The 57,671-nt window shown below is 34.1% G+C and carries 43 protein-coding genes and 1 tRNA gene (1 of these 44 only partly in view); 15 read left to right on the top strand and 29 right to left on the bottom strand.

Features of this window, described 5'->3' with window-relative positions:
• The first annotated feature begins 58 nt into the window (after nt 1–58).
• Complete coding sequence (locus ACNO7W_RS06075; RefSeq protein ID WP_417937403.1) at nt 59–628, top strand: GNAT family acetyltransferase; 570 nt, start codon at nt 59–61, stop codon at nt 626–628.
• 6 nt (nt 629–634) lie between these two features.
• Here the strand turns inward: ACNO7W_RS06075 and ACNO7W_RS06080 are convergent, their stop codons facing one another.
• From ACNO7W_RS06080 to ACNO7W_RS06120, 9 genes are all read right to left on the bottom strand, one after another.
• A complete protein-coding gene (locus ACNO7W_RS06080) occupies nt 635–1,612 on the bottom strand; it encodes a M28 family peptidase (protein WP_417937404.1) in 978 nt (325 codons plus the stop codon).
• Nucleotides 1,613–1,669: 57 nt separating this feature from the next.
• The gene (locus ACNO7W_RS06085; protein WP_417937405.1) at nt 1,670–2,311 is read right to left on the bottom strand and encodes a hypothetical protein; all 642 of its coding nucleotides are present in this window, start codon (nt 2,309–2,311) and stop codon (nt 1,670–1,672) included.
• Between the two features lie 4 nt (nt 2,312–2,315).
• Nucleotides 2,316–3,350 (bottom strand): D-alanine--D-alanine ligase, encoded by a 1,035-nt coding sequence (locus tag ACNO7W_RS06090; protein ID WP_417937406.1) that lies wholly within the window; start codon nt 3,348–3,350, stop codon nt 2,316–2,318.
• An 11-nt stretch (nt 3,351–3,361) separates the two neighbouring features.
• Nucleotides 3,362–4,072 carry an NRDE family protein gene (locus tag ACNO7W_RS06095; RefSeq protein ID WP_417937407.1) on the bottom strand — a complete coding sequence of 237 codons (711 nt, stop codon included), beginning with the start codon at nt 4,070–4,072 and terminating at the stop codon, nt 3,362–3,364.
• Nucleotides 4,060–4,548 (bottom strand): DinB family protein, encoded by a 489-nt coding sequence (locus tag ACNO7W_RS06100; protein WP_417937408.1) that lies wholly within the window; start codon nt 4,546–4,548, stop codon nt 4,060–4,062. The genes ACNO7W_RS06095 and ACNO7W_RS06100 overlap by 13 nt, the downstream gene beginning before the upstream one ends.
• Nucleotide 4,549: 1 nt before the next feature.
• Nucleotides 4,550–4,939: a DoxX family protein gene (locus ACNO7W_RS06105; protein WP_417937409.1), complete on the bottom strand. Its 390-nt coding sequence runs from the start codon at nt 4,937–4,939 to the stop codon at nt 4,550–4,552.
• Nucleotides 4,940–4,949: 10 nt separating this feature from the next.
• Nucleotides 4,950–5,390: a YHS domain-containing (seleno)protein gene (locus ACNO7W_RS06110; protein ID WP_417937410.1), complete on the bottom strand. Its 441-nt coding sequence runs from the start codon at nt 5,388–5,390 to the stop codon at nt 4,950–4,952.
• Nucleotides 5,391–5,565: 175 nt separating this feature from the next.
• Nucleotides 5,566–6,243 (bottom strand): Crp/Fnr family transcriptional regulator, encoded by a 678-nt coding sequence (locus ACNO7W_RS06115; RefSeq protein WP_417937411.1) that lies wholly within the window; start codon nt 6,241–6,243, stop codon nt 5,566–5,568.
• 101 nt (nt 6,244–6,344) lie between these two features.
• Nucleotides 6,345–7,484, bottom strand: a complete 1,140-nt coding sequence (locus tag ACNO7W_RS06120; protein WP_417937412.1) for an acyl-CoA dehydrogenase family protein — start codon at nt 7,482–7,484, stop codon at nt 6,345–6,347.
• Nucleotides 7,485–7,716: 232 nt separating this feature from the next.
• On the opposite strand from ACNO7W_RS06120, the gene ACNO7W_RS06125 reads away from it, so the two are divergent.
• From ACNO7W_RS06125 to ACNO7W_RS06135, 3 genes are all read left to right on the top strand, one after another.
• Nucleotides 7,717–8,787 (top strand): anhydro-N-acetylmuramic acid kinase, encoded by a 1,071-nt coding sequence (locus tag ACNO7W_RS06125; protein WP_417937413.1) that lies wholly within the window; start codon nt 7,717–7,719, stop codon nt 8,785–8,787.
• A 67-nt stretch (nt 8,788–8,854) separates the two neighbouring features.
• Complete coding sequence (locus tag ACNO7W_RS06130; protein ID WP_417937414.1) at nt 8,855–10,081, top strand: Glu/Leu/Phe/Val dehydrogenase dimerization domain-containing protein; 1,227 nt, start codon at nt 8,855–8,857, stop codon at nt 10,079–10,081.
• 198 nt (nt 10,082–10,279) lie between these two features.
• On the top strand, nt 10,280–11,179 hold the full coding sequence (locus ACNO7W_RS06135) for an energy transducer TonB (protein WP_417937415.1): 900 nt from the start codon (nt 10,280–10,282) through the stop codon (nt 11,177–11,179).
• Between the two features lie 254 nt (nt 11,180–11,433).
• Here the strand turns inward: ACNO7W_RS06135 and ACNO7W_RS06140 are convergent, their stop codons facing one another.
• Together ACNO7W_RS06140 and ACNO7W_RS06145 are read right to left on the bottom strand one after the other, a co-directional pair.
• Nucleotides 11,434–11,829 carry an ExbD/TolR family protein gene (locus ACNO7W_RS06140; protein WP_131916957.1) on the bottom strand — a complete coding sequence of 132 codons (396 nt, stop codon included), beginning with the start codon at nt 11,827–11,829 and terminating at the stop codon, nt 11,434–11,436.
• Nucleotide 11,830: 1 nt separating this feature from the next.
• Complete coding sequence (locus ACNO7W_RS06145; RefSeq protein WP_417937416.1) at nt 11,831–12,526, bottom strand: MotA/TolQ/ExbB proton channel family protein; 696 nt, start codon at nt 12,524–12,526, stop codon at nt 11,831–11,833.
• A gap of 128 nt (nt 12,527–12,654) precedes the next feature.
• Between ACNO7W_RS06145 and ACNO7W_RS06150 the strand changes: the two genes are divergently transcribed.
• The 3 genes from ACNO7W_RS06150 (at nt 12,655) to ACNO7W_RS06160 (ending at nt 15,085) form a co-directional block, all read left to right on the top strand.
• A complete protein-coding gene (locus ACNO7W_RS06150) occupies nt 12,655–13,890 on the top strand; it encodes a bifunctional folylpolyglutamate synthase/dihydrofolate synthase (RefSeq protein ID WP_143387707.1) in 1,236 nt (411 codons plus the stop codon).
• Nucleotides 13,891–14,117: 227 nt separating this feature from the next.
• Entirely contained in the window at nt 14,118–14,801 is a 684-nt protein-coding gene (locus ACNO7W_RS06155) for a hypothetical protein (RefSeq protein WP_417937417.1), read from the top strand.
• Nucleotides 14,802–15,010: 209 nt separating this feature from the next.
• Nucleotides 15,011–15,085: transfer RNA gene (locus tag ACNO7W_RS06160), tRNA-Val, on the top strand.
• A 70-nt stretch (nt 15,086–15,155) separates the two neighbouring features.
• Here ACNO7W_RS06160 and ACNO7W_RS06165 read toward each other — a convergent pair.
• The 3 genes from ACNO7W_RS06165 to ACNO7W_RS06175 all read right to left on the bottom strand — a co-directional run bounded on the left by ACNO7W_RS06165 (nt 15,156) and on the right by ACNO7W_RS06175 (nt 18,551).
• Complete coding sequence (locus ACNO7W_RS06165) at nt 15,156–15,506, bottom strand: Dabb family protein (RefSeq protein ID WP_417937418.1); 351 nt, start codon at nt 15,504–15,506, stop codon at nt 15,156–15,158.
• A gap of 76 nt (nt 15,507–15,582) precedes the next feature.
• Nucleotides 15,583–17,499 carry an amylosucrase gene (locus ACNO7W_RS06170; protein WP_417937419.1) on the bottom strand — a complete coding sequence of 639 codons (1,917 nt, stop codon included), beginning with the start codon at nt 17,497–17,499 and terminating at the stop codon, nt 15,583–15,585.
• 296 nt (nt 17,500–17,795) lie between these two features.
• Nucleotides 17,796–18,551, bottom strand: coding sequence for an NUDIX hydrolase (locus ACNO7W_RS06175; protein WP_417937420.1), 756 nt, complete (start codon nt 18,549–18,551; stop codon nt 17,796–17,798).
• Between the two features lie 358 nt (nt 18,552–18,909).
• Between ACNO7W_RS06175 and ACNO7W_RS06180 the strand changes: the two genes are divergently transcribed.
• On the top strand, nt 18,910–21,240 hold the full coding sequence (locus ACNO7W_RS06180) for a glycoside hydrolase family 3 C-terminal domain-containing protein (RefSeq protein ID WP_417937421.1): 2,331 nt from the start codon (nt 18,910–18,912) through the stop codon (nt 21,238–21,240).
• Nucleotides 21,241–21,641: 401 nt separating this feature from the next.
• On the opposite strand, the gene ACNO7W_RS06185 is transcribed toward ACNO7W_RS06180, so the two are convergent.
• The 9 genes from ACNO7W_RS06185 to ACNO7W_RS06225 all read right to left on the bottom strand — a co-directional run bounded on the left by ACNO7W_RS06185 (nt 21,642) and on the right by ACNO7W_RS06225 (nt 36,257).
• On the bottom strand, nt 21,642–23,867 hold the full coding sequence (locus ACNO7W_RS06185) for a glycoside hydrolase family 3 N-terminal domain-containing protein (protein ID WP_417937422.1): 2,226 nt from the start codon (nt 23,865–23,867) through the stop codon (nt 21,642–21,644).
• 68 nt (nt 23,868–23,935) lie between these two features.
• Nucleotides 23,936–25,684 (bottom strand): cellulase family glycosylhydrolase, encoded by a 1,749-nt coding sequence (locus tag ACNO7W_RS06190; RefSeq protein WP_417937423.1) that lies wholly within the window; start codon nt 25,682–25,684, stop codon nt 23,936–23,938.
• 33 nt (nt 25,685–25,717) lie between these two features.
• Nucleotides 25,718–27,175, bottom strand: a complete 1,458-nt coding sequence (locus tag ACNO7W_RS06195; RefSeq protein WP_417937424.1) for a glycoside hydrolase family 30 protein — start codon at nt 27,173–27,175, stop codon at nt 25,718–25,720.
• A 28-nt stretch (nt 27,176–27,203) separates the two neighbouring features.
• Nucleotides 27,204–28,637, bottom strand: coding sequence for a glycoside hydrolase family 30 protein (locus ACNO7W_RS06200; RefSeq protein WP_417937425.1), 1,434 nt, complete (start codon nt 28,635–28,637; stop codon nt 27,204–27,206).
• Between the two features lie 25 nt (nt 28,638–28,662).
• Nucleotides 28,663–29,508 carry an endonuclease/exonuclease/phosphatase family protein gene (locus tag ACNO7W_RS06205; protein WP_417937426.1) on the bottom strand — a complete coding sequence of 282 codons (846 nt, stop codon included), beginning with the start codon at nt 29,506–29,508 and terminating at the stop codon, nt 28,663–28,665.
• Nucleotides 29,509–29,600: 92 nt separating this feature from the next.
• Nucleotides 29,601–30,662, bottom strand: a complete 1,062-nt coding sequence (locus tag ACNO7W_RS06210) for a family 16 glycosylhydrolase (protein WP_417937427.1) — start codon at nt 30,660–30,662, stop codon at nt 29,601–29,603.
• Between the two features lie 71 nt (nt 30,663–30,733).
• On the bottom strand, nt 30,734–31,609 hold the full coding sequence (locus tag ACNO7W_RS06215) for a hypothetical protein (RefSeq protein ID WP_417937428.1): 876 nt from the start codon (nt 31,607–31,609) through the stop codon (nt 30,734–30,736).
• Between the two features lie 14 nt (nt 31,610–31,623).
• Nucleotides 31,624–33,132, bottom strand: a complete 1,509-nt coding sequence (locus tag ACNO7W_RS06220) for a RagB/SusD family nutrient uptake outer membrane protein (protein WP_417937429.1) — start codon at nt 33,130–33,132, stop codon at nt 31,624–31,626.
• 14 nt (nt 33,133–33,146) lie between these two features.
• Nucleotides 33,147–36,257, bottom strand: coding sequence for a SusC/RagA family TonB-linked outer membrane protein (locus ACNO7W_RS06225; RefSeq protein WP_417937430.1), 3,111 nt, complete (start codon nt 36,255–36,257; stop codon nt 33,147–33,149).
• 339 nt (nt 36,258–36,596) lie between these two features.
• Between ACNO7W_RS06225 and ACNO7W_RS06230 the strand changes: the two genes are divergently transcribed.
• The gene (locus ACNO7W_RS06230) at nt 36,597–39,467 is read left to right on the top strand and encodes a triple tyrosine motif-containing protein (RefSeq protein ID WP_417937431.1); all 2,871 of its coding nucleotides are present in this window, start codon (nt 36,597–36,599) and stop codon (nt 39,465–39,467) included.
• A gap of 68 nt (nt 39,468–39,535) precedes the next feature.
• Here the strand turns inward: ACNO7W_RS06230 and ACNO7W_RS06235 are convergent, their stop codons facing one another.
• Entirely contained in the window at nt 39,536–40,819 is a 1,284-nt protein-coding gene (locus ACNO7W_RS06235) for a UDP-N-acetylmuramoyl-tripeptide--D-alanyl-D-alanine ligase (RefSeq protein WP_417937432.1), read from the bottom strand.
• A 62-nt stretch (nt 40,820–40,881) separates the two neighbouring features.
• Complete coding sequence (gene gldJ / locus ACNO7W_RS06240) at nt 40,882–42,567, bottom strand: gliding motility lipoprotein GldJ (RefSeq protein ID WP_417937433.1); 1,686 nt, start codon at nt 42,565–42,567, stop codon at nt 40,882–40,884.
• A gap of 212 nt (nt 42,568–42,779) precedes the next feature.
• On the opposite strand from gldJ, the gene porU reads away from it, so the two are divergent.
• From porU to ACNO7W_RS06265, 5 genes are all read left to right on the top strand, one after another.
• Nucleotides 42,780–46,610 (top strand): type IX secretion system sortase PorU, encoded by a 3,831-nt coding sequence (gene porU, locus ACNO7W_RS06245; protein WP_417937434.1) that lies wholly within the window; start codon nt 42,780–42,782, stop codon nt 46,608–46,610.
• A 38-nt stretch (nt 46,611–46,648) separates the two neighbouring features.
• Nucleotides 46,649–47,818: a type IX secretion system outer membrane channel protein PorV gene (gene porV / locus ACNO7W_RS06250; protein ID WP_417937435.1), complete on the top strand. Its 1,170-nt coding sequence runs from the start codon at nt 46,649–46,651 to the stop codon at nt 47,816–47,818.
• A 79-nt stretch (nt 47,819–47,897) separates the two neighbouring features.
• Nucleotides 47,898–48,380 (top strand): cytidine deaminase, encoded by a 483-nt coding sequence (cdd, locus tag ACNO7W_RS06255; protein WP_417937436.1) that lies wholly within the window; start codon nt 47,898–47,900, stop codon nt 48,378–48,380.
• A 145-nt stretch (nt 48,381–48,525) separates the two neighbouring features.
• On the top strand, nt 48,526–49,524 hold the full coding sequence (gene pdhA / locus ACNO7W_RS06260) for a pyruvate dehydrogenase (acetyl-transferring) E1 component subunit alpha (protein WP_417937437.1): 999 nt from the start codon (nt 48,526–48,528) through the stop codon (nt 49,522–49,524).
• A 7-nt stretch (nt 49,525–49,531) separates the two neighbouring features.
• Nucleotides 49,532–51,178, top strand: coding sequence for a 2-oxo acid dehydrogenase subunit E2 (locus ACNO7W_RS06265; protein WP_417937438.1), 1,647 nt, complete (start codon nt 49,532–49,534; stop codon nt 51,176–51,178).
• A gap of 55 nt (nt 51,179–51,233) precedes the next feature.
• Here ACNO7W_RS06265 and ACNO7W_RS06270 read toward each other — a convergent pair whose 3' ends face one another.
• Nucleotides 51,234–52,475, bottom strand: coding sequence for a glycosyltransferase family 4 protein (locus ACNO7W_RS06270; protein ID WP_417937439.1), 1,242 nt, complete (start codon nt 52,473–52,475; stop codon nt 51,234–51,236).
• Between the two features lie 110 nt (nt 52,476–52,585).
• Between ACNO7W_RS06270 and ACNO7W_RS06275 the strand changes: the two genes are divergently transcribed.
• The gene (locus ACNO7W_RS06275; protein ID WP_143388478.1) at nt 52,586–53,167 is read left to right on the top strand and encodes a tRNA-(ms[2]io[6]A)-hydroxylase; all 582 of its coding nucleotides are present in this window, start codon (nt 52,586–52,588) and stop codon (nt 53,165–53,167) included.
• A gap of 90 nt (nt 53,168–53,257) precedes the next feature.
• On the opposite strand, the gene ACNO7W_RS06280 is transcribed toward ACNO7W_RS06275, so the two are convergent.
• The 3 genes from ACNO7W_RS06280 to ACNO7W_RS06290 all read right to left on the bottom strand — a co-directional run.
• Nucleotides 53,258–55,126 carry an OmpA family protein gene (locus ACNO7W_RS06280; RefSeq protein ID WP_417937440.1) on the bottom strand — a complete coding sequence of 623 codons (1,869 nt, stop codon included), beginning with the start codon at nt 55,124–55,126 and terminating at the stop codon, nt 53,258–53,260.
• An 18-nt stretch (nt 55,127–55,144) separates the two neighbouring features.
• Entirely contained in the window at nt 55,145–56,062 is a 918-nt protein-coding gene (locus tag ACNO7W_RS06285) for a type IX secretion system membrane protein PorP/SprF (RefSeq protein ID WP_143388476.1), read from the bottom strand.
• A 66-nt stretch (nt 56,063–56,128) separates the two neighbouring features.
• Nucleotides 56,129–57,671, bottom strand: the final stretch of a protein-coding gene (locus tag ACNO7W_RS06290) for a gliding motility-associated C-terminal domain-containing protein (RefSeq protein WP_417937441.1). Its footprint extends 2,543 nt past the window's final position; the window shows 1,543 of its 4,086 coding nt (coding positions 2,544–4,086); the start codon falls outside the window, past its right edge; the stop codon is at nt 56,129–56,131.

The following is a 57,671-nucleotide window of genomic DNA, read 5'->3' on the forward strand; positions in this document are numbered from 1 at the left end:
GTTTTCTATAATTATGCTTAATTTTGCCGAAACAAAATACTATTTGAATTCGCAGCAAATGACAGAAAACATACAATTAGAAATAGCAAAACTGAATGATATTGATGGAATTTTGGCATTACAGGAATTGTATCTGGTATCTAATTTATCCGAAGAAGAAAAAGCTTCAGGGTTTGTCACTACGCCGTTTTCAACCCCTCAACTAACCGAAGTCATAGGACAACAAGGCTTGTTTATCGCCAAAGACAATACTAAAATCATCGCTTATATTTTTGCAGGAGGCTGGGATTTTTTCAACCAATGGCCCATATTCAATTATATGACTACATTATTTCCTAATCTTAAATTTTTAGATTTCGATATTACTACAACCAATAGCTTTCAGTATGGACCTATTTGTATTCATAAGGAATATCGAGGAAAAGGATTAATAACACCACTTTTCGAATTTATGAGAATCAATATTGTACAACGATATCCATTGGCTTTGACCTTTATCAATAAAACCAATATTCCATCTACAAAAGCGCATACCGAAAAACTAAAATGGACGATCATCGCTGATTTTCAATTCAACAATAACAATTATTTTATTTTGGCTTATGACATGAATAAGCCCGTTATCTAAAACTCACTAATTCATGTGAATTTCGTGTGTTGGTGTATTGGCCATTTGCGTAACGGCAGGTAATAATTCCTGAATAAACGAAGTCATGTGAGATAAATCCATAGCTTTAAATTCATCCGAAACATGATGATAGAATTCAAAATTTTCAAAATCAAACGTACTCACAGATTGACAAGGCACATGAAACTCATTGTAAAAAGAATAATTATCTGATCTGTAAAACAATTGGTATTCGGCTTCTTTTGGAAGAAAACCAATCGTATTTTTTCCGGTATATTCATTTATTTTACTCGCCATATTCGATTTATCAAAACCAGTAATATAAGCTAGATAATCTCTTTTCATCGGCACTCCAATCATCTCAATATTGAATTGCGCGTATAAATTAAAGTTTTGTGCTTTCAGCTTTTTAGCTAAATGTTTAGAACCTAACAATCCTTTTTCTTCTCCTGTAAAAAACACGAAAAGAACACTTCTTTTATTGTTTTTAACAGCACTGAAATATTTAGCCATTTCAGCAACTGCAGTTGTTCCTGACGCATCATCATTGGCACCATTATTTATAAAATCTCCATTGACTCCCTTTTTATCAATTCCAATATGATCATAATGCGCACTTAGAATTATAAATTCATTTTTCAAAACAGCGTCAGTACCTTCAACAAAACCTACAATATTGAATGCCGTTTCTTTGAAAGTTGATAACGTATCGCGATACGATTTAAAATAAGGCTTTACATCGTTGTTTTTAAAAAACTGCTCCAAATAATCAGCCGCTTTTACCATTCCTTTTGTTCCGGTTTCCCTACCTTCTAACTCGTCAGAAGTCAAATATTTCAACGTTTCTGCAACATCATTTTCTTTGACTTTATATTCAGCTTCTAATAGTTTTAATCGGGTATCGTTTGTGGCTTGGGCCGTGATAGAAGAAGTTGATAAACATCCGAATAAAACGAATGGAAGAAGTAAAAGTGTATTTTTCATAGTTTGTAATTCTTTGGTTAAGGAGCAAATCTTATTTAAATAGATAGGATCAAAATCTTATTTCTTATAATATTTTTTGTAGACCGCATACATTTGAATTAGAGCTAAAACTACAAAAAATAACGGAATAATTACAGGCAATATATATCTTGAGAAACTAGCCGTGTTTTGGGAAAACAAATTTAGAATAGTTACTAAAGCCAGCATTCCAAAAAACGTCCCTACTAAAGTTCCAAAAACGTAATAATATTTAAGTCTTTTTTCGATAGCAATATAATTCCCATTAATCAAATAGAGATTCCAACCTGTCCAAAATGGTAATTGAAGAAAATTGATACAATTCAAAAACATACCAATGAGAAAAGGCGAATACATAATAAATTTTTCTAAATCATTATGATTTTCTGGTGTTTGATTCGAATGAACATAAAAAGAATACCCCAGAAACAGCAAAAAGAAAACAGCAAAAAAATCGATCACTTTCATCAATTTTTTATTACTTACCAATTGATTTGCAAAAATCAACGTGAAGTAAATGACAAAAAACTCAACCAAAATAACACCCAACAAATAAAAAATCAAACTATTTATACCTAATTCAGAGTAAATTTCGAACCCAATAATATTTAAATATCCCAGTGGAACTGAGCCAATAAAGCTCACTAAGGAACCAACGAGAATATTTTTTACAACTTTCATTTTATTAGAAATTTACAATTTTATTGCTTTGCTCTAAATGCAAGCAATATTCTTTCATACCTGCTTTGTGCGCTAAATATGGACTTCCATTTTTATGATTTACTACACTTATTTCATACATATACGTAATATGTCGAGCGAGTTCTTTCCAAGCAAATAGTAAAGAATGCTTCGGGTCATAAATATGTGTGGGTTCACTTGCAGCTCCATTCAACTCAACAATAGAGAAGTTTTTTCCTTGTTCTAATTCATCCAAAGTAGTGTACATAACATCTAATCTTCCGAAATAGAAACCCGGAATTTGCAAACACATTTCATTAATGGTATCGGTTAATTTTGGGGTTATCCAATGGCTTCCGTCAATAAATTTCGCGCCACGGGCATGATTCCCATAAGGCACTAAATTTAGTTTTTCACCTTTTGGGAGAACCTTCAATAATTTCTTGCCGTATTCTTGTTTCAATACTTTAAGTTGCAATTCGTAACGCGGATTTTTCCTGATTAACTGTTCAATAGTTGCAATTCCATCTCCCGAAATAATCAGAAATTCTTTGGAAACTATACCAGTTATTTCACCCTTTTTCTCGTGTGGATAACGCACATAAAAAATTCCAACTTCATTTTCGAAAGGAATTAAATCTTGTACTACATAATCAAAATTTGCCTTTTCTGCATATATTTTTAAGTCGGCAACAGTATCTATTTTCTTGACTCCCGAACCACGCAAACCAATATCTGGTTTTGCTATCAATGGATATTTTATTCCCGAAAATTCGATTATTTTTAAAATTTCTTCCAGTGAAGTTCCTTCTATTATGAGTTCGGTTTTTGGATAATACCGTTGTGGAATTAAATCGTAGATAGCTTTTTTAGACTCCATCATAAATCCACCATTTTTTATGGTTGGATTAGAAGCGTTGAAGAAAAAAATCGATTTTGCTTTAAGCGAATAAAATGCCCAAAGAAAATAAATTGGAATATAAACAATCTGAAACGGCCAATATTCCCAATGCGTAATCTTATGAAAAAGTAATTTCAATTGAGAAAATTTTAAATAGTGATAAATGAGGTCCTATAATCTTTTTGTGTAATCAAATCGCAATGCAAGATAGCGACTTTATTTTTTTCGATTACAGATTGGGTAATACTCAAGGTTTTCATTTCGTCATTTCGATTGATAACCAATCCGTTTTCTTGGTTTTTCTCTTCGGTATAGCGATGAAAATGAAGCATCTCGGCTTCTGAAATTTCTGGATTTGCATCCAAAAAAGTATAAAACCAATTCGTACGTTTCTCCCGGATTTCTGCTGGATACAAGGTTGACGAAGACCAAATGTGATTTTTATGAATATCTAAAGGAGTCGCTTCTTTCTGATTACCATTCCATCGCAATTGAAATAGCTCCCTATTTTGGAATAAAACCAATGTAAAAGGTTCTATATTTTCCAAATCAATTTCATTCCAAAAGTCCTTTGGTGACACCCTACTAATAATATCCAAAACAATCAAACCCCGACTTTTTCTATAAGGAAGTTCTACTTTGTGTTTTTCGTCAGCTCCATTCAATAAAACCAAAACTGCCCCATTTGCATCGACAACAAACCAAGTTCCTCCAGCTTTTGAATCTTTTGGAAAAATTAGATTTTTTCCGTTAATGGTATAATCTTTAGGTGGTATTGCACTTGGCCTGATTACTTTTTCATCTCGATTTGAGGTAATGATAATTGTATCATTGACATTGACAAAACTTACTGTGCACATTGATTCCTATATTCGATTGTAGAACGTGCGACACCAAAATTTTCATCAACAATGACATTTTCACATTGTAAAATAGCTACTTTTATCAGCGCCTGATGATGAATACAATGCTCCAAATTATAAAGCAACTCTCTATAATAGTTACTTTGAATTCGAATTTCCTCTCCATCAATAATCTGTTGCAACTCAATATTTTTATTCTGTTTTTCTAAATCGTTTTGAATAGTTAAAATATGCTGAATTGCAAAGTTTGCATCGTTCTGGATCAAAACATTACGCTCCCTCTTGTCATAATTCACTATCCCTAAATCGTATTGATTTTCAAGACACTGAAACATTTCTATAATATGCCTCGTGTGTTCACCAATACTGGCATTGCTCAATTCAGCACATGGATTTGAGTAATCCTTTTTCGATAATTGATTGAGCAAATCAATCAATTCGTTTAGACTATTAGTAATAGAAGGTATCAGCATATCAGAGTTTTAATTTTAACAAATTTGGTATTTTATCTCTATTTAAAAAAAATAAAGTAAGACAACTAAATAAGATTATGTTAGCCAACGCAAATAGCGTTCCACCATCATTTTCTATTTCAATTCCAAGAACAAATAGATGTGAAAAAATAGCACCAACCATTATTCCGCAACCTAATAATGCTCCAAGCAATGTAGTTCTGGGTATTAAAATTAGAATTACAGTAATCAATTCTAAAATTCCAGTACCAATTCTTCCATAAGGTTCTACTCCCAAAGCAGTAAAAATATAAATACTTTCCTCGGCGGCAGTAAATTTAAAATATAACGTTTGTGACAAAATTACTGCCACTGTAATACGTAAAACCCAAGATAAAATAGTTGTTTTCATGATTCCAGTTTTATTTGATTATTTTTTTCCAATTGTTCTCTGCTTTTGACTTCAAATTAGCTTCCTCTTTATTCCAAATTTTCAATGTATTATTGAAATAAGCATTATAAAATAAATATAATTTTTCGTCAACAATCTTAAAAGTTTGTGGGTTTATCTCCACTTTTTCGCCGGAATCCCCCATCGCATAAGCACACCAGCCTCCAAATTGTGGTTCATATTTTAAAGGATTTTTCAAGAAATATTCTCTATTTACTGGTATCGAAAAATTATATGTAATCCCTTCATACGATGCCGTTAATTCTTTTTTCCCTTTCACAGCTTTACCTTGTTTAAAATAAGCGACTGGGTCGTAACCTTGTAAGGCAACTTTACGTTCTAAATTGAAATGAGTTAATCGACTATTTTCGTTTTGTGCAACTGTTGTTAATGAAATAATACTAACGAACATATAGAGAATTTGTTTTTTACTCCACAATTTAAAATTGCTTTTTTGGCATTCATGAATCTTCGATTTCATTGTATTTTAATTTAAAAAGAAACTTCGTTTATTTCTTAAACAAAGATATTTAGAATCAAAAAAGCCATTTGTCAGCTACTTTACAATAGATACGAAATAATTGAAACTACAGTTTTGATATATCCGAAATAATGATTTCTTTTCGGTTATAAATCAGTGTTCCGTTAGTTTCCATTTCATTGAGTAATTGAGTCGCAGTCTGTCTTGAAGTACAAATAATCTGTGCAATATCGTTTTGTGTCAGATAATTTTCAATCACTACTTTATTCCCTATCCTTTTACCTTCTTTTTCAGCCCAATCTTTTAGAAACTGAAACAATCTGGTTTTGGCATCTTTAGAAATCAAATTAGAATAACTGTTCTTGATGCGTTTCATTTTTAAACCAACAAATTTGGTATAAGAAAGTGCCAAACTAGGATTTCGCAACAATAAATCTTCAAAGTCAGCCATTAGAAAACTGCAAATAGCCACGTCATCAGAAAGTACTTTTGCATATTCATTCGTTTGATCATCAGCTTCTAAAGCTAGTTCCCCGAATAAATCCCCTTTTTGAATAATATCTTTTATAGTTTCATTTCCGTCTTCATCAACTGCTACGATTTTAATATTTCCTTTTTTTAGCAGAAAAATTCTTGGCACATCTGAAGAGGAAAAATAAATAATTTCGCCTTTCTGGGCTTTTTTAAAACCGGTAATAATGCACAATTGTTTGATTTGTCCAAAACTCAAAGTCCGAAACAATTTGTGATCGCGCAAATACCAATATTTTAAATCTTCGTACATGAAAGTAATTCTTTCAGTAAATGTATTAAAAAAATGACTTAAAAAACAAAACCCTTTCAAATCAAAACTTGAAAGGGCTTGAAAATTTAATACAATTTTATTTATGAAACTAATGTTCTTGAAATCACAATACGCTGAATTTCAGAAGTTCCCTCATATATTTGAGTAATTTTAGCATCACGCATCATGCGCTCCACATGATACTCGGCTACATAGCCATTTCCACCATGAATTTGAACTGCTTCAATAGTAGTATCCATCGCAGTTTGGGAAGCAAATAACTTAGCCATTGCTCCAGATTGAGAAATATCCATTCCTAAATCTTTTTCAGAAGCGGCTTTAAAACACAACATTCTGGCAGCCATAATTTGAGTTGCCATATCCGCTAATTTAAAAGCGATAGCTTGATGTTTGAAAATTTCTTTTCCAAAAGCCTTACGCTCTTGTGAATATTTTAAGGCCAATTCATAAGCACCAGTGGCAATTCCCAATGCTTGGGAAGCAATTCCTATTCTTCCGCCATTTAGTACACTCATCGCAAAATTGAATCCAAATCCATCTGCTCCGATTCGGTTTTCCTTTGGTACTCTAACATCATTAAACATTAAAGAATGGGTATCCGAACCACGAATTCCCATTTTTTTCTCTTTTGGACCGATATCAAAACCTGCCCAACCTTTTTCAACAATAAAAGCATTAATCCCTTTATGTTTTTTTTCAATATCGGTTTGAGCAATTACAATATATGTTGAAGCTGAAGATCCATTAGTAATCCAGTTTTTGGTTCCATTCAATAAGTAATAATCTCCCTTATCGATTGCAGTCGTTTTTTGCGAAGTTGCATCAGAACCCGCTTCAGGTTCAGACAAACAAAAAGCACCTATTACTTCTCCTTTGGCAAGAGGAACTAAATATTTCATTTTTTGTTCTTCATTACAATACTTTTCTAAACCTGCACAAACTAAAGAGTTATTTACAGACATTACAACTGCAGAAGATGCATCTATTTTTGCAATTTCAGTTATCGCCAAAACATAAGAAATGCTATCCAATCCGGAACCACCATATTTAGGGTCAACCATCATTCCTAAAAAACCAAGCTCAGCCATTTTTTTCACCTGCTCCGTTGGAAATTTAGAAAATTCATCTCTTTCTATGACACCTGGCAATAATTCGTTTTGAGCAAAATCTTTAGCTGCTTGCTGAATCATTAACTGCTCTTCGGTTAGATTAAAATCCATAACTATATATCGTTTATTTTATTAAAATTTCAACTCTACAAATAAAAGTAAAATTACTCAATTACAATCCTTAAATTTACAGCTTAAGAAAGTTTTTTATATTTTTTACTTTTTGTTTTAAAATTGATGATTATTTTGAGTTGCGCACATTAAATTACTTTTTATTTAAAAAAAGCATCCAAAGATACTTTTTTATTATTAAATTATCAATTTTGATTTAGAAATTTATTCAATGAAAGAAGATTACTATAACGTTATCGGAGTAATGTCAGGAACTTCGCTTGATGGAGTCGATTTAGCACATATTCAATTTAGTGTAAAGAACAATAAATGGACTTTCGAAATTCTTGAAAGCGAAACTATAGCCTATAGTTCAAGTTGGATAAAAAGCCTAAAATCTGCGGTAGATTATTCTAAAGAACAACTCGAAAAATTAAATCAGAACTATACGCAACTTCTCGCTTCCATTATTACAGATTTTATCGAAAAACATAAAATCGAAAATCTGGATGCCGTTTGTTCCCATGGACATACTATTTTGCATCAACCACAAAATGGTTTTACACTCCAAATTGGTAATTTACCCGAAATGGCCTCTTTAATTCCCCAAACGGTAGTTTGCGACTTTAGAGTACAGGATGTTCAACTTGGTGGTCAAGGTGCTCCTTTGGTTCCTATTGGCGACCGAATTTTATTTCCTCAATATGATTATTGCATGAATTTAGGCGGTTTTTCGAATGTATCTTTTGAACAAAACAAGCAACGAATTGCCTTTGATATTTCACCAGTTAACACCGTTTTGAATTTTTATGCTAATCAATTGGGATTAGATTATGATGATAAAGGTAACATTTCAAGAACTGGAAAAATCGATACTAATTTACTAAATGAGTTAAATGCTTTAGATTTTTATCAAAAGAAATACCCGAAATCATTAGGTTTTGAGTTTGTAAAAGAAATCGTTTTACCTTTAATCGAAAGTTTCGAAATTGCTATTGAAGACAAATTATGCACTTTCACTGAACATGTAGCACAGCAAATCGCTTTGGCTTTGCCAAATAAAAAAGGAAGTCTTTTCATAACTGGTGGCGGCGCTTACAATAATTTTCTTATCGAACGTATTCAGTACTATTTACCGGAAATGAAAATCATAATTCCTTCAACTAAAATTCTGGAATTCAAAGAAGCGTTGATTTTTGCGTTGCTTGGTGTATTAAAATTGCGAGGAGAAATCAATGTTTTGAGCAGTGTTACGGGTTCTGAAATGGATCATAGCTCTGGAAATGTTTATTACTCAAAATAATATTAAAAATACATAATTCGCATTATTCTATTTTTTATATTTGTCAAAATTAAACATATCGCAACAAATGAAAGATTTATTAAAGAAATTCGAAAATAAAGAACCTGAGATAGTTTTCCATTGGAAAGATGCTGAAACAGAAGCCGAAGGTTGGACTGTAATTAATTCTCTTCGTGGTGGTGCTGCTGGCGGTGGAACTCGTATGAGAAAAGGGTTAGATATGAATGAAGTTTTATCTTTGGCAAAAACAATGGAAGTGAAATTTTCAGTTTCAGGACCTGCTATCGGCGGTGCTAAATCCGGAATTAATTTTGACCCAAATGATCCAAGAAAAAAAGGTGTTTTGCAACGTTGGTACAAAGCAGTTTCTCCTTTATTGAAAAGTTATTACGGAACTGGTGGTGATTTGAATGTGGATGAAATTCATGAAGTGATTCCAATGACTGAAGAATGTGGCGTTTGGCATCCGCAAGAAGGTGTTTTTAATGGGCATTTCAAACCTACCGAAGCTGATAAAATCAATAGAATCGGTCAATTGCGTCAAGGTGTGGTTAAAGTGATTGAAAATCCGAAATTCTCTCCAGACGTTTCTCGAAAATATACAATTGCAGATATGATTACTGGTTTTGGCGTTGCTGAAGCAGTTCGTAGTTATTATACTATTTATGGTGGAGATGTAAAAGGCAAGAAAGCCATTGTTCAAGGTTTTGGAAATGTAGGTTCGGCTGCAGCATTTTATCTGGCTGAAATGGGAGCAAAAATCATCGGTATTATTGACAGAGATGGCGGATTGATAAATGAAGAAGGTTTTACTTTCGAAGAAATAAAAGCATTATTCCTTGCTAAAGACGGAAACAAACTGGTTGCCGAAAACATGATTCCTTTTGAAGAAATCAATCAAAAAATCTGGTCAATCGGCGCTGAAATATTCACTCCATGTGCAGCATCCAGATTAGTAGCCCAATCTCAAATTGACAGTTTGATTGCAAATGGTCTCGAGGTAATTTCGTGTGGTGCCAACGTTCCTTTTGCCGACTCCGCCATATTTTTTGGCCCAATTATGGAAGATGTGGATCATAAAGTGAGTTTAATTCCAGATTTTATTTCTAATTGTGGAATGGCTCGCGTTTTTGCTTATTTCATGGAAAAGAAAGTACAAATGACGGATGAAGCTATCTTTCAAGACACATCGGAAACGATTAAAAAAGCAATTGAAAAAGCGCATAATTTAAATCCAAGCAAAACAAATATTAGTGCCACCGCTTTTGAAATTGCATTGAAGCAGCTTACTTAAAATAAAAATAGTATTCTTACCATTTATCGGAACTGGGATTAAGCAGATTTTATTAAATCTATTTAGTCCCTTTTCTCATTTCCAATTTTGAACAAGTGCAATCTTATTTATATTCTGTCAGTAGCTTTTTACTCTTGACAATTTTTAGTACTTTTCAACGTTTTTTAGTAATACACTTTTTTTAAATTTAAAATACAAATGAGTTCCACCATTTCATCAGACCAAAAGAAATCTTTAGCCATATCCATTCTTTTGTATGCGACAATGTTGTTGATTTTATTTTTCATCCGATTTTGGCCACCATCAAACATGGCCGAACTTGCCGGCGGCGGCGGTGGCGGTGGCGTTACCGTAAATTTTGGAGACAGCGATTTAGGTTCCGGGGCAAATTATAAAAGCGAAGTTCTGGAAGTAAAAAACCAAACTAAACAAACGCCAACAAAAACGACTCCAGACGAAGCTATTTTATCTCAGGAAAACAGCAATGAAGAAAGCGTTGTCATTCCGCAAAAAGAAAAAACTAAAAAACCAACAGTAGTTGTAAAAGAAGAAACAAAACCAGTCGTTGTAAAACCTAAAGTTTCCAATAATACAAATGATGCTTTATCCAGTATTCTAAAAGGCTCTAATAAAGGCGGTGATGGTGATGACAAAGCAACCGGAAATAAAGGAAAATCAAACGGAAGTTTAAGCTCTAATGGCTACTATGGAACTGGAGGTTCCGGAGGAGGAACAGGCGGCGGAAATGGCTCTGGTACCGGAATAGGAACAGGTAGCGGATATGGCTCTGGCAGCGGTGGAGGAACAGGAAGTGGCTCTGGCGGTGGAGTTGGATATTCCTTAGGAAACAGGAAAGCAATTTCTAAACCCGCACCAAAATACACTTGTAATGAGCAAGGAAAAGTTGTGGTAGAAGTATCCGTAGATAGAAATGGAAGAACAATAAATGCCGTTGCCGGTATAAAAGGGACAACTAATACAGCAAAATGTTTATTGGACCAAGCCAGAATCGCAGCGATGAATACTAAATGGGATGCCAGTGGCGATGCTCCAGAAAAACAAGTGGGCAAGATTGTTTATAATTTCAATTTGAATTAAAGCTATAACACGAATTGACAGGAATGAAACACCCCTTAAACTTGTGATTCCTCCTTCGTCGGAATGACAAAAAATTTCTTATCGATTTAGTGGTTTAGGAATTTGCGTGAGGGATAGGAGCAAGTACCGAAGTACTGCGGATAGCCCGACCACAATAGAAAAAGGGGCTAATCAACTTTATGTTGATTAGCCCCTTTTTCTATTGTGGTCACGCCCAAATGATGCAATTGCTTCGTAAAAACTCGCAATGACACTTACTTGGGACTGGTAGCAATCACAAACTTCAGATTGTTCTTCACTCCTATTTGCAGCACATCAACTAAATCTTGTACTTGTAAATTGAATGGAATGCGAACAATAACTGTTTGATCTTTCTCTGAATTCATCTTAGACATCAAAGTCGTTTCGAGTTCTTCAAATGAAACAGCTTGCTTATCAATATAGAATTTCTTGTCCTCGGTAACGGACAAACTTATGTATTGCTTGTTTGTTTTTTCATTGGACTTAGCTTTTGGCAAAGTCATTTTTATGACATTGGGATTAGCCAAAGTGGATATAATCAGAAAAAACAACAACAAGAAAAACATAATGTCACTTAATGAAGAAGTCGCTACCTCGGCATGAAATCTTCTTTTTCGTTTTATAGACATGTTACGATCTTTGAATAATATTCACAAACTCCAGTATCTGTTTTTGAATTTTTAAAGCAAAATTATCAATCTTACCGTTTAATAAATGATATCCACTATACGCAATAATACCAACTATTAATCCAGCTCCACTACTGATCATTTTCTCGTATAATCCTCCGGAAATATTACCAATACTGATATTTTCAGTAACTGAGATACTATAAAATATTTTAATTACACCTGAAATAGTTCCTATAAACCCTAACGTAGGTGCAATTCCGGCAATAAGTCCCAAATGGCCTAAATGCTTTTCCATTTCTCCTATTTCGATATCTGCAGCGCGATCCATATTGGATTCAATCTCAATAATTGGTCTCCCAATAACAAGAATACCTTCTTTTACAATATTTCCTGAAGCTGTATTATTTCTTTCCGCAATAGATCGAGCCAAATCGAGATTCCCTGAATTTAGATTATCACGTACATCTCTCATCAAAAGATTATCGATTTTTGATGCTTTACTGATATACAAGTAGCGCTCTATAATCAAATAAAAAGTGTAAAATAATAGAATTCCAATTGGGATTAGCCACACACCACCTTTTAAAAGAAATCCTAAAGTAGATATTTCAGTGTTTGGGGCAATTTTTTCGATAACTACGTTTGATGCAGCGTTGGTAATGGTGTCGGTCTGTAATTGTATAAAACTAAACATATAATATTATTGTATTTTAATCATTTATTCTAAAAATTATTTCAATTTTGCAATAAAGATACTTTTCGATGTACTATTAAACTAAAAAAATCGAAAAATATTTTAAACAACTCTATTTTATTACAAAAATGAACTATCAGGAAACTATAAATTGGATGTTTAACCAACTCCCGATGTACCAACTTCAGGGCGCTTCCGCCTACAAAAAAGATTTAACCAATACCCATTTGCTTATCGATCATCTTGATAATCCCCAGGATAAAATAAAATGCATTCATGTAGCAGGAACAAACGGAAAAGGCTCCACTTCTCACATGCTGGCTTCCATACTTCAGGAAGCGGGTTATAAAGTTGGACTATACACTTCTCCACATTTAAAAGATTTTCGGGAACGCATCAAAATTAATGGAATTGAAATTTCTGAAGAATTTGTTACTGATTTCATCAATACACATAAAACTTTTTTCGAGGCAAATGACATGAGTTTTTTCGAAATGACCGTTGGATTGGCTTTTGATTATTTTGCAAAAGAAAAAGTGGACATAGCCATTATTGAAGTTGGAATGGGCGGACGACTAGACGCTACTAATGTTATTACACCGCTCGTTTCCGTAATTACGAATATTGGATTGGATCATATCCAATTTCTAGGAAACACACTGGAATCCGTCGCTTTTGAAAAAGCTGGAATCATAAAGTCTAACGTTCCCGTAGTAATTGGAGAATATACCCCTGAAACGCAGCCCGTTTTTTTGGCTAAAGCCAAAGAATGCAACTCCGAAATCTATTTTGCTTCTGATTTAATTTCAGAAACATATCCTTCCGATTTAATTGGCGATTATCAGTTGCATAATAAGAAAACCGTTTTGCAAACCATTGCAGTATTAAATGCCCAGAAAGAATTTAAAATCACTCCTAAAAATAGTAAATCCGGTTTATTACAGGTTGTTAAAAACACCGGACTTCAAGGAAGGTGGCAACAATTAAGTGAATCCCCAAAAGTCATTTGCGACACAGCACATAACAAAAACGGCCTAGAAATTGTTTTGAATCAAATACAAAAAGAAACTTTCGAAAAATTACATATTGTACTAGGAGTTGTGAATGACAAAGATCTAGATGAAGTTTTACCTTTATTTCCAAAGAATGCAATTTATTATTTCTGTAAACCGAACATCCCGCGTGGTTTAGACTCCTCAATTTTACAAGAAAAAGCAAAAAAATACAATCTCAAAGGAGACATATATCACTCTGTAGCAGAATCTTATCACGCCGCTAAGAATAATGCTACAAAAAATGATTTTATTTTTATTGGCGGTAGCACCTTCGTAGTAGCCGAATTACCTTTAAATGAAGGGATTTAAATTTTGCCAACAATTATTGTCTAAAATAAATTACTTATTTCAATAACTACTTGATTCATAATTTGTTAAATTTATGTGACTATTATTTTTATTAATCACTTAATTCTTAAACTATTATAAAAAAGAAAGACAATTTAGCATTAAGAATGTTAATTTTAACATTCTTGTTAAGCATTGGCATTTTTGCTCAAGAAGCCCCGAAACCTATATTTATTACAGTGACGACTATGCATAGGAATTTAGATTCCGACGGAAAAGACTGGAAGCAAACTGAACAAGAATACTTTGACAAAGTTACCAGTAAGAATGATTTAATAATTGGTTCCGAAATTCTTAATCATTATTACACAGAAAACAGTTCCGAAATTTTACTCGTTTCAGCTTTTAAAACCTGGGAAGACATAGAAAAATCAGGCGAAGCTACTAATGAACTAGTTAAAAAAGGCTGGCCTGATGAAAAAGCCAGAACTGCTTTTTTTGAAAAATACAACAGTTATTATTCTCCTGTACATTCCGACGAAATTTACTCCTCTGTTACCGGCACCAAAGAATTCAAACCTACTACTAAAGAACCTATGGTCGTTTATGTGCGAAAATCACAAATGTCAATGAATGGTCAAGGCAAAGGCCTAAAAGAATTCAATGAAAAAATTACCATGAATAATCCTTATATAAAAGGACATTACCCTCACCGCCATGCATGGGGAGCTGACAGCAGGGATTTCCTTGAAGCCTATTATTATGATTCATTGGCCGATTTAGAAAAATCTAGCGATAAACAAAATGAATTAATAAAAACAGCTTGGCCAAAAAAAGAAGACCGAAAAGTGTTTTTTGATGGATTCAACAAGACGTTTACTGGCATGCATGGTGACTTCATCTACACCAATGTTCCTTCTTTATCCAAATAAATTCTGATTTCTCAAATAAACTCTGTCTTATCACGAGCAAACGTGAGTTTATTTGAGAATTTTATTAAACCTAATAAATTAAATACCAATCAAATATAATTTTACTCTTAAAAAATATTGAAATTTATTTAAAAATATTTTGGATAAGCGAAAAACAAGCTTATATTTGCACTCGCAATAAGGAAATGAAAAAAACCTAAATTGTATTAGGGCGATTAGCTCAGCTGGTTCAGAGCACCTCGTTTACACCGAGGGGGTCGGGGGTTCGAACCCCTCATCGCCCACAAAAAACTCCATTAGAAATAATGGAGTTTTTTTATGCTTTATAGTTTTCCTTTTAGGATCGATTCCTGATTAGCCCATTGCTTCATAATCTATTTCTAAAAAGTCTTCCACCTGTTTTAACCAAATATTTTGAACAAAAGCAACATGATCAGGATGGTTGTTATAATATTGATATGCCTCCATATTTTTAAACTCCATCAATATACCGTACTCAAATTTGTTTTTGACACTCGTCTGCTTTAGTATTTCAAATTTTTCAACTCCATTAATTGTGGTTAATTTGCTGACAGCATCAAAAAAATCTTGTTTTTCAAGCGCTGTCATTCCGTCTTTAAATATAAAAATAACCGAATGGTGTATTGGAACATTATTTTGTTCTGTTGAAATAGCACTCGAGCTAAAGGTTTTATTATCATCCATAGGAACTAATTTATATATTTTAATCTTTATTTAATTTTCAAATTTCATGAAAACGGACAACTTTTTTACATTACTATTATTTTCTAAGCCATAATACATCATAAGAACTTATAAAGTTTTTTTCGTGAATCTCAATTTCACTTTCCGTTAGCAAATTGAATAATTTATTTTCGTTCAAATCAAAAAACAAACGCCTTTCGAAAAAAGTATCAAATTCTGAGAAATTTACAATAACATAAATGGTATCCTTGTTATTTGTTTTTTTATATACTAACAAATGAGTATTTTCATAATCAATAAATTCTAAATCATTATTATCCGCAAAAGCAGGCGTTTGTTTCCGAATTTTTATTAATTTTTTTAATTGTTTATAGACCTGAGCTTGTGCTGATGGAGAATTTTCTATGTTTTCAACCAAACTCCAATTCATTTTTGAACGATGCAACCAACGGTTATCATACTTTTTACTTTCATCATTTAAGTACTCATAATTATTTGGCAAGGCAACCTCATCTCCGCTATAAATCATTGGCAAACCCCCTAAAGACAAAATGATAGCATGCTGTAAATTGATTTGTTTTATACCCAGTTTAATTTCTCTCTCGTTGTTTTCCTTCAATGCTTTTTCCAACCCACACAATGCCGCCATAGAACCTGAAAGGCGGGCATTACCCGTTTCATGTTCAATCATAAAACGCTGTCCAAGTGCAAAACTGCCATTAAAACCGTCACAATAATGTTTTAAAATATACAAGCGATGCTGCAAACTATCTAATCCAAGTTCAGCAACTAATTTGTCATCAAATCCCAATCCTATGTCATCATGACAACGAGCATAATTTATCCATGTTGTATTTCTTGGTTTCTTAGGAACTGCTTTGATTGATTTTTTAAGCAAATTGGTATTCCGTGTAGCCAAAGCTTCCCAACTCAACGCCATAAAACTGGCATTATAAGCAATGTCGCATTCATCTCCTTGAAACAATCCTTCACCAAAATATTTTATAATTTCTTCAGGAGCCACAATCGCTTCAGCAATATAGGCCACACCCGGAGCTACAATTTGACCACATAATTTAAAAAGTTGTAATAAAAGATGAACTTCAGGCAGATTTTGATTAAACTTTCCTATTTCCTTCCACATGAAAGCTACAGCATCTAAACGAAAAATATCTATTCCTTTATTGGACCAGAATAACATGGTGTCTATCATTTCCACTAAAACCATTGGGTTTTTATAATTCAAATCCCATTGATAGCCATAAAACAAAGTCATCACCCATTGATCGCTCTCTGGCAAATAAGTGAAATTTCCAGGCGAAGTATCCGGGAAAATCTCGATCATTGTCCGTTCATAAGCATTCGGTAAATTCCTGTCTGGGAAAAAATAGAAAAAATCTTTGTATTTAGGATGTCCTTTACGAGCCTCAACAGCCCATTGATGCTGATCAGCACAATGATTGAGGACAAAATCCATAATCAAATTCATGTCGTTTTTTTGAAACTCATGTACCAAAGCTTCAAAATCCTTCATCGTTCCAAATTTAGGATTCACTTCACGATAATTGCGGACCGCATAACCTCCATCGTTTTCAAATTCCGGCACATCCAAAAAAGGCATCAAATGCACTGTATTAATTCCCAAATCTCTGAAGTAAGGAATTTTCTCTTTCAGCCCATTAAAATCAGTATTAAAAAGATCCACATACAACATCATCCCTACGATTTTCTCGCTGCAGTACCAGTTTGGATTAGAAACACGTGTCATATCTCGCTTCTTTTGCAAAGGAGAACGTTCTTCAAAATTCTTGACCAAAGACTTCAATAATAAATCAAGCGCCTCCTCTTTATAGGGACTGTTAGCATATAATTTCTGATATAAATCACTAATAATTGGAAAATTTGCTCCCAATCTTAAATGGAAATTCTTGTCTTTAATTTTCACACCTTCTAAGAAGATATTTAATTTTGATAACTTTTCAGCCTGTTGCATATTTTTATAAAAATTTACTTATTTATCATTATTTATCTTAAAATAATATAGAGCCCCACTTCCAAAGATAAAATGATTTTAAATATAATAAAAAAATGTATGCCGAAAAAAAATTACATTAAGAACCTAATTTATTACAAAAATAACAGATGCGTTATTCCATTATTATTTTTAGCATAAAGGCTATCTTTTCAGATAGCCTTTATGCTTTTATTATTCTTTAAAATTGGCTTTACGAATACTTTTCGTTCCCCTTTATATAGTTCTTACGCAATCAATCATGGAATGCGAAAAAATTACCAACCCTGCGTCAATCCATTCCTTACGACTTCTTCATATTTCTCTTTATCGAAACTATATAAGTTAGGTGCTTTATGGGCGACATTACTTTTCTTTTCATCGAGTTTTGTAAGTATTCCAATGGCAGTTATTTTGCGAAGAAAATTTCTGCGATCTAGTTTTCTGCCCAAAATAGTTTCATATAGTTTTTGTAGTTCAGGAATGGTAAATTTTTCAGGGAGTAAATTATATCCTACCGGCATTAAATTCAATTCCATACGAAGTGTTTCTAATGCTTTGTCCAAAATTTTCTTGTGGTCTAAAATCAAATCCGGCACTGCATGATGGTCAATCCATTCCACAATTTCATTTTTACCTTCCGGTTGAGGAACTGCTTGTAAAAAATCGACTAAAGCATAGTAACCAACCGTTACAAAACGATTCGTATACCACTTACCTTCATCTAAAGGTATTCCGTAAAAGTTTAAAACTCTGTTACTAAAATCAATGCTATTTCTTTTAACGGCTCCAAATGTAGCAAATTGTCTCAGGAAAATTCCCTTTAACCCTGTTCTGCCATACAACACGCTAACCGCTGCATCATCGATATCTTCATCAACAGGCACAAAACCGCCTGGCAAAGCCCATTCATGGCTGTGTTTTGTTTTTATTAATAATACTTTGAGCTGATTATCATGAAATCCGAAAATTACACAATCTATTGATAAACTTGGCTGATAGTCTTCCTTGTTATCTAAAACGTTTTTTAACATACGATTTCTATACTTGTATTAAGATAAGTTATTAAAATTATTTCCTTGCAATTTACTCTATTTTTTCAAGGAAATGAACCGAAAATTCAAGATACAAAATTAATTATGTCTTCTCTACTTGATAACATTTTTTTTAAAAAAATTTTCTTGTCCATAGAAAAACAAAACATCCTGTTAATCACAAAAAAATTAAATATTCTTATCTATAAACAGTAAAAAAAACACATCCCTAAAAAATAATGTTATATTTTTTTACTAAATGCATACCATATAAAAAAAAACATGTACATTGCGTCAAAATAACACATTTGTTTTAAACAAAAATATAATTACCAAAAAACAACCAAATTAAAGATTTATGAAAAAATTTATTTTACTACTAATTGGGGTTACTCTGTCAGCTCAATCCTATGCCCAAAACGTAGATTATAGAGAAAAAGCAACAAAATTAGTTGCAAAAATGACATTGGAAGAAAAAGCTTCTCTGTGTTCAGGAGAAACAGCATGGTCAACAAAAGCCATTGCAAAACTTGGAATCCCTTCCATTTTTATGACCGACGGACCTCATGGTTTACGTAAAGCGGAAGGTTTTGATTTTACCAACAGTGTTCCTGCTACTTGCTTTCCAACCGCATCAGCGCTTGCCTCTTCTTGGAATCCTGCACTAGCTCAAAAAATGGGTGAAGCATTAGGAATCGAATCTCAAGCTAATGATGTTCAAATATTGTTAGGACCGGGAGTAAATATGAAACGCTCTCCTCTTGGCGGAAGAAATTTCGAATATTTTTCTGAAGATCCTATTTTAGCGGGAAAAATTGCAACAAGTTTTATTAATGGAGTTCAAAGCCAAGGTGTAGGAACTTCAATGAAACACTTTGCTGCAAACAGCCAGGAAGCGGAACGTATGTCCAATAGTTCAAATGTAAACGAACGTACCTTAAATGAAATCTATTTTCCTGCATTCGAAATGGCAGTAAAAGAGGCGCAACCATGGACCGTGATGTGTTCTTATAATAAAGTAAACGGAGTATATGCTTCTGAAAACCCTTATTTGTTAAATCAAATTCTAAAAGAAAAATGGGGTTTCAAAGGATTTGTTGTTTCTGATTGGGGTGCGGTAAACGAAAGAGCTTTAGGAGTAGATGCCGGATTGCATTTAGAAATGCCGGCTAGTGGTGGTTTTAATGATAAAAAAATTGTTGAAGCAGTAAAAAAAGGAACTTTATCAGAAGCCAGATTAGATCAAATCGTAACGGATTTACTTGCAGTAACCTTAAAAGCAAAAGACAGCCATAAAAAGGGAGTTATTGTTGACAAACAAAAACACAATGACCTTGCAAGACAAGTGAGTGGTGAATGTATTGTTTTATTAAAAAATGACAATGCAATTTTACCGCTGAAATCTTCATTGAAAAAAATAGCTATCGTTGGTAATTTTGCAAAAACACCTCGCTATCAAGGAGCAGGAAGTTCACAAGTACGTCCTACACAAATTCTAAATTCACTTGATGAATTGAAAAAAATAGCAAAAGGAACCCAATTTAGTTTCTCAACAGGTTATAATACAGAAGGAGAAACTGATGAAGTTAAAATTGCTGAAGCAGTACAAAATGCAAAAAATTCAGAATTGGTAATTGTTTTCGCAGGATTGCCAGACAGTTATGAATCCGAAGGTTACGACAGAAATAATATGGATCTGCCTGCTGGTCACAACAAGTTGATTTCGGCAGTATCCGAAGTAAACAAAAACATAATAGTAGTATTGTTGAATGGTGCGCCTGTATCGATGCCTTGGAAAAATGACGTTACTGCCATTGTTGAAGCCTATCTTGGCGGTCAAGCCGGTGGTGGTGCAATTGCTGATGTATTGACTGGAAAAGTAAATCCTTCCGGAAAACTATCTGAAACTTTTCCAATGCGCTTAGAGGATACTCCAACAGCTATGGATTTTCCTTCAAAAGACGGAAATGCAAATTATGGCGAAGGTATTTTTATTGGATACCGTTATTATGACAAAAAGAAAATCGAACCTAACTTTCCTTTTGGATTCGGTTTGAGTTACACAACTTTTTCTTATTCTGATATTAAAGCCAATACTACGGCAGCAAAAGATTCTGATGACATTGCAATCTCAGTAAAAGTAAAAAATACTGGTAAAGTAGCTGGTAAAGAAGTTGCAGAATTATATGTTCACGAACAAGAAAGTGAAGTGGCAAGACCAGAAAATGAACTGAAACATTTTGAAAAAGTGGCTTTATTACCAGGAGAAGAAAAAACAGTTACTTTCCATTTAACCTCACGTGATTTTGCTTATTTCAATTCAAAATCTCATGATTGGGCTATAAAATCAGGAAAATTTGACATCCGTGTTGGAGGTTCTTCTCGTAATTTACCTTTACAACAAACTATTGATATTCAGTCTACAAAAACTGCAAAAGTTGTTCTTACGCATGAATCATTATTCAAAGAATTCAAAAATGCACCAAACAGTGCTGTAATATATGCTCAACTTGTTCAAAGTTTCACAGGAGATAATAAAAAAGCAGAAACTGAAGACGAGAAAAAAGCAGCTTCATTTTTAGAAGCCATGTTAGCAGATATGCCAATAAATAAATTTCTTTTATTATCAGGAGGGAAATTTACTGAAGAAAATCTGAATGCAATATTGAAAGCTGTTAACCAAAATTAAAAAAGCATTTGCGAAAATTGTTGATTAATTGTTGTTAAAAAAGTATTGAAACAGAATTTAAAAGAGGTTGCCTTTTATAAGGTAACCTCTCATTTAAATTCCCTCTTTTTCAAATTTGTTTTCCTAAATTTAATACTATAACTACAAGTTCTTAAGGAAAATTGATTTAGAGTCAATACTTTTTCATTTATACTTACATCAATTTCAACATACTAGTGAGCATACTATATTAAAAAAATACCGCATCAAATATATTAATTTTGAGTTAATAAGCTCATACATTTGTTAAAACACAAAAGGTATTCTTTCTATTTACATAAAAATCAAAGACTTTAAAATAAAAAATAGATTAAAGTCTATTTCAAAAACTGTTTAAACAGCTATTCTCTACCCTACAATTATTATTTGACCAATTCAAAAGTGTCCTTCAAATGGATATCTGCCGAAGACGAACCAATCATTAAATCAAAATCACCAGGTTCTGCAATCCATTGTAATGCTGCGTTATAAAAAGACAATTTTTCTTTGTCTATAGTGAATTTGACCGTTTTAGTTTCCCCTGCATTCAGTTTTATTTTTTGAAAATCTTTTAGTTCAATAATTGGTCTGACTACTGATCCAACTTTATCTCTTAAGTACAACTGAACCACTTCTTCTCCAGCCACTTTTCCTGAATTGGTTATATTTAATGAAACGGCAACCGTTTCAGTACTTTTAATTTTATTTTTGGACAATTTCAAATCTGAATATTCGAAAGTAGTATAACTCAAACCGTATCCAAAAGGAAATTTAGGACTGTTTTTTAAATCTGTATAAGCCGAAACATAATTGGTTTCCGTCTCATTTTTAGCCGGTCTTCCCGTATTAAAATGATTGTAGTAAATAGGAATCTGACCTTCTTCCCTTGGGAAAGATAGTGGCAATTTTCCAGACGGATTGTAATCCCCAAACAATACATCTGCAATAGCGTTTCCTGCTTCGCTACCCAACCACCACGTATAAAGAATCGCAGGAATAGTATCAGCAGTCCAATTAAAAATAAGAGGTCTTCCCGCGTTAATCAAAACCACAACCGGCTTTCCAGTCGCTTGAATCGCTTTTATCAGTTCTTCCTGAACTCCCGGTAAACGAAGATTACTGCGACTTTTAGCTTCACCGCTCATATTTCTTCTTTCGCCGATACTTAAAATCACAACATCAGCCTGATTGGCAACAGCTATTGCTTCGGCAAAACCATCTTTGTTATCCCCTTCAATTTCACAACCTTTGGCGTAAAGCAATTTGGTCGTATTCCCTACTTTATTCTGTAAACCTTCCCATTGCGAAATAACGTGTTTGTCATAATCCACTTCTGGCAATTCTACTGACCAAAAACCCATATTTTGCTTGCGTTCTTTAACCAAAGGACCTATAAAAGCAATTGTCTTCGTTTGTTTTGAAAGCGGTAAAATATTTTTTTCATTCTTCAACAATACGATACTTTTTGCCGCAATTTCTCTTGCTACCTTTCTATGTTCCGGATTGTTCAATTCTTTTTGTTCTCTTTCTGGATTTGAGTATTTATATGGATCTTCGAATAATCCCAATTCAAATTTCTTGCGTAAAATTCTTTTTACGGCATCATCAATTAGCGCAATTGAAACCTTTTTCTCTTTTACTAATTGTGCCAAATTATATCTGTACGCATTGCTTTCCATGTCCATATCACTTCCTGCGGTTATAGCAGCTAATGCAGCTTCTTTACTGTCTTTTACATATCCGTGATTGATCATTTCCCCTATTGAACCCCAATCGGAAACGACAAAACCTTGAAAATTCCATTTTCCTTTTAGAATGTCTCTTTGCAAATATTTATTCCCTGTTGCCGGAATTCCGTTAAGGTCATTAAACGAATTCATAAACGTTGCGGCTCCCGCATCCAAAGCTGCTTTGAAAGGTGGCAAATAGGTTTCCCAAAGCATTCTTTCGCTCATATCAACCGAGTTATAATCTCTCCCGCCAATTGCAGCTCCATAAGCAGCAAAATGTTTCACGCAAGCCATTACGGAATTGACATCACCCAATTTCCCTTGAAAACCTTTCACTCTGGCGTAAGCGATTTTTGAACCTAAATACGTATCTTCTCCTGCGCCTTCCATCACTCTTCCCCAACGCGGATCACGCGCAATATCGACCATTGGCGCAAAGGTCCAATGGATTCCACTGGCGGCCGCTTCTGTTGCGGCAATTCTTGCCGAAAGTTCCATAGCCGCCAAATCCCAACTTGCGGCTTCCGCCAAAGGAAGTGGAAAAGTAGTTTTGTATCCATGAATGACATCCTGACCAAAGAGTAAAGGAATTTTTAATCGGGATTGCATCGCTAATTCCTGGTATTGTCTGGTGTGCTGCGTTCCCAAAACATTCAACATAGAGCCTATTAAACCCGCTTTAATCTCGGATTGTTTGTTCGGATTTATGGTTATAGGTCCTGTGGCCGCATTGTCTCCCGTGTATTGGTTTAATTGTCCAATTTTCTCTTCGAGTGTCATCCGCTTTAGCAAAGCCTCCACTTTTTGGTCAATCGTTTTTTGTTGAGAAAACCCAATAAAGCAGGTCAATAAAAGTGCTGTAGTTACTATTTTTTTCATTTCTAAATACTGTTTTTTTTTAAATCAAATTCATTTATTTCATAATCGAAAAATCAGGAAACATTCTTTTATTTTTTTAACCCGCTTGGTTTTTTAAATTCTAAAAAGTTCAAATTGAAATTCCCTTTTTCGAAATAGACTTTGATTGTATTGGTTCCTCTTTTTAGAACCACATTTTTCAAAGTCACCGTTTGCCAATTATTTATTCCTCCAGAAGAAGGAATTGTAATGGTTTCAGAAAGTTGCCCGTTTTCATCTTTAAGGAAAAACTTCCCTCCAGCTACATCACTGGAATACCGAATAGCAACATCAAATGTGTGCTCTGTATTTAAATCAAATGTGTATTGCAACCATTCGCCATCTTCAATAAACGCAACATGAAAACCATTAGTACTTTTATCATTACAAGATTCAATGTCGACGCCGTCATTTCTCATGACTCCCCCTTTGTTCCACTTGGTAAATTTAGTCCCATCATAATTGGCGACATCTTTATCAAAATAAGCATATCCATTTTGTCCTAAATCATATTCTGTTGCGAATACTTTCCCTGGCAGTGGATGGTTTTTGTATTTTTTAGTATCAGTTGTCTGGATTTGTCGGAACATGGCATCAATCACATCGTATCTGATGGTTAGCTTTTCCATTTTGAAGTTTCGGGCAATTTGTATTAACGCTTTTTTTGCAAAAGCTACTGTTGGCTTTTTCCCTCCGTTTTTCCAATACTCTAATAATTGCTCGTATTCCGGTGTTTTTGTAACCGAAGTAACTCCAGCTAAATTTTCAATTTTTTTCATTGGCCAAAAAGCCCAACCTATAGTATTGGATTCTACCAAAGAGATTGCTTCCTTAAACCATACATTAGAATTTTCACCACTTTCACCCAGCCAAATCGGCACATTATATTGGGTTCTGAAATTCAACATGTTTTGTATGGAAGCCACATCATTATCGTTCCAGTATTTGTGAAAACTCAACGCCATATTTTCATCCCAAAGCGGAAACATGCCATTGTAATTATTCCCCCAACAATTGCCTTCGATAAAAATTAAGTGATTCGTATCGATAGCTCTTATTGCTTTTGTAACTCTAACTTGTAAAGCTCTTAAAGGCGCATTCGAAGTTTCGTCACAACCATTTTGATTCGTTCCCGTAAAATTCCAATTGGGCTCATTGATGATATCATAGGCTCCAATCCAAGGATTATCTTTGTAACGCAAAGCCAACTTTTCCCAAAGCGCGACTATTTTATCCTGATTTGCGGTACTTTCCCAAAGCGATAGTTTTGTAGCATCATAATCGGATATATTGGCATCTTTTCCCTGACCTCCGGGAGCTGCATGTAAATCTAAAATCAGGTATATTTTATTGGCAGCACACCATTTCAATAAATCATCTGTCATTTTGAAACCTTCTTCCAACCAAGTATTCTGGCCTGAAACTGTTTCTTGCTCAATGGGCAGTGTATACAAGTTGTAATGCATCGGCAGTCGAACGGAGTTAAAACCCCAAGCCGCCAATGAATCGACATCTCTCTTTGTTATTCCGTTTGCTTTATAAGCATCATAAAATTCTTCTGTGTTTTTAGCACCAATTAAATCCGTTATCTTCTGCTTAATTACATGTTGGGAACCTGCAAATTCACTTGTTTGAAGCATATAGCCTTCCTGAACCATCCATCCACCCAACCCCAAACCGCGTAATACAATGTTTTTTCCATTTCCATCGACAATTTCTTGTCCATTTCTATGTAAAAAACCTTGTCCGAACGAGGCAACTGAAAAAGAAATAAAGACTATTAAAACTATTTTTTTCATACTTTATATTTTTAAAACCAACCCGTTTATAATTTAATAAACCAAAGATTGGATCCCGTGAGCCGGAATTACAACAACCGTTTTCTCTGAAGCAATGATTAAATTATACGTTACCTCCTTATCAGACTGGTTCATCACCACAGTGACCATTTTCCCGTCTGTATTCAGGAATGAAGTACTTAACAAACTACTTCTGCTCACAGCTGTACTGACTCTTTTGGCATCAGGACGAATAAATTTCGAGAAATGTCCAATATAATAATAGCTCGGTGTATAGATTAATTCTCCCGAATTGGTATCTGCATGGATTGGTGCGAAACAAAAATTCCCTACGTGATTCGGGCCTCCGTTTTGGTCTAAAAGGATGTTCCAATCCGTCCAACCCACCGTTCCATTATTGAAATCATTAATCATAGAAATTCCATATCGTTCGCCGTTTGCCCAGAATTGGTATTTTTTAGTATCAAATTTTTCTATACATCCTTCGGTAAACAATAAGTTTTTAGATGGATAAGCCTCGTGAACTTTTCGAACATTATCAAACATTTGTGTTCCACCTGCCCAAGTTTCGTACCAATGAAATCCCATTCCCCAAGCATATTTTGAAGCTTCCGGATCTGAGAAGATAACATTTGCTCTCTGATTCATCAAATCACGATTGTGATCCCAAACCACAATTTTTTTATCTCCCAAACCTTCTTTTTTCATTGTTGGTCCAAGGAATTTTTTCAAGAAATCTCTCTCGGCTTCAGCGGTAAAAACGCAAGATTCCCAAGTTTGAGTTGCCATAGGTTCGTTTTGAACAGTCAATCCCCAAATTGGCATTCCCTCTTTTTCATAGGCTTTGATAAATTTCGTGTAATAATTCGCCCACGTTTGGTAATATTCCGGAAGTAAAGTTCCTCCTTTTAGCATGCTGCCATTGCTTTTCATGAAAGCGGGAGGACTCCATGGCGAAACATAAAGTAATAATTTCCCGCCAGCTGTTTTTATGGCTTCTTTGAGCATTGGAATGCGATAGTGCCTGTCGTGGTCAATGTTGAAAGTCTTCAAATTTTTATCCCCTTCTTCGATATAGGTATAACTTCCACTACTAAAATCAGAACTATGAATGGTTGTTCTTAGCAATGAATAGCCTATTCCTTTTTCTTTATCATAGTAGGCATTAATAAGTTCTTGTTGCTTGTCTTTTGTCAATTTTGCAAAAACCTCAGCACTGGCATCTGTTATTGCTCCGCCAATTCCCATAAAGGTTTGGAACGTTTTTTTAGGTTCTACAAAAACAGAAATCTCCGTTTCCAACGGTTGTTTTGAAGTTCCAAAACCCAATTTATCCGTTTGTGTTAATCTTAATTTAGTATTTTCTGCTGTAGTGTAAACGGTAACTGTTTTGTCTTTTGTAGAAAAAGACAGTTGTTTCGTTTTATTTTTTTGCTGCGAAAAAGCCAAAAAAGTCACTGCTAAAAGGGCTATTGTTGTTATTTTTTTCATGATGTAAGTATTATGTATAGATGTTATTTTACCAGATATAGGTTCCTACCGAACCCGCCTCTAATGAAGTTGTAACCCAATTCCCATTGTATTTAATGTTAAAAATTTCGGATGTGTTTCCATCATTTTCAACAATTAAAACTTTTTTCCCACTAGGCGTTTTAAAAGCCACATTGTTTAAATTGCCACTATGGTTACTCGCAATTCTAACTGAACCTGCAGGAACAAATTTAGAGGCATGCGCAATGATATAATACCCTACATTTCTGGTAAAACTATCACTGCTATTTATTGTTAGTGCTCCTTTGCAAGTAGTACAACCGCCTGGAGTGTTTGGTCCAAAAGAAGCATTATTTGCTAAGTTCCATTCCAATGCTGTTTTACTCCAATTTCTCATGGAACCAATAATTATATTTTTGACATGCCATTTCAAATCGCCATCAAAAGTTCCTGTAGAAGACGTGTATTGCTCCGTAAAATAGATGTTTTTATTTGGGAAAGCATTGTGAACTGTAGATAAAGCGCTTATATCCCCTTCATACAAATGAAATGCAGAACCGTCAACATAAGGATTCGCTGCAGGATCATTCAGCACTGCAATAGGATATTCCGGTTTGTTGCAATTATGGTCGTACGCCACAATTTTTGTTGTCAAATTTGCAGCTTTGAAAGCGGGACCTAAATGATTTTTTATAAAATCGGCCTGATGCAATGCAATCATCAACATACTTGGATTATTACCCGGATGTAAAGGTTCATTTTGAGGCGTAATGGCATCAATAGTAATCCCTTCGGCTTTCATTGTCTGGATGTATTTCACAAAATATTGAGCATAAACTCCGTAATACTCCGGTTTCAAACTTCCTCCTACGAAACCATTATTGTCTTTCATCCAAACTGGTGGTGACCATGGAGTTGCCATGATTTTAATATTTGGATTGATGGCCACGATCTCTTTTAGCATGGGAATCAAATCATTTTTATCAGGAGCTAAACTAAAATTGTCCAGATTCACGTCTGTTTGACCGCTGGGCAAATCATTATAAGTAAATAGCGTTGCATTCAAATCTGAAGCACCAATACTTATTCTTAGATAACTGATAGCAATTGAATTATCATTGGCACCAAACAATTCTTTTAATAATTCTTGTCTCTTTTTGGCATTTAATTGATTAATAACCTGCGTACTTCCTCCCGTTAAGGTATATCCAAAACCATCAATAGTTTGAAATGTTTTGGAATCATCAACCTCAATATTGGAGTAATTATTATAGGAAGTACCAAATGCTAAAATTGATGTTTGTTTTTGAAGTGTTACACTCTGATTCCCTTTTGTCAACCAAAAATCCATTTCATTTGTAACTACCGGCGGAACTGGAGTTGGGGTTGGATTAACCGTATCGCCAGACGGAGAACATTTTGACAGCATGACTGACAAGGTTAGTAAGATGAAAATTTTCATGGTATATTTTATATAATTCAAATTTTTATTTAAAGTTTATTTCAACATAGACCGGCAAGTGATCTGATGGGTATCTCAAATCTTTTGAATCACTCAAAATGGCATATTTTTTTACTTTCAAAATACTATTCTTCGAAATAAAAATATAATCTATCAATTTGGTTACGGGTTCGTTGTGTTTAAAATTGTTGAAAGTTCCTGAAGGGCCAAAAGCCTTCTCTTGTGAAACTTCTCTCGTATCATCCATCACTTTTTTAAGTGCAATTATTCTTTCTTCATCGGGTTCTGAATTTAAATCTCCCATGAAAATTACGGGATAATTTTTAGTATTTAGTTCCTTTATTTTCGAAAGAATAAGCTGTATCCCTTTGGTTCTGGCTTCGACACCAATGTGATCCAAATGTGTATTAAAAACCCAAAACATTTTTTTTGTTTTCAAATCTCTGAAAAGTGCATGGGTACAAACTCTGTTGTAAGCAGCATCCCATCCTTTGGAAATGATATATGGAGTTTCAGAAAGCCAGAACGTATTGCTTTCTTTCACTCTAAATCTTTCTTTTTTATAAAAAATAGTAGACGATTCCCCTTGTCCTATTCCGTCTCTTCCAATGCCTACATTATTATATTGCAAAAGTGAAGTTACAATATCAATAACCTGATTGGGTCTTGCTTCTTGTACTCCAAAAATATCTGGTTCGTAAAATTGAACTTGAGAGGCGAAATAATCTTTGCGGTGGCTCCAATCATTTTCTCCATCACTTGCAACATCTAAGCGAATATTATAAGTCATCACTTTTAATGACTGAGCATTAGAAAACATGGCCATTAGGATTAAAATTATCGAACTAATTATTTTTTTTGACTGCTTCATTATTTTATTTTTAAATTAATATTCTTCATTAGAGCTTCTATCCAACTTACAAATAGAAGCCCTTAATGAAGACCTAACTAAACAAAAACACATTAATTATAAACTCTAACATAATCTATCTCAAAAGTCGAAGAAGTAAAACCAGGATTGATCGTTCCTCCAAAATTACCACCCATCGCACAGTTTATAATCAGGAAAAAATCCTGATTAAAAGGAAAACTAGCTGTATTTGTAAAAGTATAAAATAACTGATTATCAACGTAAAACTTAATTGACGTAGCTGACCAATCTACGGCATAAATATGAAACTCTGTTGTAGCATCAGGAACCATAACAGTACTGGTGCCTGGTGTATTTCCTGAGCGTCCCGGAGAATGTAAGGAACCATGAACTTTATTAAGGCTGTTACCAACGTGTTCCATAATATCAATTTCTCCACAAGCAGGCCAACCGGCAGAACTTATATTACTTCCTAACATCCATAAAGCAGGCCATGTTCCACCACCACCAGCAGGCAGTTTTGCCTTAATTTCTACTCTTCCGTATTTGAAAGAAAATTTATCTTTTGTAAGAATTCTAGCCGAAGTATAATTGCTTCCACTAAAACTTTCTTTTAGCGTTTTAATTTTTAACAAACCATCTTGAACAATTACATTTTCTGGCCTGTTCGTGTAATATTGGGATTCGTTATTTCCCCAACCTCCAGAACCTAAATCATAACCCCATTTTGCACTATCAGGTGCTCCGTCAACGTTAAATTCATCTGACCAAACTAAAGAAGACCCTACGAAAACTGTTAATGAAAGAGTCGAAGAAACAAACTGTCCTGAATTGTATGCAGACACATATATAACATAGGTGTTTGTACCCGATGTTGTATAGGTGTAGGTAAAATTTCCATTTGTCAGCTCTTTGGTTTCACCGTTACCAAGTAAAATTTTATAGGAAGTCGCATTAGTTGCACTGATGCTAAAATTTACTGTTCCGCTCCCATTGCCGTTTGGGTTTTGTGCGTTTCCACCAACAATCGCTGCTGAAATCAAAAGATTCGAAGGTTTTGTCACTGTCCCCTCCCCGCTATTGCGATCAATACTACTGCAAGAAAGCAATAAAAAAATCCCAACCAAAGCAGTAAAATTTATGAATACTTTCATGGTTATTTTTCATGTCAAGATTTAAAAAATTTAAGCTTCTATAAAATTATAGAAGCTTAAATTAAGCTTATTTATATTCCTCTTAACTCAATATTATCAACGGAGATTCCATCTTTAAGATTTTCACCACCACATTTAATAACCAAATAAACTGTTCCTGTAGCAGTAGCGGTATAAGTCCCAACATTATCTGCACCACCACATCCAACGCTTGATATTTTTCCAGAAAATGCAGATGCACCACAACCTGCCCAAGTATTTATCGAACGTATTTTTCCTCCGGCAGAATAATCGTTGTTTTGTGTTGGAATTGTTGGAGATACAAAAACTTCAAACCATGTATTTGACACGCCACTTGTAGAAGAAGCTACCATATCAACTTTATATGTTCTACCAGAAACTACACTGATAGCCTGATAGAATCCTTGCTGATTCCAACCGCCACCTGTAACTGTTGTTTTACCATTTGCAAAAGCCCAAGAGGTTCCTGATGCACTTATGTTTAAAACTGTCCATTTGCTTATATCTGAAGCCGTGTCTAATTTACCCCCTTGAACTAAATTTCCTGAAATAGGATCTGGTGTGGTAACAGTAATAGTCTTAACTGCTGGAGCTGGTCCACTGCCGCCCTTACCAAAAACATTATGTGTAATAGTATAGGTCCCAACATCTGGCAAGAACAAAGATTCATTAGCAGTTCCCGCAGCCGAACCAGCACCATCATCAACATTCCAATAATGAAACACAAAATTCGTTGAATTTGGGTTAGACGTTAAATTAAAAGTATTCGCATTAGACCCTTGAGTTATTGTGAACTCAGAATTTAACCCATCTGTACTAAGACCATTCCCATCACCTATGTCTTCAGTTTGACAACCTGAAAATAGAATTAGTGAAATTACTATTATTGCAATTTTATCTAAAAATCCCCTATTTATCTTTTTCATAATTTTATCTTTTATTAATTATACCCTGGGTTTTGTTTCAATTTGGTCCCTTGAAGCTCTCTGGTTGGTATAGGAAAAACTTCATCTTTACCTGCTACAAAACCTCTATTTGCTAATTTAGTAGCGGCATCACCCCATCTTACTAAATCAAAGAATCTATGTCCTTCGCCAGCAAGTTCCATTCTTCTTTCGTTTTTAATAGCTGCAAGTGTAACCGGGACAGATGGCAAACCAACTCTTGCTCTTACCGCATCAAGCAATGCTTGCGCTCTTGCTCCGGAACCTAGTGCTTCAGCTTCCATTAAATAAGTATCCGCTAATCTAAGAACATACGAATTTTGCTTATAATTTAACTCTGCAGCTCCACCACCAGTTCGAACATCCGTTTTTCTTGGAAGAAATTTATTTAAAAAATACCCTGTATCTTGATAGCCTCCAATATAATCTGCCTGACCTGCCGCTTTTAAGGCCTTAAGGTCAAATACTGTTGCTCCAAATCTTGGATCTAATTTAATGGCATCATATAAATCTTGTGTAATAACATTGAAACTCCATCCTGAAGGTAAGTCCGGAGCGGTAGAGCCTGATGGTCTCGAATAACTTCTAGGACCTACCATAACATTTAATGAATTTCCTTCGTCTCTACCTGAACCCCAAAACCACCAATCAGAATTACCAGCACTTGTGTGTGACACTTCTATAATTGACTCTGTATTAAATTTATTGGCAACAACCCATAAATCATTAAAGTTAGACAACAATTTATTGCCGTATTGATTTGTTGCGCCTGGTGTACCATTTACCTGAGCCAAAACAGCAGCAGCTTCCGTTTTTTTGCCTTCATACAAATATACTTTCCCGAGCATTGCTTGAGCGGCACCTCTTGTAAGACGCCCAGATTCTGTGGCAGCTGGAACGGTTGTTGGCAAAACATTTATTGCTTCTAATAAATCTTTTTCAATTTGAGCGTAAACTGCTTCAGGAGCTGCCTGCTCAACATCATACATATTAGTCGCTGTTAAAGGATCCAATAGCAATGGAACGTTTTTAAACATTCGTACCAAATTGAAATAATATATAGCACGTAACGCTTTTGACTCTGCCCCAAATCTGGCTTTTAGATTATCAGCCATAGCAACATCCGGTAATTTTAAAAGCAACGTATTTGCTCTAAAAATTCCTTGGTAATGATCGTTCCAAAAACTTCCCGCTACATTTGTTGAAGTAAGTGTGTGTGTAGAGAAAGCTTGAATTCCTGCTCCATCTGTAGAACCACCACCGCCAGCATAGAAGTCATCCGAACCTGCGTTCATCATGGAGATTATATTTTCAAAACCGCCTGAATTTTTTCTAATTGGATCATATACTCCAACCAGAGCTGCCGTTGCTTGTTCTTCGTTAGCATAATAGTTATCTGAAAGAAAAGAACCTTTTGGTGTAACATTAACAAACTCCTCAGAACAAGAACCTAAGGAAACCAGTGCTACTGCTATAAATAAATATTTAAATTTCATCGTTTTCATAATTCTTGATTTTATTAAAATTGTAAATTGGCTCCAAACATAAATGTTCTTGCTTGCGGATAGATTCCTTTGTCTATTCCAAATACACCTCCACCAATTTCAGGGTCATATCCTGTATATTTAGTAAGAGTCAATAAATTCTCAGCCGTTATATAAAAACGCACTTTACTGGCTCCAATTTTACTAATCGCATCACTTGGCAATGAATATCCAAATTGAACTAATTTTAGTCTAAGATAATTCCCGTCTTCAAGATAAAAATCTGACATCTTACCAAAGTTACCATTGGCATCGTTATTTGTAAGTCTCGGATAATCATTTGAAGTTCCTTCACCTGTCCAACGGCTTAAAGCAATAGTTTGATAGTTAGCATTTCCAACATCTAACCTGCGCAAACCTTGGAAAATTTTATTTCCTGCTGCTCCCTGAGCAAATACCATAAAATCGAAGTTTTTATAGTCGAAATTCAAAGTCAGTCCAAAAGTGTATTTTGGAATATTACTTCCCAAGAATTGTTTGTCATCATCTCCTATTGAACCATTTCCATCAGTATCAACCCAACGGAAATCTCCCGGACGAGCACTTGGTTGGATTAACCCGCCTGAAGCATTCGTGTAAGCAGCTATTTCGGCCTCATTTTGAAAAATTCCTGCTGTTTTAAATCCGTAGAATGAGTTATAGGACTGTCCAACTTGTGTTCTTGTCACTGGCCCCATCGACTGAAAAGAAGCATCCCCTGCAATATAATTTGAATCAGAAGCTACATAAGTAACTTTGTTTTCTAAATAAGCAACGTTTCCATTAACAGAGAAATTTACTTCCCCAAATTTCTTTTTATACCCTAATTCAACCTCAATACCTTTATTATCCATATCCGCTACGTTTCCTGTAGGATTTGAAGCAACACCAACATAACCTGGTATATTTATGGAACGCAAGATACCAGAGGTTGATTTCTTGTATAAATCTACCGTAAGGTTTATCGCGTTGAAAAATTTTGATTCAAAACCAATATTCGTCTGAGATGTTTCCTCCCATTGCAAATCGGGATTATCAAGTGTAAGGTTAGCATAGCCGGTAGTTATTGCTCCAGTGTTTCCAAAAGAATAATTGTAACCTCCTTCAACTAAGGAAAGGTATCTGAAATTTGGAATTGCATCATTTCCTACAACTCCATATCCTCCTCTGATTTTCAAAGTATTAAGTACATTGCTTTCTTTCCAAAAATCTTCTTTGGTTAGTACCCATCCTAAATTAAACGATGGAAATACACCAAATTTATTATTGGCTCCAAAACGACTTGAACCATCACGACGAATAATTCCTGTAAACAGATACTTTTCTTTAAAATCGTAATTCACACGTGCAAATAACGAAGTCAATTTATGTTCTGTCAAATCGTATGTACTGCTGCTTCTGTCTGATTGTGGAATATCAAAATTGAAAGAGGCATCACGATAATCTGTAATAGGCAATCCAAACATGGTAGATCCAGAACCTCCGCCTATATTATCCACGTAGGAACCTTGACCTAATAACACCGTTAAGTTATGGTTTCCAAATTGATTCGCATAGGTTACAATATTTTCAATATTCCATGCAAAACTTTTGTTTTCACTTTTACTGTAACTATTTTTAAGCACATTTGAAGTGGCACTTAAATAAAAAACAGGGGTAAAACCCTGACCTCCCCAAGAAGATAATTTTGCTCCAAGAGTTGATCTCACTTTGATATGTTTAGTTATTGCCGCTTCCAAATAGGCATTCCCAACTAAATCGTCAGAAGTACCATACCCTCCTAGTCTTGTTTTGGCATACGCTAAAGGATTAGTCATCTCCTGACCAACTAAGCTGGAAATTCCATAAGGATTTCCATTTGCATCTCGGACCACAGGATTTGTACTATATGGAGCATTATTAGCTTTTACTGGATCTGTTTCTATCAAAGGAGTAGTTGGATCCAAGTTGATTGCTGAACTCAATGGCCCGCCAAATTCACTGTTTGTATTACCGATACCAACTGTTTTTTGTCTGGAAAATCCAAAAGTTTGTCCGAAAGTGAATACTTTAGATAATTTGTGCGTAGAGTTTAAACGAAAATTCTTTTTAGTATAGTTTGAAATTTCAGTAGAAACAATTCCTTCCTGATCTTGAATCCCAAAAGAAGCATAAAAATTAGAAACATCGCTGCCTCCACTGATACTTAACTCATGAGAATAACGAAAAGCACTCGTATTAAAAATTGCTTTTTGCCAATCAGTCCCAACACCCAAAGCAGCTAAATTAGGAAAGATGACAGGTCCGCCGGCAGCAACTGATTTTTCATTTAATAAAGCACCATATTGCGTAGCGTTTAGCAAATGCAAGGTCTTTTCCGGTGAAGAAATTCCAGCAAACCCATTATAATTTACCGTAATTTTTCCCGATTTTCCTTTTTTGGTTGTAACCAGAATAACTCCTGTTGCAGCACGAGTTCCGTAAATCGCAGCAGATGCGGCATCTTTCAGCACTTCGATTGATTCAATATCAGACTGATTAAGAAATCCTATTCCCCCTGCATCGACAACAACACCATCTACAACCCAAAGAGGATCATTACCCCCTTCGCCAAAAGTAGTCACCCCTCTTATACGTATTGTTGATGAAGCACCAGGCTGACCAGAACTGGCAGCAATGGTAACACCAGAAACCCTACCCTGTAAGGCTTGCTCGATCCGACCATTAGGAACTTTTTCAAGATCTTTAGCCCTTACACTGGATATTGCTCCGGTAACAACACTTTTCTTTTGAGTACCATAACCTACCACAACAACTTCCTGTAAGGATTCAGTTGAAGAATTCAGTTTTACATCAATTCGATTTCTTCCGTTAATAGATTCCTGAGTAGTATTGTAACCTAAATAACTAAATACTAAAGTACCTTTTGAAGTGGTCTTTATTTGATAATTTCCATCAAAATCCGTAGCCGTAGCTTTGGAAGTTCCTTTAATTAAAATGGATACTCCTGGGATGGGAAGTCCGTTTTCGTCATAAACTTTTCCGCTTACAGTAACATCTTGCGCTTGCCCGTAAACTGAGAATAGAATAGATAAAAAACAAAAAATAAACAATTTTGTAAATTTCATATTTCTAAAAATTTTGGTTAATTAATTAGTAATTTCCCGCAATATTATAGCTATTTTTTCTATATCCGTATTAATTTTTCATTACAAAAACACATCAAATGCTTTTTTACAACCAAACAAAAACACATCAAAAAATATTTAAATAATTGTATATCAATATTTTAATTATTAATTTTAATTGTTATTAAAAAGTTAAATTAAAAAACTAACACTACATTTATTAAAAAACGGTTATTTTAGCTATTAATATGGATTTAGCCCAAAACAACATACCGTTAAACGCTTGTTTTATAGAAGAAAAGGCTCTTTCAAATAACAACCAAGTCATTACATTTAATTATGAGAACTACAAAATTCCATATTCTAGTTTTTTTGTTTTTGTTATCAACAATACTGTTTGGACAGGTAAAAAATATTGGAGTCCCTGACATCCGAAATTACAAAAGAACTGATTATAAAGGAGGAACTCAAAACTGGAGCATTGATCAGGATAAAAATGGAAATCTATACTTTGCGAACAACAATGGTCTTTATCAATTTGACGGCTCCTCATGGTCTAAGTACGCCCTTCCTAATTACACATCAGCTCGTTGTGTAAAGGTTGATGAATCTGGTAAAATATATGTTGGAGGTTATAAAGAATTAGGCTATTTCAAAGCCGATTCAAAAGGCAAGCTGAAATACACTTCCTTATCTAGATTAATTAAATCAAAAAACAACAAAGAGCTAGATTTTGTTTGGAAGATTCATATTATTAAAGGCGAAGTAATTTTTCAATCTTTTGCCAGAGCATATATATTTAAAAACAATAAACTTAAAATACTCCAAGCCCCAAAACGATTTCAATTTTCATTTCAAATAAACAACACGCTATATTTTCAGGATACCGAAGCTGGGTTATTAGAATTCAAAAACGGACGACTGTACCCTTTAAAAGGCACAACTGCATTAAACAACACCGAAGTTTGGGCGATGTTTAAAATGCCTAACGATAAACTTCTTATAGCAACTTTAGAAAAAGGCCTTTTTATATATAGTAATGAAAAAATAACTCCTTGGAATACCGAAGCCGATATTTTCATTAAAAAAAACAGTTCGCTTGGGGGTGTTGTTATTAAAGACAAATTTATAGTACTAAACTCTGTTTTAAATGGCGTCATTATTTCAGATCTTAATGGTAAAATAACCCAACACATCAACCGAAAAAAAGGGCTCCAAAACAATACTGTACTTGCCTCTTTTGTTGACAATAAAAACAATCTTTGGCTTGGCCTAGATAACGGAATCGCATTTATTAACGAAAGCTCTCCATTTACCTATTTTGGATTCAGTTATGACATTAGTACTGTATATGCATCAGTAATACATGACGGCAATTTATATGTTGCTACAAATCAAGGTGTATTTTATCATTCATGGAACGGAACATTTAAAGAAGACGCCTTTGCTCTTGTTGAAGGCACAACTGCCCAAGCATGGAATATCCAAGTAATTAACAACGAATTGATTTGCGCAAATAACATAGGAGCATTAGTAATCAAAGGAGGCAAGACAATAAAAGTATTAGATAAAAACGGCTATTTTGGATTCAAAACAATCCCCAACCACCCCAATTTTGTTATAGGATCAAATTACAATGGGTTTGCAATATTCGAAAAGACATCTAATGGTTTAGAATTCAAAAATCAAATTGCGGGTTTTGATAAATCCTCAATATTTATCGAACTAGACAACGACTATTTATGGCTAAAAAAAGACGAATTCTTGTATCAAATGGTATTATCTGATGATTTAAAAAAATTTAAATCCATAAAAATTATACAGAACTTATCAGCTACCGAAAAAGGGTTTGGAAGCATTCAAAAAATAAATAACAATATTTACTTTCAAACAAACAATCATTTTTACAAATATTCAAAAGAGCAAGACTTATTTTATGAAGATAAAAAAATGAGTTCTGTATTTAAAAACATTCCCAAAATCAGCACACTAGCCGAAGATGCCAATGGAAATCTCTGGTATATTTTTAATGAATCATTAGGCGAATTGATAAAAAATAGCGATGGCAGTTATACAAACATTGTTGCCCCATTTTCAAACTTGACGGGTAATTTAGTTACCAATTATCTTTCTGTCAATACGATTAACCCGCAAAACATATTTATAGGACTAACAGACGGATTAGCACATTATGATTCCCAATTACTAAACAACATCGTAACTAAACCAAAAGTTTTTATTCGAAGTTTTTCGTTTCCCGGCGACACAATAATCTTTGGAAATGAGAAAAAAATCGCTGAAAAATATTTAATTCCGTATACTGCAAATCATGTAAAATTTACATTTTCATCCCCAACATATGAAAATCTTGAAAATGTTGAATTCTCGTATAAATTAGAAGGCTTTGATGATCGATGGAGTAATTGGTCAACAATTTCAATTAAAGAATATACCTATTTAAGAGAAGGCAACTATAAAATGAAATTAAAAGTGAGAAACAGCTATGGAATTCAGTCAGAAGAAGCTTTTGTTCCATTTACAGTTTCCCCCCCATGGTACAGACATTTTTTAGCGTATTTATTTTATATTTTACTTGCTGTTGTATCAATATTTTTTATCCGGAACAGGATAAAAATAAAAATAAGAAAAAACAAATACTACGAAACCGTTGAACAAAGAAGGCTTTATCTGGAAAAAGAATCGAAAATCAGACAGGAACAATATGAACTGGAAAAAGAGATTGAAAAGTTAAAAAATGACAAACTTCAAATTAAGATTTTAGCAAAAGACAAGGAGCTAGTTAATAATTCTTTGCAAGTAGTAAAGAAAAACAAAATTCTGAACGGCATTATATACAAACTAAAAGACATCAATGTAGAATCCTTCGATGAATCGACCAAATTTCAATTTACAAAACTAAACAGAAGCATTACAAAGGAAGTAAGTGCCGATAAAAGCTGGAAAGATTTAGAGAAACACATCAAAAATGTCCATTTTGATTTTCTAAAAAGATTAAAAGAAAAGTACCCTACAATTTCCCCCCGAGAATTGGATTTATCTACCTATTTATTGATGAATATGTCAACAAAAGAAATTGCAGAAATCATGAATATTTCAAGTGGCGGAGTAGAATTGGCACGATACCGATTAAGAAAAAAACTAGAGCTTAATAAAAAAGAAAATCTTATTGGCTTTTTAATGAGTATTTAATTGAACTAAAAAAGCCATCAATGAATTAAAATGCTGGCTTTTAAATTTTAAAAAAACAGAAGTTTCTATTACAAGAAATCCAAAGTTCGCTCTAATGCCATTCCTCTGGAGCCTTTTATCAATACAGTGCTATTTTCAATTTTTGTTTCTTTTAAACGACTTGCAAAAGCCTCAAATGTATCATAAAAATAAAAATTGTCTTTGTCAACTCTATTGGCATAAAATGCTGTTCCAATAAAGTTACAAGTCACTTTTTCTTCCATTAAAAGCATTGTTACTATTGCTTTATGCTCTTGTTGACTTTCCTGACCCAATTCAAACATATCACCCAATATCATAATCTTATTCGGACTGTCCAATTGTATAAAATTGGCAATAGCAACCGTCATGCTGCTAGGATTAGCATTATAGGCATCCAGAATAATTTGATTTGTTCCTTTTGACAAAAGTTGTGACCTATTATTTTCAGGAATATAACTCTCTAATGCCTCTTTAATGGCATTATCCTCAACTTCAAAATATTTTCCTATAGCAAGTGCCGCATTAATATTATTGGCATTGTATAATCCAATTAAATGAGAAGCGATTGTACCATTAGAATAATTTATTTCTACAAATGGATTTGCTTTTACTGCCGTTATATTCACATTAGCATTTTCTTTATTTATTCCAAAAGAAAATGATTTTAATATTTTTGCTTTTTCAACTTGAATTGGATCCTCTAGGTTTATAAAAGCTAGTTTATCATTCTCCAAAAGATAGTGATACATTTCACTTTTCCCTTCAATAACACCTGCTACCCCTCCAAAACCTTCTAGATGGGCTTTACCAAAATTAGTTATATAACCATAATCCGGTTTTGCTAATTCACAAAGGAATTGGATTTCTTTTTTGTGATTTGCCCCCATTTCTACAATTCCAATTTCAGTTTCTGAATTAAAAGAAAGCAAAGTTAATGGTACTCCGATGTGGTTGTTTAAATTACCAATTGTTGCTTTAGTATTATATTTTTTTGAAAGAACAACATTAATCAGTTCTTTTGTAGTTGTCTTCCCATTGCTTCCTGTAAGCGCAATTATGGGCAATTTTAGATACGCTCTATGAAACTTTGCTAATTCTTGCAGCGCTACTAAACTATCTTCAACTAAAATGGTTCTTTGGTCAATAAAATACCCGCTATTATCGATGATAACATAAGAAGCACCTTTCTCTAATGCTTCCTTAGCAAATGTATTAGCATCAAAACGTTCTCCTTTTATGGCAACAAACAATGAGTTTGGTTCAATTTTACGAGTATCTATTGAAACCGATTTACATTTTAAAAATAAACTATGAATGTAATTGATATCCATTTAAAAATGATTTAAAAAATAAAAGCCCTAATCAAAGGACTTTTTATTGCTATTTTATAAAATTAATTTCTGGCTGATTTTCCCTTATCTGCTTTTGGACCAACTCTTGACATGGCACATCTGAATCCAATATAATCAGTAGCCATATCTTGAGGAAAATATCTTCTTTGTGCTGGATCTAACCAATACGCTCTATCTCTCCAAGATCCACCTTTATAAACTCTTACCTCATCATTTATCAAAGTGGTTCTTTTATTTGATTTATCGTACTTTCTTACCATTTTTCCTAAACTGTCTGTAGTAACATTGTGTTTAGGTGAATTGTACATGATTTTTTCCTCTTTATCTTTTTCACCATCTGATTCAGAAGATCCGAAGTTATAATATCTGGTAGATTGTTTATCACCATCTCTATAATTGATATTATCACTTTTATCAAAATTTTGTCTCAAATAAGTCTCTTGTTCATCAACTGGAACTTGAGCAATCTGACCTGGAAAGTTTCTGGCAATTATTCTACCATTACTTAAAGTGTCATATTTCATGTTCTCCTTTGTAACGATTTCAACTTTACCGTCTGCTCCAATTTTATTTTTAGTATATTGATTTCCTCTAAAATAATTAAAATCATTCGATTCATTATCAATAATTGGTCTGTAAACATCTTGTACCCACTCGGCTACATTTCCAGCCATATCATATAGCCCAAAATCATTTGCAGGATATTTTTTAACCTCATTGGTAATATCAGCCCCATCATCAGACCAACCTGCTATCCCACCATAATCTCCATTTCCTTGTTTGAAATTGGCCAATTGATCCCCTTTGCTTTGTCTTTTTCCTGAACGAGTATAACTACCTGACCAAGGATATTTTTTCTGACCTTTATAAATGTTGTATTCTCTTTGACCAACATCAGCTGCTGCTGCATACTCCCATTCCGCTTCGGTAGGAAGTCTGTATTCCGGAAGTATAATTCCAGAAGAACGTTGTGCATATACATTTTTTTGTTCCGTAACCTTACCGTCTTTTCCAGCTTTTGGTGCTTTTTTACCACCTTTTCCTCCTTTTAAAACAATCTCCTCATTACCTCCATAAGTTAATGTTGGACTATTCAAATAGGTTTCAGTACTAAAAGAACTTTCGGCTGTTACGTCTTCAGTTTTAGCATTTTTCTTAAGGTAACCATTTTTTTCTAAAAGGGCTTCATTAACACGGTCAGTTCTCCATTTGCTAAACTCTACCGCTTGAATCCAATTTACCCCAACAACAGGATAATTTGCATAAGACGGATGTCTTAAATAATTATTGGTCATTGTTTCATTATAACCCAATCTGTTTCTCCAAACCAAGGTATCAGGCGAAGCACCTTCATATATCTTTTTGTAATTTTCTTCAGTTGGAGGAAACACTTTTTTCAAATAATCCAAATATTCTAAATACATAAAGTTCGTAACTTCGGTTTCGTCCATATAAAAAGACTGAACATGTTGCTGTGTTGGGGTATTATTCCAATCATGCATAACATCATCTTCAACTTTACCCATAGTAAATGTTCCGCCTTCAACAAAAACTAAACCTGGTCCAGCTATTTGCTTTTTGGCTCCTGAAGCTTTTTTACCATCAACATTCCAGCCAGTAGCCCGCGATGCATTTTTTGAGCTAGACTTTTTGCTACAACTCGCTAAACCCACAATCAATATCATAGATATCATCAATCGTAAGGTCATAATTTTGTTTACTTTCATACTCTTTAGTAGGTAATAATTTAGGTTCCGCAATATAAATAATTAACCATTAACCTGCAACATCCTTTTTTAATAAATTTTATCAGTTAAATTTTATCAGAAAATCATACAATAAAAACGCAAATTTATAATATTTATTATTTACTATCACACTAAATGATTTATTTTTACTTATTAATAATAATTCACTATCTATCCCGTTTAAAAAAATAATGAAAAAAATACTTCTGGTTTATTTATCCCTAATCCCTTTTGTTTCTTTTGCTCAAATTAAAGGAGATATGCTCCTTGAATGGTTAGAAAAGAAAGAAATATCTTTTGGTGATTTCAAAATTAATGTTCCACAATTTTCTGGGAATAGCTATTATTACGATGTTTCAAAAAAAGCACTATTCTACACGCTTAGCATATCAGAATCGGCTTCTTTTAACGAAAATGACTTACAAATTTCGAATATTGTATACGAATCAATTCTAACTTCTCAACTTGGCGAATTAGCTTTGGAAAACATACCAAAAACCCCGAATGCCTCCTTAAAAATTACAAACTCCAGAGATATCAGACAAGCTTTTCTTTCCTTATCACCAATTGTAAAAGATGACTTCGGATACAAACGAATCAAATCATTTTCTTATAACATAAAAAGTAGCTCTTCAAAAATCTCACAATCCAATAAAAGCACAAACGTTGTTTATGATTCTATTTTAGCTTCCGGGGATTGGTATCAATTTTACATTGAAAAATCCGGCGTCTATAAAATTTCTAAAAGTTTTTTGCAGCAATTAGGCCTCAACATGAGTAGTATCGACCCAAAAAAAATAAAAATTTATGGCAACGGCGGTAAAATGTTGCCGTTATCAAACAGTATTTACTATCCTCAAGATATAACCGAAAACCCCATACAAATTATTGGAGAAAGCGATGGTGTTTTCGACAATGACGATGCTATTTTATTTTATGCCGAAGGGCTTGATATTTGGAACGAAGAAAGTCAAACCTTCAATAATCTATACGATACAAAATCCTATTATTACATAACAGTTCATGGAGATGACGGAAAAAGAATTCCAGAAATGACGCAGCCTAGCGGAAACAGCTCGGTAACATTAAATACATTTGATGACCATCAATACCATGAATTAGATCTTGTAAATATCGCTCATCTTGGCCGTCAATGGTTTGGAGAATCATTTGACATCAATCAGGAACAGGAATTTGAGTTTAATTTTCCAAACTACGATTCAACAACGCCAATAAAAATTATGACAACAACTGCTTCTGCCGCTTTTACACCAACTTCTTTCAAAGTGGCGGCAAATGGTCAGGAGATAGGGAACATTTCTTTTCAGCCATTGAATTCCAATTCTGACATTGAATTCAATTTTGGTTTTTTACCAAGCAACACCTCTTTTAACGGTTCTGAAAATGTAAAAATAAAATTAACCTACAATAACAATGGCGTTCCGGGCTCAAAAGGATATTTAGATAATATTCGGCTTATCGCCAAAAGAAAACTTCAAGGTTACGGAAAGCAATTTCATTTTCAATACGATTTATCAAATTCAAGTCTAGGTATTGTAAGTTATTCCATTTCTAATGCAAATGGCATTTTTCAAGTTTGGGATGTAACCGATTTGTATAATGTAACCAAAATCGAAAATTCAAACCAAAGCTCATTCACTTTTAAAGCAAATCTGGGCGAACTCAGAAAATACATTGCCATTGATCCAGCAGACTATTTTACTCCTTTAAAAGACAGCAAAACAAAAATTGTCAATCAGAATTTAAAAGGAACCCTTTTTAAAAATGCTCAAAATCAGTTTCAAGATGTTGATTATGTAATTATAGCCCCGAATTTTTTAACTACACAAGGGGAGAAATTAGCCGGTTTTCATCGTATAAATTCTAATCTGAATGTAAAAGTAATTTCTCTTGAATCTATTTACCAAGAATTCTCATCAGGAAAACAGGACATCTCTGCCATAAGAAATTGTGTCAAATACATCTATGAAAACGCATCAACACCTGAGAAAAGAATAAAATATGTCAACCTTTTTGGGGATGCCTCTTATGATTTTAAAAACCGAATAGTCAACAACAGTAACATTGTTCCTATCTACCATTCTTTAAGGAGCAATACATCAGGTGAAGCTTCCTTTGCTTCTGATGATTTTTATGGATTAATGGATTCTAATGAAGGAAATATTATTTCTTATTTTGGAGGAATCGATATTGCAGTGGGAAGAATGCTGGTAAACGACACGAAACAAGCGGATGAAATGGCCAATAAAATTATAGAATACCATGATTTAAAATCATATGGAAGTTGGAGAAATAATTTCGTCTTGATTTCTGATGATTCAGATAAATCTTCTGACGCAAGTCTGCAAACCAGACAAAATAATTTAGCTGATGTCATAGCTTCTGAGAAACCATTTTTGAATGTCAATAAAATAATATTAGATTCCTACGTTCAAGAAGCTTCAGCAGGAGGCTTTAGGTACGCTAAGGCTGGAACAGATTTTTTTAATGCTTTCGAAAAAGGAGCTTTAGTATTTAATTATTTGGGGCATGGTGGAGAAGATGGACTATCCAGCGAACGCATTTGGGAAAAATCAGATGGTCAAAAGGTAAGCAATCAATACAAATATCCATTATTCATAACTATCACTTGCGAGTTCTCCCGTTTTGACAATCCTTCCAGACCAACTGCAGGCGAATATACCTATTGGAATCCAAAGGGAGGAGCTATTGCAATGATTACTACAACACGATCAATAGGACAATATAGTGCCGAAAATTTCAACGACATACTTTCTAAAAACTTATTATCCTTTGGGTCTAACCAATACACTTCTATTGCGGAAGCACTAAGAATTTCCAAAAACAGCAACCCAAACTCAGCAACTAATGTAGTTTTTTATATTGGTGACCCTGCATTAATGCTAGCCATACCAAAACCAAAAATAAGTCTTACCAAAGTAAATGACGTTTCAATTTCTCAACCTATTGATGATTTCAAATCATTAGCTAAGATTAAATTGACCGGAGAAATTACGGACGAAAACAACAATCCGCTTACAAATTATAATGGAGAAGTCTCCACAACCATTTTTGACAAAATCATTTCAAGAACTACATTTAATAATGATGGAACTAGCACACCAATAAATTTCAATGTTTTAGGCGAAACTATTTTTAGAGGAAATGCATCAGTTACTAATGGTAAATTTGAATTTAGCTTTGTTGTTCCAAGAGATATTAGAATTCCATTAGCCAATGGAAGAATCAGTTTTTATGCAAAAAAAAATCAAATATTAGAAAACCAAACTGGCTACAATACTACTATAAAAGTGGGCGGAATTAATGAAAATGCAGTTGCAGACAATATTAGTCCAAGAGTTAAGTTATATATGAATGACGAAACTTTTGTTTCGGGAGGCACAACCAATGAATCGCCTTTCCTGCTTGCTTTTCTTGAAGATGAAAATGGTATAAATACAGCCAGTGGAATTGGTCATGACATTGTTGCAATAGTAGATGGCGATGTGAATAATCCTTACATTTTAAATGATTATTACCAAACAAAATTAGACGATTACACAAATGGAACGCTTCGGTTTCCGCTGCGTAATTTATCGGTAGGATTACATACTATTTCATTCAAAGCTTGGGACGTATATAACAATCCCATAATTACCGAGATTCAGTTTATAGTAGTTGGTGATGAAACGTTAACATTAACACACGTATTGAACTACCCTAACCCATTTGTTAATTATACTGAGTTTTGGTTTACGCATAATAGACCGTACGAAGCATTAGATGTTCAGGTTCAAGTTATGACAATAACCGGAAAAGTGGTTTGGACGAAAAATCAAATTATTTCAACCGAAGGGTTTTTATCAAAAGAAATTACTTGGGATGGTAAAGATGATTTTGGCAGTAAAATAGGAAAAGGTGTTTATGTTTATAAACTTACTGTAAAATCAAACTTGACAAATAAAAAAACTGAAAAGTTTGAAAAACTTGTAATACTTTAATAATATACTATATTTGTTTAATCAATATTCTTACAATAATGAAAAAAATTGCGTCGGTTTTTATCTGTTTATTTATTATTTCACTTGCCAAGGCGCAAGATAGAGTTATAACTACAGGAGTTCCGTTTTTATTAGTTTCAGCAGATGCAAGAGCTGCAGGTATGGCTGATATTGGAGTTGCCACTTCTGCTGATGCTTTTTCTCAACAATGGAACCCGGCAAAATATGCTTTTGCGATAGACAAACAAGGCTTTTCAGTGAGCTACACTCCTTATCTTACTGATTTAGTAAATGACATTTCATTGGGACAATTAACCTACTACAATAAGATTGACGACCGAAGTGCCTTTGCGGGAAGCCTTAGATATTTTGGTTTAGGTGATATTGAATTGCGTCAAACAGGCGATCCTAATGAAGCCGCTAATACTGTCTCTCCAAACGAATTTGCATTAGACTTATCTTATTCCCAAAAATTAAGTGAAAGATTCTCTATGGCAGTTGCGGGACGCTATATTCATTCCAGTCTAAAAGTAGCAACCGATAATGGCGATGCTTCACCAGCTAGTTCATTTGCAGTTGATGTGGCTGGATTCTATCAATCAGAAGAAATAGCTTACACCGAATTTAACGGAAGATGGAGAGCAGGATTTAACATCCAAAATTTAGGCCCAAAAATAAGTTATGACAATTCAGAACTTAGCACCAATTTTTTACCAGCCAATTTAAAAATAGGAACCGGATTTGATTTTATATTTGATGATTTTAATAAAGTAGCTTTAAATCTGGAATTCAATAAATTATTAGTACCAACTCCACAAAACCCAGATTTAAATGGAGACGGAGATGTAACGGTAGAGGAAAGAGCAGAAAACAATGAAAATTATCGCTCTGTCGGATGGGTTTCAGGCGTATTTACATCATTTGGAGACGCTCCTGATGGTTTTAGTGAAGAATTGAAAGAATTTACCTACGCTCTAGGTGCTGAATATTTATATCAAGATTCATTTGCCATGCGTTTGGGGTATTTTCATGAAAGTCCAGAAAAAGGGGCCAGAGAATTTTTCTCGCTTGGAGCAGGATTTAAATATAATATCGTAAAAGTGGATGTATCCTATTTATTCTCAGCATCGAAAGTAAAAAACCCTTTAGAGAATACACTTAGATTTTCACTTACTTTTAACTTTGGTGACAAGTATGACGAATATTAGTTAAAGTAAATTTTTAAATATAAACTACAAATCCAAATTTCATATCGTTGAAATTTGGATTTTTTTTCCTGTAAAAAGAATGAAAAAAATTACCATTACAACACAATTCTCTGTTTTTGATTCCCTTGAAGATTTGCCAAATGACATATACAGCTTAATGGAGCAAGCAGTAGCTATTAGGAAAAAAGCTTATGCTCCCTACTCAAAATTTCGGGTAGGCACTGCCATTCTTTTAGATAACGGAAAGATTGTATTGGGTTCAAACCAAGAAAATGCAGCTTATCCCTCCGGTCTTTGTGCTGAACGTGTTGCTATTTTTCAAGCAGGAGCAATTTATCCTGATGCTAAAATTTTAAAAATGGCCATAACGGCAGCTTCAGATACAAACAAAACAACTACCCCTATTCCTCCTTGCGGTTCCTGCAGACAATCAATAGCAGAATATGAAATAAAACAAGATACCCCCATTGAAATCTATTTTATGGGAGAAACAGGTGCAATTTATAAATCGGCATCCCTAAAAAACTTGCTTCCTTTCCTATTTGATAAAAACTTCTTGTAAAAAAAAGCCAAAAACTAGCGTATAAATTTTACTTCTTAGCTGGAATGTCTTATTTTTGCGATTCGCAAATTTGTGGGAGGAAACTATTTTGCGTTATGGTACCAATTGATAATACAATAACACTTTAGCAAAAGAATTAATTCAGATGAAAGAAGTTACAAAAGAAGTTTATTTAAAGTGGTATGAAGACATGCTACTTTGGAGAAAGTTTGAGGACAAACTTGCAGCATTATACATACAACAAAAAGTTAGAGGATTTCTACACTTATATAATGGTCAAGAAGCCGTTCTGGCAGGTGCATTACACGCCATGGACTTGACAAAAGACAAAATGATTACCGCTTATAGAAATCACGTTCAACCAATAGGAATGGGTGTTGATCCAAGACGCGTAATGGCTGAGCTAATGGGAAAAGTTACCGGGACATCCAAAGGAATGGGTGGTTCTATGCACATTTTCTCAAAAGAACACCGTTTTTATGGTGGTCACGGAATTGTAGGTGGACAAATTCCAGTGGGAGCCGGATTGGCTTTTGCAGATAAATATTTTGAAACCGGTGGTGTTACTATGACCTATTTTGGTGACGGTGCCGCTCGTCAAGGCTCTCTACACGAATCTTTTAACATGGCTATGTTATGGAAACTTCCAGTAGTATTTATCGTTGAAAACAACGGTTACGCTATGGGAACTTCTGTAGAAAGAACTGCAAATCATACTGATATTTGGAAACTAGGTTTAGGATATGAAATGCCTTGCGGACCAGTTGATGGAATGAATCCGGTAAAAGTTGCTGAAGCAATGACAGAAGCCATTGACAGAGCACGTCGTGGTGACGGACCAACTTTCCTTGAAATGAAAACATATCGTTACAGAGGACACTCCATGTCTGATGCACAGTTATACCGTTCGAAAGAAGAAGTAGAAGAATACAAAAAAATTGATCCAATTACACAAGTTTTAGATGTAATTAAAGATCAAAAATATGCTACTGAAGAAGAGATTGAAGTGATTGATCAAAGAGTAAAAGATTTAGTGGAAGAATGCGTAAAATTCGCAGAAGAATCCCCTTATCCTGAAATTCAACAATTATACGACGTAGTGTACGATCAAGAAAACTATCCATTTTTACCTCATAAACTATAAACCAATTATGGCAACAATAATAACAATGCCTCGTTTGAGCGATACGATGACGGAAGGAACAGTAGCGACTTGGCTAAAAAAAGTAGGTGACAAAATCAGTGAAGGTGATATCCTTGCAGAAATTGAAACTGACAAAGCAACGATGGAATTTGAGTCTTTCAATGAAGGAACTCTTTTATATATAGGTATCCCAGAAGGAGAAACTGCACCAGTAGATTCTTTACTGGCAATCATAGGAAATGAAGGCGAAGATGTTTCAGCTTTAATAGCTGGGAAAGCAACTCCTGCAACTGAAGAAGCTAAACCTGCCGTTGCAGAAACAGCAACTGCTCCCGAAGTTAAAAAAGAAGAAACAACTACAACTCCTGCAATTGCAGCTTCTTTACCAAAAGGAGTGATTGTAGTTACTATGCCTCGTTTGAGTGATACGATGACGGAAGGAACTGTAGCGACTTGGTTAAAAAAAGTAGGCGATAAAGTTTCCGAAGGGGACATTCTTGCTGAAATCGAAACTGACAAAGCAACAATGGAATTTGAATCTTTCAACGAAGGAACTTTATTATACATAGGAATTCAAGAAGGAAATACTGCACCTGTTGACAGTCTATTGGCCATCATTGGACCTGAAGGAACTGACATTAGCGGTATCGCTGAAAATTATAAAACTGGAGGAACTCCACAAGATCCTGTTGCAACTGAAGAAGCAAAATCAGCACCAGCTGAAAAAACAGCAGAACCAATTGTACAAGAAGCATCAACTGACGGGCAACGAATTTTAGCATCTCCATTAGCAAAGAAAATTGCAAGTGATAAAGGAATTCAATTGACACAAGTAAAAGGTTCAGGTGAAAACGGACGTATTGTAAAAAGCGATATTGAAAATTTTACACCGCAAATTGTATCAGCTCCAACTTCTGCACCAGCAAAAACAGAAACTGTTGCTGCAGCAAAACCATTTGTTCCAGCAGGAGAAGTTTTTACAGAAGAAATCAAGAATTCGCAAATGCGAAAAATCATTGCTAAACGTTTAGCAGAATCTTTATTTACAGCGCCACATTACAACTTAGTAATAGAAGTAACTATGGATGACGCAATGAAATCAAGAGCTATCATTAACAGCGTTCCAGATACAAAAGTATCTTTTAACGACATGGTGATAAAAGCCTGCGCATTAGCTTTGAAAAAACATCCAAAAATAAATTCTCAATGGAGAGAAGATGCTATCATCATCAACCATCATGTGAATATTGGAGTTGCCGTAGCTGTTGAAGACGGACTAGTGGTTCCGGTATTACGATTTACAGATGCTATGAGTTTATCTCAGATTGGCGGAAACGTAAGAGATCTTGCAGGAAGAGCTAAAAACAAAAAATTATTACCTACAGAAATGGAAGGAAGTACTTTTACTGTTTCTAATCTTGGAATGTTTGGTATCACCGAATTCAACTCCATCATTAACCAACCGAACTCTGCAATCCTTTCAGTAGGTGCTATTGTAGAAAAACCGGTAGTGAAAAATGGTCAAATTGTAGTAGGAAACACCATGATGCTATCTTTAGCTTGCGATCACAGAACAATTGACGGTGCAACCGGAGCACAGTTCTTGCAAACCTTGAAACAATTCATAGAAAACCCAGTTACGATGCTTGCGTAATAACTTGGTCTTTAAAATACAAATCCCGTCTTGTTTTAGAACTTGACGGGATTTTTTATTTATTCTTTGCTTCTATCCAACGTGACATATACTTTGTACTGTTCAACGTATGATGTTGCAACATAGCTCCCATAAAGTTAGTCAAACGATGTTTTTGTAAATCGGATTGCAGCATCTTAACTTTTTTTGCAAAATCATCCTTGAATAATTCTTTCAAATACCGTTGATTGATAATTGTTATTCCATTTTGTTGGGCTTTTAGCCAAATAGTTTTGTCTTGACACAATCGTACTGCCGCATCAGTAAAATCTGCAACACTATCAACAACAAACCCATTCCAAGGTAAATCATCATGCATTGATTCACTACCAATAAAAGTTGTTACACTTGGTGTACCACATTGCATTGCTTCCAATAATTTTCCTTTTATACCCGCACCAAAACGTAAAGGAGCTAAAACAACACGGGAGTTTTTTACAACGTCTTGTGCATCAATCGCTCGACCCATAATTAAAAAACCTTCTTTGTTATTATGTAATTGTAATACTTTTTGCGACGGATAAGCTCCGTAAATATGTAAAATAGCTTCCGGTAATTGTTTTTTAATTAAAGCCCAAATCGTTTCTTTTAAATATTGAACTGCATTCCAATTGGGTTCATGAAGAAAATTCCCGATAAAAATAAAGTTTTTTCGTTCTTCAAAAGAAGGTAATTCGTGAATCTCAACAATATCGATTGGCTCCAATAAAAAGGGCAAATAATATAATAAATTTTTATCGATTTTAAATACAGATTCTAATAATTCCATTTCAAATTTAGAAATCATCAAAGAAAGATCACAGCGTAAAATACTGGCGATTTCCCGTTTGGCAACATCTTCAAGAAACAAATCAGTTGTATTAAATGGACGCTTTTCCTTGAATGCTTTCTGGCGTGCTAACCGCAAACAATGTAAATCTTCAGTATCTAACAATCGTAATGCATCAGGGCAATTTTCGGCAACACGCCATCCAAATTGTTCTTCCATCATAAACCGATCAAACAAAACTACAGTTGGATTTAGTTCTTTTATAAAGACATCAAAACTGGAATTATTTAACTCAATTGATTTTTTATCAACTCCGCATTTTTCTAAATCAACCATGAAATCACTATCTTGAGCTGGACTCACAAACGTAATGCTAAAACCTTGCTCTTTGAAAAGTGAAATCAATTGCATCATCCTTCCTCCTGCTGCCGATGAATTGGGTTCGGGCCAAACAAAACCAATAATTAAAAGCTTTTGAACTTGATTCATATTTACATAAAGTTATACCTGCAAAATAATGCTATTTTGATGGCAATCCCATCATTTCGAAGAAAAATCAGTAAGAAAAGACTAATTTTGCATTAAATAAATTCCAAATCATGTTAGGATTAAAATTAGCCACAGACCCACGTTGGGTAAACATAGTCGAATCAAACATCGAAGAAATTTTGACCGATCACGCTTGGTGCGAACAAAAAGCAGCCTCAAATGCGATAAGTTTAGTTACTTACAATTCAGAATTAGAGGAATTAGTCACCGAAATGTTGATTATTGCTAAAGAAGAATTAGACCATTTACAATTGGTTCATAATTTAATAAAAAGCAAAGGTTTAACTTTAGGACGTGAAAGAAAAGACCATTACGTAAATGAACTTTTCAAATTCATGAAAAAAGACGGAAGTCGAAAAGATGCACTCTGTGATCGATTGTTATTTTCTGCCATGATTGAAGCCAGAAGTTGCGAACGCTTTAAAGTACTATCCGAAAACATAAAAGATCCCGAACTGGCAACATTTTATAGAGACCTTATGATTTCAGAAGCTGGACATTATACTACTTTCTTGGGCTTTGCGAGAAAATATGCTGACAATATTGATGTGGATAAACGCTGGGCAGCATGGATTGAATTTGAAACTTCCATCATTACCAATTATGGCAAAAATGAAACCATTCATGGTTAATGAACTATAAAAATTAACTAATTTTTTCCAATAAACAAAAAGAGGATGTTCAGTGGGACATCCTCTTTTTGTTATAATTCTAATTGATTTTTATTTAATAATCATAAACTCAGAACGTCTGTTCAAGGCATGTTCATCATCTGTGCATATATCTCCACAAGCAACTTTTGGTTCTGATTCTCCAAAACCTTTTCCTGATATTTTATCGGTATTAATTCCTTTTGAAATAATATATTGAATAGTAGACTTAGTTCTTCTATCGGAAAGATTTAAATTATATTCATCGCTACCTCTTGAATCAGTATGAGACTTAACATAAATAACCAGTTTATCATTTTGTGACATCACATAAACTAATTTATCAAGTTCTACAGCTCCTTGTTTAGTTATATCGCTTTTATTGTATTCGAAATAAATTGGATTCAATATAATTTCTTTTTCCGTTACTATAACTTCAATCGGATCTATAGCAGCATCTATACTCACAACTCCTTTTTCAATTTTAGAAACAGGAAATAATTTAGTAACAAATCCATCTTTGTGAACTTCTAAAACATATGGTTTTTTACAATCAACTTCATATGACACTTCCCCTTTTTCATTAGACATTTTAGTATCTAAAATGTTATTCTTTACATCTAAAATAATTACTCTAGAATCAGCTAAAATATTACCATTTTTAGCATTTTTTACTATCGTTTGAATCTGTCCTTTACAAACTGGAACAGCACTATAAATATGGTCTACCCCAGATCTGTTACTGGATAAATACCCGATGTTTTTTTCTTTGTTAAACGTAAAGGCAAAATCATCTTTTTCTGCATTAACTGGATTTCCAATGTTATTCGGCAAATCGTTTTTATTTAAATCTATAGAAAAAACATCTAAACCGCCAAATCCCGTCAGACCATTCGAAGAAAAATATAAAACAGCATCATCAGTTACGTAAGGAAAATTCTCATCTCCTGATGTATTTATTTTACTGCCTAAGTTTTCTGGAGTACCAAAAGTTCCGTCTGAATTTACGGCTACTTTCCATAGGTCAGTTCCTCCAATTGAACCGGGCATATTTGAGGCAAAATAAAGAAACTTTCCATCTTTATCAATGGATGGATTTCCAGTAGAATAATTTTTACTATTGAATGGAAGCGGCGTAATTGCAGTCCATTTTCCGTTTTCTTTAACAGCTTTGTACAAACTTACCTGACCGTATTTTAATTTTTTGGCTTTATCTTTTTCGAATAATTTACCATTAAAACTTTCACTGGAAAAGTAAATTGTATTTCCATCTTTAGTCATCGTCAAAGGACCTTCATGGAAAACTGTATTTAATTCTGAAATAGGAGTTGACTCAGAATAAGTTCCGTCCTCCTCTCTATAGTCCGATTGATAAAGATCCAAAAAAGGTTCATTATTCCATCCATAAATTTTACCATTTTCATTTCTTGCACTTGCAAAATAGAGTACATTATCATAAAGTATTGCTCCAAAATCAGATTTTTCAGAATTAACATTTATTTTTTTTAAGCCAAATAGTTTTTCTTTTTTTACTAGTTTGGAAAGATAATCAGGATTTTCATTGAATCCCTTAGCTCTTTCATCATTAGGCAACATAGCCGAAAATACTTTCATTTGCACATTAGATTCTGCATATTTACCGTTAGATTTAAGCATCTGAGCATATCGATAATACGTTTCTCCATCTTGTTTAGATTTTACAGCTTGTGCATACCATTTTTCGGATTCAATAGTATTATACATGTTATAATAACTGTCTCCAAGTTGTTTATACGCATAAGTATCTGCTTTTCCTTTTTCAACTAAAGACAAATATTCCTTAACAGCTTGAACATATTCGTAACTGTCAAATAATTTATCTGCATTCTTAGTATCTTTATTTTGTGCTGATAGCGAAATACTAGCAAGAACAAAAAACAATAGTATAGTATATTTTTTCATTAATTATAAAATTAAATATTAGAAAAATCTTGGGGAACGAGAAACTTTTTTTGGAACAAATAAATCATATAATAATATGAATTCATGGGAAGATGGCGCTGTTACTTTCAAATCTGAAACAACATGGTCATAAGCATAACCTATTCTCAATTCAGGTGTTATTGCAAAATTCATCATTGCTCCGAAACTGTCTTCTAATCTATAGGTTGCACCCAATTCGAATTTTTCCATATACAAAAAGTTTGCGGAAACATCTAAAGAAGGAGAAACATTAAATGCTGATTTCAACATAAAGGAGGGTTTGAATTTCAATTCATAATTGATATCAAATACATATCCTGCTGTTAAAAAATAGTGGGATACATCTGAACCATATTCTCTTCCATTATAATCTAAATGCGCTGATTTTAGCATGTTGGGTACTGATAAGGAAACATAATATTTATCTGTATAGTAAAAAGCCCCTACTCCCATATTTAATGATGAATCATTTATATCTTCTCCAAAAATTCCTTCTGAAGGATCCGGCAAACTAGATTGAATATCCCTAAGCCCTACCTTATGAAATGACACACCGGCTTTTAAACCCAATGCTAGCCTATGTGTATCATTTAATTTTAATGTGTATGAAAAATCTCCATATACATTTTGTTCTGTGACTGGCCCTATTTTATCTGAAATAAAGGACAAACCCAGACCTACATTATTACCTGTTGGAGTATGACCAGAAAAAGTAAAAGAGGTTGGTGCATCTTGAATATTCACCCATTGCTTTCTGTACAAGAGACCAAAAGAAATACTCTCTTTGGATCCTGCGTAAGCTGGATTTATAACATTCATATTATACATGTATTGCGTATAATGTGGATCTTGTTGCGCCTTCATATCCATATAGGCAATAAGAACTAAAAGAGAAGTCAAAAATATTTTATTCATATCTATTTATTTTATTTATTTTGCAGACCCATAATTATTGAAGCCCTGCATAAATACATTAATCTATTATTTTTCTCTGATTAGATAGATCCAACCTGTTTTTGTTTGTCCGTTATTGAATTCTATAACATAATAATAGGTTGCACTCGGAAGTTCATCTCCTTTGTCGGACTGACCCTTCCATTGATCTGTATAATTAGTCTGACTATAAACTTTAATACCATATCTGTCAAATATCTCCAAGTTTTTTACATCCATTAATCTTAAATCAAAATAGTCATTTGATCCGTTACCATCAGGAGATATTCCTTTTTGTATATTACAATAAATAGATTCAATTGTAACATTATCTGTTGTTTCACAACCTGTAGCAATCGATTTTACAGTTAAGCTATACTTAATAGGAAATACCTCCTCCCCTGGGGTAGATGCAATCACATCGGATACATTTAAAACATTAGAGTTTGTCCCAACAGGAGCACCTGTACTATCTTTCCATTGATAATCAACATTGCTGGAATCATACGAGGATGCTATTGGAATAACTGTTAAAACATAATCTCTAGACTCACAGTCTCCTGAGATTTCGAATTGAATTTCTGGAGGAATAGGATTAATGGTTATTTGAGAACCAGTACTAATACACGCAATACTATTTGTAAATCGCACACTCATTGTATATTTTCCAGGAGCTAAATTTAAAAACTCTGGATTATCTTGATATCCATTTCCTAAACTATATTGAACATTCGCTTGTGCAGTAATCTGAATTCTACCCATAGGTTGTAGACAAGTTGGCTGTGTAATTTGTGCCAAAGTTGGTATTGACGGCAATGGAGGAAGTGGATCGATTGTTACACTTGCAACACTTTGCGCCGAACAAGTATTGTCAGCTATATTTCTTACGTATAAGATATAATTATTTGGAGCTAAGCCAGAAAATGTATTTGAAGTTTGATACGTTGTGCCATTCAAACTATACTCCACACCAGATTGTGCAGCTACTACGATGGTTCCGGATGGCACAGCACATGTTGGCTGATCCGCACTCACCATTGTTGGAATAATAGGTGGAGTCGGTATTGGATTAATTGTTATCGCTGAGGCCGATAGAGTAATACATGTATTGTCAGCAATATTTCTTATATACAATGTGTAATCTGATGTTGCTAATCCTGTAAAAGTATTCGATGACTGATAGGTTGTTCCATTCAAACTGTATTCAACTCCAGATTGTGTGGTAATAACAATGCTTCCCGATGGGATTCCGCATGTAGGCTGGATTACACTAGTCGCTGTTGGAGTAATAGGTGGATTTGGTATCGCATTAATCGTTATGGTTGATGCCGATGGAGTAATACATGTATTGTCAGCAATATTTCTTACATACAATGTATAATCTGCCCTTGCTAATACTGTAAAGGTATTCGATGACTGATAGGTTGTTCCATTCAAACTGTATTCAACTCCAGATTGTGTAGTAATAACAATGCTTCCCGATGGGGTTCCGCATGTAGGCTGGATTACACTAGTCGCTGTTGGAACAACTGGTGCCGTTGGAATCGCATTTATTGTTATGGCTGCCGATGATGAAGTGACGCAGGTGTTA

Origin of the sequence: Flavobacterium sp. ZB4R12 (genome assembly GCF_048276375.1) — a bacterium.
Lineage (GTDB): Bacteria > Bacteroidota > Bacteroidia > Flavobacteriales > Flavobacteriaceae > Flavobacterium > Flavobacterium gawalongense.

Coding starts and splice junctions, on each gene's coding strand:
- ACNO7W_RS06125 (WP_417937413.1), top strand. CDS start 7,717: ATGAAAGAAGATTACTATAACGTTATCGGAGTAATGTCAGGAACTTCG.
- ACNO7W_RS06130 (WP_417937414.1), top strand. CDS start 8,855: ATGAAAGATTTATTAAAGAAATTCGAAAATAAAGAACCTGAGATAGTT.
- ACNO7W_RS06115 (WP_417937411.1), bottom strand. CDS start 6,243: ATGTACGAAGATTTAAAATATTGGTATTTGCGCGATCACAAATTGTTT.
- gldJ (WP_417937433.1), bottom strand. CDS start 42,567: ATGAAAGTAAACAAAATTATGACCTTACGATTGATGATATCTATGATA.
- ACNO7W_RS06165 (WP_417937418.1), bottom strand. CDS start 15,506: ATGGATGATAATAAAACCTTTAGCTCGAGTGCTATTTCAACAGAACAA.
- porU (WP_417937434.1), top strand. CDS start 42,780: ATGAAAAAAATACTTCTGGTTTATTTATCCCTAATCCCTTTTGTTTCT.
- cdd (WP_417937436.1), top strand. CDS start 47,898: ATGAAAAAAATTACCATTACAACACAATTCTCTGTTTTTGATTCCCTT.
- ACNO7W_RS06110 (WP_417937410.1), bottom strand. CDS start 5,390: ATGTTCGTTAGTATTATTTCATTAACAACAGTTGCACAAAACGAAAAT.
- ACNO7W_RS06085 (WP_417937405.1), bottom strand. CDS start 2,311: ATGAAAGTTGTAAAAAATATTCTCGTTGGTTCCTTAGTGAGCTTTATT.
- ACNO7W_RS06100 (WP_417937408.1), bottom strand. CDS start 4,548: ATGCTGATACCTTCTATTACTAATAGTCTAAACGAATTGATTGATTTG.
- ACNO7W_RS06145 (WP_417937416.1), bottom strand. CDS start 12,526: ATGTTTAGTTTTATACAATTACAGACCGACACCATTACCAACGCTGCA.
- ACNO7W_RS06195 (WP_417937424.1), bottom strand. CDS start 27,175: ATGAAAAAAATAACAACAATAGCCCTTTTAGCAGTGACTTTTTTGGCT.
- ACNO7W_RS06095 (WP_417937407.1), bottom strand. CDS start 4,072: ATGTGCACAGTAAGTTTTGTCAATGTCAATGATACAATTATCATTACC.
- ACNO7W_RS06190 (WP_417937423.1), bottom strand. CDS start 25,684: ATGAAAAAAATAGTTTTAATAGTCTTTATTTCTTTTTCAGTTGCCTCG.
- pdhA (WP_417937437.1), top strand. CDS start 48,526: ATGAAAGAAGTTACAAAAGAAGTTTATTTAAAGTGGTATGAAGACATG.
- ACNO7W_RS06205 (WP_417937426.1), bottom strand. CDS start 29,508: ATGAAGCAGTCAAAAAAAATAATTAGTTCGATAATTTTAATCCTAATG.
- ACNO7W_RS06150 (WP_143387707.1), top strand. CDS start 12,655: ATGAACTATCAGGAAACTATAAATTGGATGTTTAACCAACTCCCGATG.
- ACNO7W_RS06275 (WP_143388478.1), top strand. CDS start 52,586: ATGTTAGGATTAAAATTAGCCACAGACCCACGTTGGGTAAACATAGTC.
- ACNO7W_RS06285 (WP_143388476.1), bottom strand. CDS start 56,062: ATGAATAAAATATTTTTGACTTCTCTTTTAGTTCTTATTGCCTATATG.
- ACNO7W_RS06220 (WP_417937429.1), bottom strand. CDS start 33,132: ATGAAAACGATGAAATTTAAATATTTATTTATAGCAGTAGCACTGGTT.
- ACNO7W_RS06120 (WP_417937412.1), bottom strand. CDS start 7,484: ATGGATTTTAATCTAACCGAAGAGCAGTTAATGATTCAGCAAGCAGCT.
- ACNO7W_RS06265 (WP_417937438.1), top strand. CDS start 49,532: ATGGCAACAATAATAACAATGCCTCGTTTGAGCGATACGATGACGGAA.
- ACNO7W_RS06215 (WP_417937428.1), bottom strand. CDS start 31,609: ATGAAAAAGATAAATAGGGGATTTTTAGATAAAATTGCAATAATAGTA.
- ACNO7W_RS06170 (WP_417937419.1), bottom strand. CDS start 17,499: ATGCAACAGGCTGAAAAGTTATCAAAATTAAATATCTTCTTAGAAGGT.
- ACNO7W_RS06080 (WP_417937404.1), bottom strand. CDS start 1,612: ATGAAAAATACACTTTTACTTCTTCCATTCGTTTTATTCGGATGTTTA.
- ACNO7W_RS06210 (WP_417937427.1), bottom strand. CDS start 30,662: ATGAAAGTATTCATAAATTTTACTGCTTTGGTTGGGATTTTTTTATTG.
- ACNO7W_RS06105 (WP_417937409.1), bottom strand. CDS start 4,939: ATGAAAACAACTATTTTATCTTGGGTTTTACGTATTACAGTGGCAGTA.
- ACNO7W_RS06225 (WP_417937430.1), bottom strand. CDS start 36,257: ATGAAATTTACAAAATTGTTTATTTTTTGTTTTTTATCTATTCTATTC.
- ACNO7W_RS06235 (WP_417937432.1), bottom strand. CDS start 40,819: ATGGATATCAATTACATTCATAGTTTATTTTTAAAATGTAAATCGGTT.
- ACNO7W_RS06230 (WP_417937431.1), top strand. CDS start 36,597: ATGAGAACTACAAAATTCCATATTCTAGTTTTTTTGTTTTTGTTATCA.
- ACNO7W_RS06135 (WP_417937415.1), top strand. CDS start 10,280: ATGAGTTCCACCATTTCATCAGACCAAAAGAAATCTTTAGCCATATCC.
- ACNO7W_RS06180 (WP_417937421.1), top strand. CDS start 18,910: ATGAAAAAATTTATTTTACTACTAATTGGGGTTACTCTGTCAGCTCAA.
- ACNO7W_RS06185 (WP_417937422.1), bottom strand. CDS start 23,867: ATGAAAAAAATAGTAACTACAGCACTTTTATTGACCTGCTTTATTGGG.
- ACNO7W_RS06200 (WP_417937425.1), bottom strand. CDS start 28,637: ATGAAAATTTTCATCTTACTAACCTTGTCAGTCATGCTGTCAAAATGT.
- ACNO7W_RS06270 (WP_417937439.1), bottom strand. CDS start 52,475: ATGAATCAAGTTCAAAAGCTTTTAATTATTGGTTTTGTTTGGCCCGAA.
- ACNO7W_RS06075 (WP_417937403.1), top strand. CDS start 59: ATGACAGAAAACATACAATTAGAAATAGCAAAACTGAATGATATTGAT.
- ACNO7W_RS06155 (WP_417937417.1), top strand. CDS start 14,118: ATGCATAGGAATTTAGATTCCGACGGAAAAGACTGGAAGCAAACTGAA.
- ACNO7W_RS06140 (WP_131916957.1), bottom strand. CDS start 11,829: ATGTCTATAAAACGAAAAAGAAGATTTCATGCCGAGGTAGCGACTTCT.
- ACNO7W_RS06280 (WP_417937440.1), bottom strand. CDS start 55,126: ATGAAAAAATATACTATACTATTGTTTTTTGTTCTTGCTAGTATTTCG.
- ACNO7W_RS06175 (WP_417937420.1), bottom strand. CDS start 18,551: ATGTTAAAAAACGTTTTAGATAACAAGGAAGACTATCAGCCAAGTTTA.
- porV (WP_417937435.1), top strand. CDS start 46,649: ATGAAAAAAATTGCGTCGGTTTTTATCTGTTTATTTATTATTTCACTT.